Annotated in this window: 42 protein-coding genes and 1 pseudogene; 14 read left to right on the forward strand and 29 right to left on the reverse strand. The window is 57.4% G+C overall.

Annotated features, from left to right (window positions below):
- Nucleotides 1-495 precede the first annotated feature (495 nt).
- Entirely contained in the window at nt 496-1,677 is a 1,182-nt protein-coding gene (gene istA / locus ACURWW_RS00235) for an IS21 family transposase (RefSeq protein ID WP_445614997.1), read from the forward strand.
- Entirely contained in the window at nt 1,674-1,880 is a 207-nt protein-coding gene (locus ACURWW_RS00240) for a hypothetical protein (RefSeq protein ID WP_445614998.1), read from the forward strand. Before istA ends, ACURWW_RS00240 begins: the two co-directional genes overlap by 4 nt.
- 69 nt (nt 1,881-1,949) lie before the next feature.
- On the opposite strand, the gene ACURWW_RS00245 is transcribed toward ACURWW_RS00240, so the two are convergent.
- A complete protein-coding gene (locus ACURWW_RS00245) occupies nt 1,950-2,291 on the reverse strand; it encodes a DUF3147 family protein (RefSeq protein ID WP_445614999.1) in 342 nt (113 codons plus the stop codon).
- Between the two features lie 118 nt (nt 2,292-2,409).
- Between ACURWW_RS00245 and ACURWW_RS00250 the strand changes: the two genes are divergently transcribed.
- Genes ACURWW_RS00250 through ACURWW_RS00260 form a run of 3 tightly spaced genes read left to right on the forward strand, consistent with a single transcriptional unit; the run spans nt 2,410 to nt 4,945 of the window.
- Nucleotides 2,410-2,790, forward strand: coding sequence for a BlaI/MecI/CopY family transcriptional regulator (locus ACURWW_RS00250; RefSeq protein WP_445615000.1), 381 nt, complete (start codon nt 2,410-2,412; stop codon nt 2,788-2,790).
- A complete protein-coding gene (locus ACURWW_RS00255; protein WP_445615001.1) occupies nt 2,787-3,749 on the forward strand; it encodes a M56 family metallopeptidase in 963 nt (320 codons plus the stop codon). The genes ACURWW_RS00250 and ACURWW_RS00255 overlap by 4 nt, the downstream gene beginning before the upstream one ends.
- Nucleotides 3,750-3,757: 8 nt before the next feature.
- Complete coding sequence (locus tag ACURWW_RS00260) at nt 3,758-4,945, forward strand: TolC family protein (RefSeq protein WP_445615002.1); 1,188 nt, start codon at nt 3,758-3,760, stop codon at nt 4,943-4,945.
- Between the two features lie 29 nt (nt 4,946-4,974).
- Here ACURWW_RS00260 and ACURWW_RS00265 read toward each other — a convergent pair whose 3' ends face one another.
- On the reverse strand, nt 4,975-5,388 hold the full coding sequence (locus tag ACURWW_RS00265) for a hypothetical protein (protein ID WP_445615003.1): 414 nt from the start codon (nt 5,386-5,388) through the stop codon (nt 4,975-4,977).
- Between ACURWW_RS00265 and ACURWW_RS00270 the strand changes: the two genes are divergently transcribed.
- Together ACURWW_RS00270 and ACURWW_RS00275 are read left to right on the forward strand one after the other, a co-directional pair.
- Complete coding sequence (locus ACURWW_RS00270) at nt 5,389-7,020, forward strand: efflux RND transporter periplasmic adaptor subunit (protein ID WP_445615004.1); 1,632 nt, start codon at nt 5,389-5,391, stop codon at nt 7,018-7,020.
- A gap of 11 nt (nt 7,021-7,031) precedes the next feature.
- Nucleotides 7,032-10,130 carry an efflux RND transporter permease subunit gene (locus ACURWW_RS00275; protein WP_445615005.1) on the forward strand — a complete coding sequence of 1,033 codons (3,099 nt, stop codon included), beginning with the start codon at nt 7,032-7,034 and terminating at the stop codon, nt 10,128-10,130.
- Nucleotides 10,131-10,140: 10 nt separating this feature from the next.
- Here ACURWW_RS00275 and ACURWW_RS00280 read toward each other — a convergent pair whose 3' ends face one another.
- Entirely contained in the window at nt 10,141-10,527 is a 387-nt protein-coding gene (locus ACURWW_RS00280; RefSeq protein ID WP_445615006.1) for a S41 family peptidase, read from the reverse strand.
- Nucleotides 10,528-10,771: 244 nt separating this feature from the next.
- Between ACURWW_RS00280 and ACURWW_RS00285 the strand changes: the two genes are divergently transcribed.
- The gene (locus ACURWW_RS00285) at nt 10,772-11,653 is read left to right on the forward strand and encodes a class I SAM-dependent methyltransferase (protein WP_445615007.1); all 882 of its coding nucleotides are present in this window, start codon (nt 10,772-10,774) and stop codon (nt 11,651-11,653) included.
- A 73-nt stretch (nt 11,654-11,726) separates the two neighbouring features.
- Here the strand turns inward: ACURWW_RS00285 and ACURWW_RS00290 are convergent, their stop codons facing one another.
- Together ACURWW_RS00290 and ACURWW_RS00295 are read right to left on the reverse strand one after the other, a co-directional pair.
- Nucleotides 11,727-12,476 carry an SDR family oxidoreductase gene (locus tag ACURWW_RS00290; protein WP_445615008.1) on the reverse strand — a complete coding sequence of 250 codons (750 nt, stop codon included), beginning with the start codon at nt 12,474-12,476 and terminating at the stop codon, nt 11,727-11,729.
- Nucleotides 12,477-12,662: 186 nt separating this feature from the next.
- On the reverse strand, nt 12,663-13,313 hold the full coding sequence (locus ACURWW_RS00295; RefSeq protein WP_445615009.1) for a TetR/AcrR family transcriptional regulator: 651 nt from the start codon (nt 13,311-13,313) through the stop codon (nt 12,663-12,665).
- A gap of 403 nt (nt 13,314-13,716) precedes the next feature.
- On the opposite strand from ACURWW_RS00295, the gene ACURWW_RS00300 reads away from it, so the two are divergent.
- Together ACURWW_RS00300 and ACURWW_RS00305 are read left to right on the forward strand one after the other, a co-directional pair.
- Nucleotides 13,717-14,823: a hypothetical protein gene (locus tag ACURWW_RS00300; RefSeq protein WP_445615010.1), complete on the forward strand. Its 1,107-nt coding sequence runs from the start codon at nt 13,717-13,719 to the stop codon at nt 14,821-14,823.
- Between the two features lie 144 nt (nt 14,824-14,967).
- Nucleotides 14,968-15,573: a PDZ domain-containing protein gene (locus tag ACURWW_RS00305; RefSeq protein ID WP_445615011.1), complete on the forward strand. Its 606-nt coding sequence runs from the start codon at nt 14,968-14,970 to the stop codon at nt 15,571-15,573.
- Between the two features lie 74 nt (nt 15,574-15,647).
- Here ACURWW_RS00305 and ACURWW_RS00310 read toward each other — a convergent pair whose 3' ends face one another.
- Both ACURWW_RS00310 and ACURWW_RS00315 read right to left on the reverse strand, forming a co-directional pair.
- Nucleotides 15,648-16,868 carry a cation:proton antiporter domain-containing protein gene (locus tag ACURWW_RS00310; RefSeq protein WP_445615012.1) on the reverse strand — a complete coding sequence of 407 codons (1,221 nt, stop codon included), beginning with the start codon at nt 16,866-16,868 and terminating at the stop codon, nt 15,648-15,650.
- 108 nt (nt 16,869-16,976) lie between these two features.
- On the reverse strand, nt 16,977-18,377 hold the full coding sequence (locus ACURWW_RS00315) for an L-serine ammonia-lyase (protein WP_445615013.1): 1,401 nt from the start codon (nt 18,375-18,377) through the stop codon (nt 16,977-16,979).
- A gap of 243 nt (nt 18,378-18,620) precedes the next feature.
- On the opposite strand from ACURWW_RS00315, the gene ACURWW_RS00320 reads away from it, so the two are divergent.
- Entirely contained in the window at nt 18,621-19,079 is a 459-nt protein-coding gene (locus ACURWW_RS00320; protein WP_445615014.1) for a cupin domain-containing protein, read from the forward strand.
- A 6-nt stretch (nt 19,080-19,085) separates the two neighbouring features.
- Here ACURWW_RS00320 and treF read toward each other — a convergent pair whose 3' ends face one another.
- A complete protein-coding gene (treF, locus tag ACURWW_RS00325) occupies nt 19,086-20,741 on the reverse strand; it encodes an alpha,alpha-trehalase TreF (protein ID WP_445615015.1) in 1,656 nt (551 codons plus the stop codon).
- 234 nt (nt 20,742-20,975) lie between these two features.
- Between treF and ACURWW_RS00330 the strand changes: the two genes are divergently transcribed.
- Nucleotides 20,976-22,043 carry a sensor histidine kinase gene (locus ACURWW_RS00330; RefSeq protein ID WP_445615016.1) on the forward strand — a complete coding sequence of 356 codons (1,068 nt, stop codon included), beginning with the start codon at nt 20,976-20,978 and terminating at the stop codon, nt 22,041-22,043.
- Between the two features lie 91 nt (nt 22,044-22,134).
- Nucleotides 22,135-23,007: a PHP domain-containing protein gene (locus ACURWW_RS00335; RefSeq protein ID WP_445615017.1), complete on the forward strand. Its 873-nt coding sequence runs from the start codon at nt 22,135-22,137 to the stop codon at nt 23,005-23,007.
- Nucleotides 23,008-23,044: 37 nt separating this feature from the next.
- Here the strand turns inward: ACURWW_RS00335 and ACURWW_RS00340 are convergent, their stop codons facing one another.
- The 4 genes and pseudogenes from ACURWW_RS00340 to ACURWW_RS00355 form a co-directional block, all read right to left on the reverse strand.
- Nucleotides 23,045-23,311 (reverse strand): hypothetical protein, encoded by a 267-nt coding sequence (locus ACURWW_RS00340; RefSeq protein WP_445615018.1) that lies wholly within the window; start codon nt 23,309-23,311, stop codon nt 23,045-23,047.
- Between the two features lie 92 nt (nt 23,312-23,403).
- Entirely contained in the window at nt 23,404-26,169 is a 2,766-nt protein-coding gene (uvrA, locus tag ACURWW_RS00345; RefSeq protein WP_445615385.1) for an excinuclease ABC subunit UvrA, read from the reverse strand.
- Nucleotides 26,170-26,229: 60 nt separating this feature from the next.
- Nucleotides 26,230-29,079: pseudogene (gene uvrA / locus ACURWW_RS00350) on the reverse strand (excinuclease ABC subunit UvrA); the annotation flags it as partial.
- A 106-nt stretch (nt 29,080-29,185) separates the two neighbouring features.
- Complete coding sequence (locus tag ACURWW_RS00355) at nt 29,186-30,043, reverse strand: PA4780 family RIO1-like protein kinase (RefSeq protein ID WP_445615386.1); 858 nt, start codon at nt 30,041-30,043, stop codon at nt 29,186-29,188.
- A 367-nt stretch (nt 30,044-30,410) separates the two neighbouring features.
- On the opposite strand from ACURWW_RS00355, the gene dbpA reads away from it, so the two are divergent.
- Nucleotides 30,411-31,805: an ATP-dependent RNA helicase DbpA gene (dbpA, locus tag ACURWW_RS00360; RefSeq protein ID WP_445615019.1), complete on the forward strand. Its 1,395-nt coding sequence runs from the start codon at nt 30,411-30,413 to the stop codon at nt 31,803-31,805.
- Here dbpA and ACURWW_RS00365 read toward each other — a convergent pair.
- The 17 genes from ACURWW_RS00365 to ACURWW_RS00445 form a co-directional block, all read right to left on the reverse strand.
- A complete protein-coding gene (locus ACURWW_RS00365) occupies nt 31,802-32,362 on the reverse strand; it encodes a hypothetical protein (protein WP_445615020.1) in 561 nt (186 codons plus the stop codon). The two genes, dbpA and ACURWW_RS00365, sit on opposite strands and share 4 nt — an antisense overlap.
- Before the next feature lie 311 nt (nt 32,363-32,673).
- Nucleotides 32,674-33,162, reverse strand: a complete 489-nt coding sequence (locus tag ACURWW_RS00370; protein ID WP_445615021.1) for a hypothetical protein — start codon at nt 33,160-33,162, stop codon at nt 32,674-32,676.
- A 226-nt stretch (nt 33,163-33,388) separates the two neighbouring features.
- A complete protein-coding gene (locus ACURWW_RS00375; RefSeq protein ID WP_445615022.1) occupies nt 33,389-36,631 on the reverse strand; it encodes a PKD domain-containing protein in 3,243 nt (1,080 codons plus the stop codon).
- A gap of 105 nt (nt 36,632-36,736) precedes the next feature.
- Nucleotides 36,737-36,982 carry a hypothetical protein gene (locus ACURWW_RS00380; RefSeq protein WP_445615023.1) on the reverse strand — a complete coding sequence of 82 codons (246 nt, stop codon included), beginning with the start codon at nt 36,980-36,982 and terminating at the stop codon, nt 36,737-36,739.
- Nucleotides 36,983-36,991: 9 nt separating this feature from the next.
- Nucleotides 36,992-37,693, reverse strand: a complete 702-nt coding sequence (locus tag ACURWW_RS00385) for a hypothetical protein (protein WP_445615024.1) — start codon at nt 37,691-37,693, stop codon at nt 36,992-36,994.
- A gap of 266 nt (nt 37,694-37,959) precedes the next feature.
- Complete coding sequence (locus ACURWW_RS00390) at nt 37,960-38,397, reverse strand: hypothetical protein (RefSeq protein WP_445615025.1); 438 nt, start codon at nt 38,395-38,397, stop codon at nt 37,960-37,962.
- Between the two features lie 287 nt (nt 38,398-38,684).
- Nucleotides 38,685-39,224, reverse strand: a complete 540-nt coding sequence (locus ACURWW_RS00395; protein WP_445615026.1) for a hypothetical protein — start codon at nt 39,222-39,224, stop codon at nt 38,685-38,687.
- Nucleotides 39,225-39,316: 92 nt separating this feature from the next.
- On the reverse strand, nt 39,317-40,714 hold the full coding sequence (locus ACURWW_RS00400; RefSeq protein ID WP_445615027.1) for a hypothetical protein: 1,398 nt from the start codon (nt 40,712-40,714) through the stop codon (nt 39,317-39,319).
- Nucleotides 40,715-40,733: 19 nt separating this feature from the next.
- Nucleotides 40,734-41,207: a DUF4150 domain-containing protein gene (locus tag ACURWW_RS00405; protein ID WP_445615028.1), complete on the reverse strand. Its 474-nt coding sequence runs from the start codon at nt 41,205-41,207 to the stop codon at nt 40,734-40,736.
- A 50-nt stretch (nt 41,208-41,257) separates the two neighbouring features.
- Nucleotides 41,258-42,340, reverse strand: a complete 1,083-nt coding sequence (locus tag ACURWW_RS00410) for a hypothetical protein (protein ID WP_445615029.1) — start codon at nt 42,338-42,340, stop codon at nt 41,258-41,260.
- Nucleotides 42,340-43,356: a DUF2169 family type VI secretion system accessory protein gene (locus ACURWW_RS00415; protein WP_445615030.1), complete on the reverse strand. Its 1,017-nt coding sequence runs from the start codon at nt 43,354-43,356 to the stop codon at nt 42,340-42,342. The genes ACURWW_RS00410 and ACURWW_RS00415 overlap by 1 nt, the downstream gene beginning before the upstream one ends.
- Before the next feature lie 4 nt (nt 43,357-43,360).
- Nucleotides 43,361-44,599, reverse strand: coding sequence for a TIGR02270 family protein (locus ACURWW_RS00420; RefSeq protein ID WP_445615031.1), 1,239 nt, complete (start codon nt 44,597-44,599; stop codon nt 43,361-43,363).
- A 52-nt stretch (nt 44,600-44,651) separates the two neighbouring features.
- Nucleotides 44,652-45,203: a DUF6484 domain-containing protein gene (locus tag ACURWW_RS00425; RefSeq protein WP_445615032.1), complete on the reverse strand. Its 552-nt coding sequence runs from the start codon at nt 45,201-45,203 to the stop codon at nt 44,652-44,654.
- Between the two features lie 8 nt (nt 45,204-45,211).
- A complete protein-coding gene (locus ACURWW_RS00430) occupies nt 45,212-47,218 on the reverse strand; it encodes a type VI secretion system Vgr family protein (RefSeq protein WP_445615033.1) in 2,007 nt (668 codons plus the stop codon).
- Nucleotides 47,219-47,396: 178 nt separating this feature from the next.
- Nucleotides 47,397-47,879, reverse strand: coding sequence for an Hcp family type VI secretion system effector (locus tag ACURWW_RS00435; RefSeq protein WP_445615034.1), 483 nt, complete (start codon nt 47,877-47,879; stop codon nt 47,397-47,399).
- 261 nt (nt 47,880-48,140) lie between these two features.
- The gene (locus tag ACURWW_RS00440; protein WP_445615035.1) at nt 48,141-50,114 is read right to left on the reverse strand and encodes a ShlB/FhaC/HecB family hemolysin secretion/activation protein; all 1,974 of its coding nucleotides are present in this window, start codon (nt 50,112-50,114) and stop codon (nt 48,141-48,143) included.
- Between the two features lie 100 nt (nt 50,115-50,214).
- Entirely contained in the window at nt 50,215-57,606 is a 7,392-nt protein-coding gene (locus ACURWW_RS00445) for a two-partner secretion domain-containing protein (RefSeq protein ID WP_445615036.1), read from the reverse strand.
- Between the last annotated feature and the right edge of the window lie 65 nt (nt 57,607-57,671).

Below are 57,671 nucleotides of genomic sequence, written 5' to 3' on the forward strand. Positions count from 1 at the left end.
GTCGTTGCAGCTTTGGACGCGAGCCTGCCCATCGGCGTTTAGCCCGTTCGCGACGTAAATATTGCTATCTGTGATGTTCGTAAAATCAGTATATCAGCCAGTGGCCATGCTCCAAAGATCTAACTCGAAGTAATCAGTATCAATGTCCCCTTCCTCCCAGTTAAGGTAGGCGTCTACTTTTTTGGGGGAGGTTTCATCCCGGCCTTCCCCTTACTGGTTACACGAGCGCCATAGCGAAAATCGAACTTCTGTAGTTTTGGGTTATGTGGCTTTTTCTCCTTGGATTTTTGGATTTCGTGAAGCTTTTGCTTTGCCTCTTCCTGTAACGTCACCTCCGATTCCGGTACCGAGTTCTCAGCTTAAACGACCATTTGGCAAAGTTTCTCACGAACTGTGTCAGCACCGGTGCTAAAAGACCGTAAATCACCGGCTTAGATTGTCCTCCCAACCCAAATGGGGTTTCCTTAAAGGTGACCAAACCCAGAGGAACCCCCAATGTTGAGTCGAGAGGACTTCTACATGATAAAGCAACTGCGAAAACAAGGGGCCCACATTGTGGACATCGCCCACCGGATTGGCTGTTCGGACCGGACCGTTCGACGCTACCTGGCACTGCCGGCGCCCAAGACTGGACGCCCCAAGCAACCGCGGAGCAGCAAGCTTGACCCGTACAAGCCGTTTATAGACCAGGAGTTGGCCGAGGGGGTCTGGAACGCGGAGGTAATCTTCCAGAAAATCAAGGGCTTAGGCTATCCGGGCGGAGTCACATTGCTGCGCGATTACATCCAACCCAAGCGAGCCTTGCGCCCCAGCAAGAAGACCGTGCGTTTTGAGACAGCTCCCGGACAGCAACTCCACCATGACTGGGGTGTGTTGGACACGCGGATTGCCGACCAACCGTGTAAGGTTCACATCGCCGTCAATGTGCTGGGCTACTCCCGCCGATTCCACGTCTGGGCGGCGCCTTGCGAAGATGCCGAACACACCTATGAGTCCTTAGTTCGCGCGTTCCGCCACTTCGGCGGTGTGTCCAAATCCGTGTTGGTCGACAACCAGAAGGCAGCTGTTCTGCGGCACAGCGCCGACGGCACGGTACGCTTCAACGAGGGATTCCTGCAACTGGCCCACCACTACGGTTTTACCCCCAAGGCCTGCCGTCCGCAACGGCCTCGCACCAAGGGCAAAGTGGAACGGATGGTGGGCTATGTCAAAGACCACTTCTTTCAGCGCTATCGGCAGTTCGACAGCTGGGCTCACCTAAACCAGTTGTTGGAACACTGGCTAGCCGCGGTCGCCGATCGACGGGTTCTTCGGCAATTCCAGCAATCACCAAACGAGCGCTTTGATAAAGAACGCCCGGCGCTCGAAGTTCTCCCAAGGGCGGACTTCGACACCAGTTACCGGGACGTTCGCCAAGTGGGCTGGGACGGCTACATCGAGGTGCGAGGCAACCGTTACAGCGTGCCGGAAGGCAATTGCGGCCAAGGGGTCAGCATCCGAATCAGCCTGGATGACGACCTGCGGGTTTACGACAGCAGCAGCGCCCTGATTGCAGAGCACCGCCTGAAGCCCAAACATCACGGTTGGCAGACGCAGCCAGCACACCACCAACCCCTGTGGCAGTCGACCTGCGTACAAAAACGCGAGCTCAGTGCCTACGAGGAGGTCCTGTCATGAAGCTGGAACAACTGCTGGATCGCCTCAAAATGGACCATCTCCACGACTCACTGGATACGCTGTGCGAACACGCCAGCAAAGCCGACCTCAACTACCGGGAGTTCCTGGATGGCGGCTTCGGGAAAAATGGCACTTTTTACGACCATTTAGCAAAGATTCTCACAGGTCGTGCACAAAACCGGGTTACACCGATCTCACGTTAAGTCATGCATTTCAGCAATTCAGCTTTTCCAAATCTCACCTTCAATGAAAATTACCACAAAGGTGTTCCACTACCCGGCTACAGTTTTCATAATGAATTGGTGGAGGAAGTATCCGGCAACGAGCAAAATTAGACCGCAGCCATAGCTGATCCAGAAATTTATGCTCCACTTTTCAATGAAGAAAAACGGGACGAAGAACAACCAGGAAATCGGCACGGCAAAGATAATGCTGCGGGCGTATTGTGCGGTTGTCTCTGGGTCCTGGTACTGGAGATAGCTGAAGGCGATTGCCAGAATAGAGACTAGCGGCAAGGCTGTAATAAAGCCCGCCAGCTCCGGCTTTCGACCCGAGAGCCAGGATGCAAAAGCGATGACACACGCGGCGATCGCAATTTTAAGAATGCTGAACACAGGATCCCCCCTCTTCTGTCGTAAGCCTCTGTTCGGAGCCTCTCATAGAAAAACACCGATTGACAATCGGTTTTTTGGCTCCCACAATCACTCATCGATTCTTTCTAGCGTGGGCAGCATGAAAATTCCAAGACTCGGCGATCTTGAAGTGGCGGTGCTCGACTGCGTCTGGGCCGAAGGAAGCGTCTCAGCCAAAGATGCACACCGCCTCGTGGGCGACAAGCGCGGCATTTCCCTCAATACCGTCCAATCCGCGCTGGAACGGCTCCACCGGAAGCACTTGCTCAGCCGTTCCAAGCAGAGTCACGCCTATCTCTATGCTCCAGCGATCGAGCGCGAGCAGGTCATGGCTGCGCTAATTAACGAGGTGCTGGGCCGTTTCGGAGGCGATGCTCCCACATCAGTGGCGGCCATTCTCAATGCCACCGAGCAGCTCGACGAGGCGAGCCTGTCATTACTTGAAGCGGAAATCCAGAATCGGCGGGAGCGTTCAGTTTGACTGGTCTACTGAGCTTCGCCTGGTTACTGCTGCTACTGGCCGTGGCGGGCTGGGTCTTCGCCACTGCACTGCTCCCCCTGCTGATTCCGATCGGTCTATCGTCGCGAGTCGGCCCAGCAGAGCGACGCCGGCGCCTGTGGCTCCTCGCCGCCCTCCCCTGGATTCTTCCTCTGACCCTGGTGCTCTCTGCACTCCTGCTTGCGGCGGGCCAGCGGTTCGGGTTTGTCCATGACCATTGCCTGCTTCACGGCCCAGGGCACCCTCACTTGTGCCTGACGCATCTGCCCAGCTTGTTTCTGAGCTACCCGGAGTTCGCTGCCGCCGGATTGTTGGGAACTTACTTTCTCCTACTGTGCACTCGCTTTGCGACTCGAGAGAGCCGTCAGGCTCACCACATCGGGACGCTGGCGGGACTATCCAGTCGGGCCCGGGGCTGCCTGCATATACTCGACGACAATCGGGTCATTGGCTTCGTTGCCGGGCTTCGTAACCCGGCCATATTTTTGTCCCAAGGGCTTTTGGACTCGCTCGGGCCGCGCGAACGGCGCATCGTCGTCGCTCATGAAGCGGCACACCTGCGCCATCGCGATCTACAAAAAAGATTCGCTTTCGAATTCTTTCTTATGCTGCACCTGCCCTGGACAGCTAGTCGGCTCCGTATGCAATGGCGCCGCGCCATTGAAGAGCATGCCGACGATCAGGTGGCTCAGCGCTTCGGAGCCTTGGATGTCGCGAGCACCCTCCTTGCGGTGAGCAAGTCAGGTGGTTTCCAACCGAGGGTCGGTCTTTCTGTGGCCGGGACCAATCCCGCCGAACGTATTCAGCGATTGCTGACACCAGCAACCCACGGAGAGCCTGTTCTGTTTCGATGGTTGTACCTCGCGGCCTTGGCAGCGATGGGTGCTGCGATTTTTGGTGGCCACCACCAGGTGGAAACTCTGCTTGGACTGGCTATTTGAGGATGCTCATGCGTTTGTCGGTTTTCATTCTATTCCTGTTGTGTTCTCTGGCGCAGGCCGAAGACCTTACTGAAACACAAGCGGTACAGAGAGGCATGGTACGGCTTGAGGAAATCTTTGAAACCCAGCGTCGCGAAGCACTGGGACGTGCAGCTGCCGCCGGACGCTGGGACAACCCGGAAATTGAATATTCTCGAGAAGCAATCGATCTCGCCGGAGGGGACAGCGAAGAACGATTCTTCTGGATTCGGCAACCCCTGGACCCAAGTGGCCGCAAGGGCTTGCAACGTGAAGCGGCCCGGCAGCAAGCACAGGCAGACATCGCTCACGCAGAACTGAATCGTCGCGATCTGCAGGCGGATATAAGGCTGCGTTTTTATCGTGCCGTGGCAGCCGCCGACGAAAGCGGAATAGCCGGCGATTACCGGGAACGGCTGCAAGAATTGACCGAATTCACCCGTGAACGCTTCGAGGCCGGGGATGCCTCCCGCTACGACCTGATGCGAATGCAGCGAGAGCTGGCGCTGGTCAACAGCCAATGGTTGCAAAGCAGTGCTGCAGCGCGGGCGGCGAAACAAACATTGTTCGCGCTCATCGGCGGCGAGCCGGGCGAACCAGCGGGGCAACTGTTACCGCCAGCTGTCGAGAACATCACGGTCGACAGTCTGCTCCGCCAGCACCCGCGGCTGCGAGCACTGAAAGCGGAAGCCGAGAGTGAAAGCCTGAACGCGAAAGCGGCGAGGCGCAAGAAGTGGCCCGAGATCACCGTGGGTGTTGGACGTCGCGAAGTGGAGGAAGCGGGCTTTGAAAGCGATGGCGATACCGTTTCCCTGGGCGTCGAGGTGCCAATCTTCGACCGCGGTCGGGGTGAAGCACAGGTCGCCGAAAGCCGCGCCCGTCAACGCGGCCTCGAGTATGAATTGGCGGCGACGACTCTGGCCGCTGACCTGCGCTCAGCGCTCGAGAGTCTGCAGGCTCAACGAGGAGCTGCTCGTGGCCTGGAGAATACGCTCGCGGACGGAGCCACCAGTCTCAGCGCCATCGCCGAAGAGGCTTACCAGGCCGGAGAGCTGAGCACCATGGAATTGATCGACGCCTACCGTAGTGAGATGGATTTGCGGCGCCGCTTCATCGAACGGGCACTCGATGCCCGGCTGACTTTTATTGAAATTCAACGTTTGAGGGAAGAGCCATGAAATATTTCTTGATCCTTTTTACCGCGCTTTTAGTCTCCGCCTGCAGCGAATCTCCTGAGGAAACGCCAGCCGCTGGCTCGGCTGCCGACGCAAGTCACGCCCACGATGGCGATGCACACAGCCACGAAGGCGGCGAAGACCATGCCCATGACAGCTCCGAAACCGAAGTTTTTTACGGTGATCAGGCGGAGTCCGCCAGCGAAGTCGGGACAGCCGGTGGCCCGAGCGTGACGAATCTCGACCACGAACACGATGAATCCTCCGACCATCACCACGAACAGATGAACAGCGGGGACAGCCACAGCGAGGAAGACGCACACGAGCATGAGAGTGCCGATCATCACCACGAGGAAGGTGCCGAAGATCACCACCACTAAGCATACCGGCGAGTCAGACAACCAGGGTGCAGGGATGCGCACGATAATGAGATTGAACCGATTCACATGATTTTTCCCAGCGCTTGTCCCGCAAACATATTTGCAAACACAAACCTGAAGCAGAAACCGGTTTTACGCAGGTCTATCCAACGCTGCATCGGCCTTGGCTTGCTGGCACTGGCCGTGGCCGGGTGTGATCAGGGGGCCACCACCGACGATCACGGGCACGCCCATTCGCCATCCGAAGCCGCTCATGGCGACGACCACGGTGGTGGTGGGTCGCTGGTATACACGAATTATACCGACCAGACGGAACTCTTCGTCGAATTCCCACCCCTGGTTACGGGACAAGCGTCCACCTTCGCCGCTCACCTCACTCGCCTCTCCGATTACGAACCGCTGCGCTCTGGCGTTCTCGATGTCATCCTGAGCCAAAACGGAAATACAGTCGCGCGCTTTCGGGTACGCGAGCCGGCCCGAACGGGCATCTTCACTCCCGCAGTCACTCCCCGCGATAGCGGCGACTTCGAGCTGGCGATAGAAGTGACAACGGGAAATCTAAAGGCCCGCCATGAACTGGGTACCGTCACGGTGTTCTCGACTCAAGAGGCTGTTGCGATCAATCGGCCGGAACCCGAAGGCGACATCACTTACCTGAAAGAGCAGCAATGGGTGAACCCCTTCGCTACCCAGGTCGCCCAGCAACGGCCGCTCCGCCCTTCCGTACCGGGTTTTGCCACGGTACTGCCACCTGCGGATGCCAGTGCCCTGCTCCGCGCGGCAGCGGACGGTTATTTCAGCAGCGCGGAATTGGTGACAGCCGGACAAAAAGTCGAGAGCGGTGAAAACCTTGGCTTCATCGTTCCCCGCCTCGGTGCCGGTGAAGACATCGGCCAGCTGACTCTGGCAGTGGAACGGGCCCGCTCCCGGGTGGCACTTGCCCGTCAGGACGTGGAAAGACTGGAAGGCTTGTTCCAGCGTGGCGCTGTGCCGGAACGCCGGCTAGTCGAAGCGCGGGAGAATCTGGAAGTGGCGCAGGTGGAGCTGCAAACCGCACAGTCCCGATTGAACCAGCAAGCCGGCGGTAGCGAGAAAGCCGGCATCGCCTTGCGTGCACCGATCGCAGGCGAGGTAACCAGTGTTAGTGTGCGGCCCGGCTCCTATGTGAAAGCCGGCGACGCCCTGTTCAGCATTGCCGCCCCCGATCGTCGCTGGCTGGAAGTTCGCGTGCCCGAACGTTATGCCTCGAGATTAACCAGTGCCAGCGGTGCGTGGCTCGAGCAGGAAAAAGGAACGCTGATTCTCGACGCCGACACGGGTGCGCGCGTTGTACAAACCGATACCGTCATCGATCCGCGTTCCCGGACGGCAAGCGTGAGTCTTGAATACCCCACCAGCCAGGGGCCGACCCTGATTGGTTCACGGTTCGCCGCTCATGTCTTTGCCGGCGACCCAAGGCCCATGCTTGTCATCCCCCGCTCCGCGGTCATCGACGATGCCGGGCAGACAGTGGTTTACGTACAGACCAGCGGCGAGACCTTCGAGCGACGCCCCGTGACTTTGGGAATCAGCGACGGCGATTACTTCGAGGTGCAAAGTGGCATGCAGGCAGGCGAACGCGTAGTCTCTAATGGTGCTTACTACGTGAAGCTGGCCACTGTCGGCGGTGACGCCGTTGGCCATGGCCACGCGCATTAAGGGGCCAGCCGATGATTGATGCCGTTATTCGCTGGTCCCTTCACAACCGCTTGCTGGTACTCGCGGCCGGATTGCTGTTGCTGATCTGGGGCGGCTGGACCGCCAGCCAGTCCCCGGTGGATGTGTTCCCGGATCTGACCGCACCGGTGGTTACCATCGTCACGGAAGCCCACGGAATGCCGCCGGAAGATGTGGAGCGCCTGGTTACGTTTCCCATCGAAACGGCCATGAACGGCGCCAGCGGGGTACGCCGGGTACGGTCGAGCACCGGCATCGGCATCAGTGTCGTCAACGTTGAATTCGACTGGGGCACCGATATCTACCGCGCCCGGCAAATCGTCTCGGAAAAACTGCAAACCACCCGCGCTGATCTGCCCCCGGATTTGCCCGCCCCGGTGCTTGCCCCGGTGACGTCCATAATGGGCGAGATCATGTTCGTCGCTCTCACCTCCGAAAGTCACGACGAGATGACTTTGAAGACCACGGCGGACTGGGTTGTGCGTCCACGCCTGCTGGCGGTACCGGGCGTAGCCGAAGTGATTCCCATCGGCGGCGAGACCCGTCAATACCAGGTAATTGCCTCGCCCGAACGCCTGTCGGCCTACGGGGTTTCGCTCGACGAACTGCGAGATGCCATCGCCAACAGTAACAGCAACGCCTCGGCAGGTTTTCTCAGTGAGAACAATCAGGAGTTTTTGATCCAGGGCCTGGGGCGCGTTCACACTCTCGAGGATATCGCCCAAGCCGTCGTTACGCAGCGGGACAACAATCCGGTACTTGTGCGCGATGTGGCCGACGTCGTGATCGGTCCCGCACCGCGTCGCGGTACTGGCTCCTACAACAATCAAGCGGCGGTGGTGCTCGGTATTCAGAAGCAGCCAGACACCAACACTCTTGCGCTCACCAATGAACTGGACCGGGCGATTCAGAGCGTCGCGACCACCCTTCCCGACGGCATGCAAATCGAAACCAATGCCTTCCGTCAGGCGGACTTTATCAATACGTCGATTGGTAACCTGGGCACTGCGTTGCGGGATGGCGCCATTCTGGTGGTGGCGATCATGTTTGTCTTCCTGCTCAGCGCCCGCGCCACTGGCATTGCTCTACTGGCTATTCCCTTATCGCTGCTCACTGCGGTCTTGGCTATCCGTTGGCTAGGCGGAACCCTGAACACCATGACCCTGGGCGGTCTCGCTATCGCCCTGGGTGCGCTGGTGGATGATGCCATCATCGTGGTGGAAAACGTCACCCGACGACTCCGCGAAAACGCCGCGATGGAGCAGGCCCGGCAGGCCTCCGCTTTGCAAGTAGTCTCGAAAGCTACACGGGAAATCGAGGGCTCGATTGTTTTCGCCACGCTGATCATAATTTTGGTGTTTCTGCCGCTGTTTTTTCTCAGTGGTGTGGAAGGCCGTCTGCTCCAGCCGCTCGGCCTTGCCTACGTCATTTCGCTCGCGGCGTCTCTTCTAGTGGCCATCACCATTACGCCGGTGCTGTGCTATTTCGCCCTGCCCGGCAGCAAGGCGGTTCGTGAAAATCACGATACGCGACTCGTGAGCTGGCTCAAGACTGCTTACCGGCCGATGCTGTTGTGGTCCATTGCTCATTGGCGAACCGTAATCGGCAGCGCCTTCGCTTTGCTGATCGTTTCCCTCGTCGCCCTGTTTATTGCCGGTCGCAGTTTTTTGCCGGAGTTCAATGAAGGCAGTTTGACTGTAAACGTGGTGACACTGCCCGGTACGGCGCTGGAAACATCTGACGACATCGGCAGCCGGGTGGAAGCCATTTTGCTGTCGCAACCGGAAGTGGTCGCCACCACACGGCGCACCGGGCGCGCCGAGCGGGACCCCCATGCGCAACAGGTTTTCGCTTCAGAGATCGAAGTGAATCTGCGAATGCGCGAGCGCGACAAGGAAGAACTGCTCGCCACTCTGCGCAGTGAATTCGAAACCTTGCCCGGTACCAATGTAGTTATCGGCCAGCCGATATCTCACCGTATCGATCACATGCTTTCGGGTACCCGAGCCAACATCGCCATCAAGATCTTCGGGGATGATCTCCATGGCCTGCGCAGCCTCGGCCAGCAGGTCGAATCCTTGGTGGCGGAAATTCCCGGCGCCGTCGACGTAGCCATGGAAGAGCAGGCGGAGATACCGTTCGTCTCAGTTAAATTCAACCGTTCCGCATTGGCGGACTACGGGCTAAGCATGGCGCAAGCGGCAGAAGCGCTGGAGACGGCGTTCACCGGCAGCACCGTCGGTCGCGTGGTGGAAGGTCAGGCGAGTTTCGACATGGTCCTGCGTTTTTCCGAGCGCGCCCGTGAAAACCTGCAGACGCTGGAAGAAACCATGCTCACTCTGCCCTCGGGTGCGATCGTACCTATCGCTGCCCTGGCGGAGGTTCAGCGGACTCGCGGAGCCAACACCATCAGCCGCGAAGATGTGCAACGCAAGCTGGTGGTAATGTCCAATGTGGCCGGCAGGGATCTGGTGAGCGTGGTAGACGATATTCGCGCGGCGGTGGATCAGAGCATCGAACTTCCTAGTGGTTATTACATCGAGTACGGCGGCCAGTTCGAAAGTGCAGAGAGCGCCGGGCAGCGTTTGCTCATGCTCAGTGCAATCATAATCTTCGGTATTTTCTTTCTGCTGGTGACCGCCTTCGGCTCCGTGCGCGACGCCGGGCTGGTCATGCTCAATCTTCCGCTGGCATTGATCGGCGGCGTAGCGGGTGTCTGGATCATTGGCGGCACACTGTCCATCGCCGCCGTGATTGGTTTCATCACTCTATTCGGTATCGCCACTCGCAATGGCGTGATTCTCGTCGATCACATCGGTCGTCTGATGAGCGACGAAAGAGTACCCATTCGCGATGCTGTGATCCGCGGCGCCGAAGAGCGGCTCCTGCCAATTTTGATGACAGCACTGGCCACAGCGCTGGCGCTTGTGCCCTTGGCGCTCGCCGGCGGTGAACCAGGCAGTGAAATCCAAGCACCGATGGCGGTGGTGATTCTGTGGGGCCTGCTCAGCTCGACGGCCTTAAACATGTTGGTGGTGCCGGTTGCCTATCTGCACTTTAGAAGAAAACCTTTCGGCAGCATGGTCGAGTGACTCTTGATCGCTAACGTGCCACTCGGATAACTTCCAGAATGGCCCGCTCCAGCTGCGGGTCATCATGATGGCCATGGTCAGGTGCAACTTCGATGTCCGGAGAGATACCTTTCCCTTCGATCTCGCGATCGTCCAGGAACATGCCAAATACTGCCAGATAGAGAATCAGCCCGCGGTCCTCGTTTGCGAAGCCGCCGAGGCCACCCACGAATGCGCCGGCGGTGGTCGTTCCTACCAGTGTAGCCCTAGCTGTTTTTTTGAACTGATATGCAAGCGCCTCCTTCCCGCTTCTCACGCCCCCGTTTATAAGAACGACCAAAGGACCTGAGTAGTAAGAGTCATTCGTTTTTTGTTCAGGCTTCATGTACTCCGTTTCGCCTTGGCGATCAAGGCTCATGGCGACGAAGTAATCAGTCGGCTTTACTCCAGCGCTCCAACGGCGGTTTCGGGCCGGCCGCGCTGGCGGCCCGATGACGCTGCCCTCGACGATTGTACAGGCACCCGGACGAATTGACCCTGGTCGGAGAATATTGTCGTGAAATTAGTTGGATTGCTCTAGCTCAAGCGGAACCATTTTTTGTCGATTGATTCTCAATTGACACAATAACCCGCACGCCTGTCCGACTCCACGGAGGCACCCCATGACGCAGACCAAAAACGATCTCAGATACGGGCTTGGCTCTTTGCTCGCACGTGTTCTTCCGCACCGGACCGCCCTTATCCAGGAAAACTTCACACTGCCGTATTGGAATCCGGAAATCCGCAACGACAGAGTGGATCGATTGATCCGCTACGCCATCGCCCGGCAGATGACCACCCGTGAGCCGGAACATAGACTTGAATCGATTCATAAACAATTCTGGCGAGGGCATTCGAAGGACGGCTGGTTTTCTGCGACACGGGACCGGGTTGACGATCGCCCGGCTCATGTGGAATCCACGCTGGAGCAAATCCGGGACCTGGTTGAGGCGCTCGGCATTCGGCATGTGTGTGAATTCGGAACAGGGAACGGAAAATTCCTGCACTTGCTGCGTAAGCGCTTCGGCCCAAGCCTTAGTTATACCGGCATTGATATCTGCGCCGACCAGATCGACGCCAACCGCCGGACGTACTCGGGAATGGAGTTTGTCGCTGCGGATGTCTGTGAGTGGGTTGACCGGAATCCGAGTGATAACACGCTTTATCTGACTTACGGCGGCGTACTGGAATATCTGTGCCGCTCGAGCGTTCAACGGCTATTTGCATCGATCGCCCAGCGGAGCCATAACTCATTGGTAGCGCTGTTGATCGAGCCTCTTGGCTCGGACCACGATCTCGAGGCGGAAACTCGATCCATGACTTATGGCGGGGAATATTCGTTTTCGCACAACTATCCGTTTTTGCTCAAATCGGCCGGATTGGAGGTTGTGCAAAACATTGAGTTGGACTACCTGTGCCGCCGCGTCACGGTTCTCGCGACCAATGGCGTGAACAGGAAGCAAGAACCAGCTCAGCTTCAGGCCGACGAAGCGGTCCCTGCGTGACCGAGCCTAAGGGAAGTCGCATACGGCTCTTCACCACGTACACCGGGATTTCAGGCCCTGGCGGGCGCCTGCGCTACATTTCCTGAATGAATGGCCGCACCAGGATTTCACTCACGGAAACACGTTGTGGCTGACTGACCGCGTAGAGTATCGCTTGCGCAATATCCTGCGGCTGGAGGATATCAGCCTCGGGCGCGTAGAAACCGCCCTCCCCGGTCACCGCCTCGCGGGTTTCCTCGTGGCCGATTGACTCGTGGAGTTCTGTGGCGACTGCTCCGGGTTCAACGGCCGTCACTCGAACGCCGTAGTTCAGGGCCTCCTTGCGCAGAGCGTCTGATATTGCGCGGACACCGAATTTGGTTCCGCAGTAAACCGCGCTGCCGGGAAAGGTGACTCTCCCGGCCACGGAGCCCAGGTTCAGTATATGCCCCCGCTCCCGCGCCGCCATGCCCGGAAGAACGGCATGAATCGCGTACAGCAGACCTTTCAGGTTCACGTCGATCATTTGCTCCCACTCATCGACTCTCCCGGCCAGCATGGGAGCCAATGGCATGACACCAGCGTTATTGACGAGAATGTCTATGCCACCGAGTCCTTCCAGTTCTTTCCCGAGGGCTTCCATGGCTACGCGATCGCTTACGTTCACCGGTTTGACGACTACCTTCTTTTCGCCGACTTTCTTCGCCAGTTCATGCAGCCGCTCTTCCCTGCGAGCGGAAATCACCACCTCTGCGCCCGCGTCCGCCAGCACTGTTGCAGTGGCCTCGCCAATTCCGCTGCTCGCGCCGGTTATCCACGCCCGTCGTCCCTGCAGGTCAACCATTTCCCTTCTCCGAATTTGATTACCAACTACTCCTGGACACTCTTTCATCAGGCAATCGGTATACCAGTACTCTGCTCATCCGCTCCGGCGCATGCACACAGTCGGGTTTCAGGTCACGAGGTTCATGAGTCGGAGATATCGCATCACCCCAATAACCAAATGTCAGCAGAAAAAAACAAGCCCGAATCACACATCCAGCCGATGATCGCTGGACACCGCAAGGAATATTTCCAGGGCATTGGTGATTACCTTGTCCGGGGAGGTGCTGAACTCGTCCAGCACCCATTGGATCGCAATCTGCAGGATCGCACCAACAAGGCCGATACTGATTACCCGGCGGGCATCTTTGGACCGCGGGCTGCCTGTACCAAAAAGATTGAGATTGGGGTGTTCCACAAGCGCCGCCAGATTGCGGACCGCTTTCTGGTAATGTCGGTCAACCCGCGGGCTGACTCCGAGAATCTCAAAAAGCAACACCCGTGCACGCCGCGCGTCGGTATGCACGTAGTGAAAGAACGCATCGAGGAACTGCTGAATCCTTTCTTCCGGGTGATAACCCTCATGGTCCACGATCTGTCGCAGCCGCGCATCGACGTCTGCGGCCACACTATCGAACAGGTCGACAAGAAGCGCTTCCCGGTTGGCAAAGGACTCGTAGAAATAGCGTTCGGTAAGGCTTGCACGATTGCAGACCATCTTTACGGAACAGGCGCGGTAGCCCTTGGTTCCGAACAGTTCAATACCTGCTGACATCAGCGCCTTTCGGCGCACTTCTCTGCGCTCCTCAAGGTTTGCCTGCGGATAACGGCGTTTGCGGCTTGGGGTAGTCTGATCCATGGGTCCAACCTTATTTGTCCTTAAAAGCCTGCTGCGTCATTGTCGAGTGGCGTCTATTTCCCTGTCAAAGCAGATGCCAAGGTGCCCTGATGATACTGAAGATCTTCATTGGTATCGGGCCAGGCGCGTCATGCATCTTCCACTTTGCGATGGAGGGAAAGCTTACCTTACCACTCTTGCGCCTGGTTATTATTCCGTCAAGGGATATGGCCTGTGACTCTGCAATGCACAATCTCAAGTTTTTCCGATTCTCTCTGTGACTACTCGGTTTTATGATTGACATGAGCCCATGTCAGCAATAATGTACCTGACACGGGGTCGTGTCACATTCCTCCTATGGCTCCGCGCTGTTGATATCCCAAGAAGTACTCAGCTCATCTCTCACTTACAGGAGCAGAAGACTATGAATACGAATAGGGTTAACGGCTTAGCATTTCTGCCGCTATTGTTAGCGCTTTCCTTTTTAACGATGGGTTCAGCCAATGCCACGGAACAGACCACCACTGTTCGTTGGGGGCCGATCACTATCCCGGCCATGGGTCACTCCGAGCAGATCGCGGGGGTTGACGGTTTCCGGGCTTCGCTGGTGGGCCTTTACGAGGAAGTTGCGGACTATGACGTTCCGAAGCCATGTGAAGACTGTTACATCACGGGCATCGTACCGAACCTGGTCACGGCGGACGGAGCCACCGGCAATTACAACAACGGACTCATGCTTCACCATGTTGTCAACTTCAACTTCTCGCGACCGGATGTAACCTGCCGGCCCAACATCTTCAGCAGTCAGGTCATCAAGCAGTTGGGCGGCATCGTTGGGGGCAACGAGCGATACTTCGCAGCCGGCAACGAACGCACTGTATCCGAGATGGCGGAAGGTTTCGGTTACTACGTGGCTGCCGGTGACGAGTGGGGACTGGCCTACCACCTGATGAACATGGCCATGGAAGAGCAAACCGTTTACTTTGAGTTCACGTTCACCTGGGAACCGGCCAGTGAATTCAGCGGGGAACGCGTTCGTCCCATCTGGATCGACATTGATCAATGCAACGATTCGGAGCGCACGGCCGTGGCCGGTTACAACGATCTGAAGTGGTCCTGGGAGGCCGATCGTTCTCACCAGGTTACTGATATCGGCGGACACGTCCATGACTTCGGTATCAGTACCGCGTGGAAGAATGAAACCACAGGTGACAACATCTGCACTTCGGTAGCCGGGTATTCTGCCGGTTCTCAGTTTGCGCCGATCGGCAGCGGAACTGGCGCGGACAGTGCCCACCCCACCTCGTACAACACCGTGTCCTCGGATCCGATTGGATTGGGCAACTACAACGGCCATATAAGCGATATGACAAGTTGCTCCGACGGAGACAGTGGGCCCAAAATCAACAAAGGAAATCAGATGCAACTCCATACCCAGATCTATCGCCCCGACGTAGAGGAAGGGGACATGGGTATCATGGTTGGATTCATGGACGAAGACTTCTGCATCACCAATTACTGGTGCCTGTAACACTTTATTGCCTGAAATAAGGGGAAGGTAGTAACTCAGGGCGTCATTACTGGCGCCCTGCTCGTCCCAACTGGAACTCAGGGGAAGCTCATGCCACGTCGTGCAAGGGTGATATCGCTATTGTTGGTCGCAACGGCTCTGTCATTGGCCATCTGGCATTGGGGGCTTGAAGATCAGTTCGCCTCCAACGAGGCGGTGACAGAACAAAGTAACGATGCTCTGGCCCCGGGTGCGTCAGGGGATCCACCCGCGGAGGTTGCCGACAGCCAAACAGCGGGATCGGATGTTGCCGATGGGCAACGAGCAGACATAACAGTGGAACAGGAACCGGCACCACCACCGGTAATGTCGGAGGAAGAGGCCCGGCGACACCGCCGTATGATCGCGCTCAACCAGGCAGCGCAAAATCGCTTCGACGAGACTGTTGCCATGGACAAGATCGATCCGGCTCAAATCCAGCCGGCTGTACGGAACCTGTTCAATAGCCTTACCCTGGAGCCGCACTTCGATGTTGAGCAGGGCCGTGAAGGTTTCGTTTCGGGTATGCGCATAGCCGAGTTATCTGCTCGAAACCCGCTGGCTGAAGCCGGATTCCAAGCGGGTGATCGCCTCGTCCGTTTCGACGGGCAGCCGTTGGAGGACCCTTCACAGATTGCACACCTGTTTGCCTCATTGGGCGAGAGCTTTGAAGTCTGCGCAGAACGCGAGACGGGCGAGTATTGCCGCATTATCAATTTGCCAAAGAGCTGACAGGCCGACGGTCGGGACCGAGGTCGCATTCACTCCCTGCCCTGCCCCCCGCTCTGCGGAGGCGACACAACAAGTCATCGGGCGCCGCGTCGATACAGGTGTGAAAACGGCGTGGCACTGAATCCGTGTACGACGATCGACGCAACCACTGCAAAACTGACCAGCGGCCAGAGCTCCGGCAGCTCGGTCCTATGTTGGGCCATGATCGCATAGTAAAGCGCCGCCACGCCTATCGGGCCAAACCATCCTGCAAACAGTGCGTCCGGCTGTGTTGGCAGATCCCGGGTCCGGCCCGCCAGAACAACCATCACCGGCAGCCGACGGAATACGAGCACGCCCAGTGTTGCAAAGCAGAGCGACCAGCCGAGTGCAAGCCATTCGCTGACCGGGAGCAGCAGTCCCAGCAGGATGAAAACCGGCGAGGTAAAGAAGCGGTCAACCCCTTCGGTGACGCGCGCTTCCTGCTGCCGCTCCCGCGCGTCAACCTGCCAGTCGAAGGCGATTCCGGCAGCAAACACAGCCAGAATGCCGTCGCTGCCGATCAGCTTCACACCGGCCAGAACGGTCAGCGCCAATGCCGTACTGATCATCAGAATCGAGGGTTGCTCAATGAGGTTTCGCTCCTCGGCTTTTCGCAAAGCGACGCCCGCGAGGTAACCGGCTGCGATGCCCAGCGCGATCGCACCGAGAATCTTGCCCAGGAATACGTGCAGCATGTTGATCGACAGGGATTCTTCGGCTGTCAGGGTGAGCATAAAAATACCAACCGCCGCGAACAGATAAGCCAGACCATCGTTCGCACCGGACTCGGCAGAAATGATGTGGCGAAGATATGCGGGCAGGTTTTCCTCCGCCACTGGCCCCGTCACCACCGCCGAAGCAACCACGGGATCCGTCGGGGTCAGGATGGCGCCAACCAGCAGAGCTGCTCCAAGGGAGAAGCCAAATATAGTGCCCACCACGAGGCTGCTGGTGAGCCACATGAAAGGCATCACGAACACGAGAACGACAGCCACTGAGCGCCAGTTGTCCCGCACATACTCTTTGGGGAGCCGCAGCGCCACGCCCATCAGTCCAACCGCCAGAGCCAGGCGACACACCTGCTCGAGAATGGCCATCGGATCGCCCCATGACTCCGGTCTGAGTAGCGCGAAGCCATTCGGCCCCAGGGCGACGCCCAGCAGGAGCAGTACTACTGAATCGGGCACCCCATAACGTTTGAGAGGTTTTGAGAGCAGACCAAGAACCAGGGCACTGCCCGCAACCGCAAGAACCCCAACGTTGAACTCTCGCATCCGCTGAATCCCTTCAATCCCGTGTGCCGCTCGCGGGCGGGCAAGTGATCCTCGACAGTCGGCCCGCTCAGGTGTTCCGTCATCCGGTTTCGCGCGAGGTTCAACGGACTAGCACTCGATGATATTGACCGGCACCTCGATCACGTTAACCGCCAGCCCACCTCGCGCGGTTTCCTTGTACTTGTCCTTCATATCCCGTCCGGTATCGCGCAGGGTCTTTATCACCTTGTCCAGGGAAACAAAATGAGAACCGTCGCCGCGCAATGCCATGCGCGCAGCGCTTATTGCCTTGATGGAAGCCATTGCATTGCGCTCGATACAGGGCACCTGCACCAACCCGCCCACCGGATCACAGGTGAGACCCAGGTTGTGCTCCATGGCGATCTCCGCCGCGTTTTCCACCTGCTGAGGTGTACCGCCCAATACTTCGGCCAGACCGCCCGCGGCCATGGAGCAGGCGGAACCCACCTCCCCCTGGCATCCCACTTCGGCGCCGCTGATGGAGGCATTTTCCTTGAAGAGGATGCCAATGGCCGCCGCAGTCAGGAGGAAGCGGATAACGCCCTCCTCGCTGGCGCCTGGCACAAAGCGCCAGTAGTAATGCAGCACAGCAGGAATGATCCCCGCCGCTCCGTTGGTGGGCGCCGTCACCATGCGCCCGCCGGCGGCGTTCTCCTCATTGACGGCCAGGGCGTAAAGCGTGACCCAGTCCAGGGCGGTGAGCGGGTCGGCCAATGCGGCCTCCGGGTTCTCAAGCAATTGTCGATACAGCTTGGGAGCCCGACGCTGAATGTTGAGTCCTCCGGGAAGAAGACCTTCGTTCCGGCAGCCGTTCTCCACGCACTCCTGCATCACTTGCCAGATGTGCAGCAGGCCGGCACGGGTGTCCGTTTCCGGTCGCCAGGCCTCCTCGTTGTTCAGCATGAGGCCGGAAATACTCAGGTCGCTGCTGTCGCAATGGGCCAGAAGTTCTGAACAGGATTTGAAGGGATAGGCCAGCTGCCGGGTATCTTCGATGATTGGATCGCTGTCGGCGGAGGCACCCTCCACTACAAAGCCGCCACCCACTGAATAAAACGTATTTGCCAGCAGTACCTGCCCTGCTTCATCGAAGGCCCTGAACTCCATACCGTTGGGATGGAGGGGCAAGGATCGACGGCGATGGAGCACAAGGTCCTCGCCGTCGGTAAAAGTGATCAAATGGCGGCCGGCAAGACGCAGTTGTTTATGTTCGCGAATATTGGCGACCCGCCCGGCAATCGCGCCGACATCCACCGTTTCCGGCACCTCTCCTTCGAGGCCCAGAAGAACGGCCTTGGGAGTTCCGTGGCCCTTGCCGGTGGCGCCCAGCGACCCATACATCTCGGCCTGGATACGACTCACGGCGGCAAGCCGATCAGTTTCAAGGAGGTTATCGGCAAACTGTTTCGCCGCCCGCATGGGGCCCACAGTGTGGGAACTGGACGGCCCGATGCCGATGGATAGCAAATCGAATACGCTGATGGCCATAGATAAGTCGCTGGTTAGTAAAAGAATGCAGTACGCGCCCTGGCTCTTGCCTCGGATTGGCTCTGCCGGGCTGGTGTTGGCGCCCGGTCCCGGCCGACCAGCAGTCTAATGCATCTGTCAGCTTGCACAAAGTGTCCACTTGATCGCGCTTGTAGCTCGGGGGCAAACATTTCACTCAGCACGCAATCGAAGGCAATACCACTCGCGGGGCAAACACTTCTGCAAGCTTGTTGGAGGATACCAATGGCATTACACCACGCGACACCCGGCGAAATTGTTGACCTTCGGCTGGGAAAAACACTACCCCAAGCGATCAATACGACTCTTCTGAGATCCGATCACATACAGGTGTTTCGGGTGGTGCTGCGGAAGGGGGAGGAGTTCAGCGATCACGCGGTTCCGGGGGAAATCACCGTGCAGTGTCTGGAAGGCTTGATCGAGTTTCGGATCGGGGAGAACAGCGTCCAGAAACTGACACCCGGGCACCTTCTTTATCTCGATGGCGGGGAGCCGCATGCGCTCAAAGGGCTGGAAGATTCCTCGGCACTGGTCACGATCTATCATCCGCGCCAATCAAGTGAAGCGTCGAGCCCGGCAAACCAGGATGAGGCGAAACAAAAAATCGAGGAAATGCTGGACGAAGCCGGCCGCGAGTCCTTCCCTGCCAGTGATCCACCGGCCTGGATCTCCCGTCCATTCTAGGAGTGTTCATTTATTGCGGCGGGGTGAACGACACCGTGTCGCCGGGTCCTCGGGGAGCGCGCGGAGCAGGCAAGCCACAACGCCGTTGGTCCAGCCGAACCCGTCCTGGAGAGGATACTCGCCACCGGTTGCGTGCTCGATGGTGGGCCGCAAAACATATTTTTCCACCAGTTTGCTTTCGGCTTCGTACAGTTCCGAGACGATCAGCAGCCAGCGATGGGCTATGGTTTGTGCCAGGTCCGTGTAACCATAATCCGTAAAACCCTGAGTGGCCATGAACTGGAGAGGGGCCCATCCATTGGGCGGGTCCCATTGTTCACTGCTGCCCTCCGCTTCCGTGGTTCGAATGCCTCCGGGCGCCAGCATCCGATCCTCCACAATTGCCGCGATACGCCTGGCCTGGGTGGCGCTGGCGCAGCCAACGAACAAGGGCGTCACCGTCGCGGCGGTCAGATTGCTTCGCGGTGTGCACGACTGCCAATCGTAATCGAAGAAGGCCCCCTCCAGTTCGTTCCAGAACCATCGGTTGATGGCCTCCCGGCGCTGGCCCTCCCGCTGGTGAAATTCCTCCGCGGCCACTTTTTCCCCCTTGCGCTCACTGAGCCGGGCAATCTGCTGCTCCAATTTGAGCAGGAAGCAGTTGAGGTCGACGGGCAGAATACCCGTAGTGCGTATGCTTGCAATGTCTCGCGCATCGTCCAGCCAGCGCGAACTGAAATCCCAGCCCGATTCCGCGCCCGCGCGCAGATCGCGATAAACCTCATGAACGGGCCGATGAGACCGTCGCGCGGTCAGCACATCCTCCGCGTAGGACTCCTCGCGGGGCGAATCCCGGTCGTCCCAGTAGCGATTCAGCACCGCACCATCGGGGAGGCAGACGCTCCGTCGATGGGCCTCGCCCGGCCGCAACTCGCGGGCGCCATCCATCCACCAGGCGTGTTCCTGCCGCAGAGCCGGGAGGTAGTCCACCGCGTTACAGACCCGGTTCTTTTCGAGCAGCTCCACCAGGAGAGAAAACACTGGCGGTTGAGAGCGGCTGAGATAGTACGCGCGGTTGCCATTGGGAACATGGCCATAGGTATCGATCAGGTAGGCGAAGTTGTCCAGGATGGACAAGAGCAGATCCTCGCCCCGGGCGTACTCGCTGTCCAGAAGCCCGATCACCGTAAAGTAGGAATCCCAGTAGTAAAGTTCACCGAAGCGGCCGCCTGGCACCACGTAGGCGTATGGCAGAGGCAGCAGCGAAGACTGGTGCGGCGACTTGCGAGGGCTGCGGGTCAGGACCGGCCAGAGTCTCTCAATGTGCTCTCCAAGGGTACAGTCCGGATCGGCAACGAACGAGCTTGCCGGGACCTCATCCACGGAAAAATGCTCCCGCACAAACTCATGCAGATCAAAACCCCGCTCGTAGCAGCGGCTCCGGTATAGGTCCAGGATCTGTTCGGGCTCCAACCGCGGAACGCAATCGACAAAAGTTTTACTGTCCTCGAATACCCGGCTCATCTGAACGTCCACGAAGAGCTCCTGGTATCTATCCGCCGGCGTCAGTGTGTCGGCCTGTGAGGCGGACAAGGTCGTTGCTGCCGAGCGCCAGCGCTGGGGCGATGAGTCCGAGGCTGAGGTATCGCCCCGAGTCTCCCTCCGGGATTTTCGTTCTGTCATGGTCCACCCAGTGCCCTGCTGCACTTCGTTTCAGAACCGAACTCCCGGTCCCCATGCTCAGGAATCTGAGATTACGCGGCCGCCGCGCGGTTCCCTGCCGGCAGAGAGCCGTTGCCGCTGAAGCTGGCATCTCATTTGTTGGCGCCAAGCTTGCTACCAAGCTCAGTGGTGTTTATCCGCGCCGTTTGGTCGACCAGGCGGCATTGCAAGACGTTACAGACTGAGGCTCATCGAATGATATTGGCGGACTTGATTGAACAGAATCCGGACAAACTGATTGCGCGCTGGAAACGAACTGTTGCGGAACAACTGGGCAGCGAGCTGGACGAGCTTCAGCTCGTCGACGACCTTCCGCCGTTTCTCGAGTGCCTGGTCACGACGCTGCGAAGTCCGGCCGGTGAATGGCCGGCCTGTGATTGGGCGCAGATTCACGGTCGCCAGCGAATGCAGGTGGGTTTGGATATCGCCGGGCTGACGGAAGAGATGTCGCTCCTGCAAGAGTCCGTTCTCGGACTCGCCCGCGAGCAGGGTGTGGATCCTTCCAGCGCTGACATTCAACAGCTCATGCGGGTCATGGGGCGCGGCACAGCATTGGCCGTGCGCTCCTATTTCGAACTCTGGGAGCGCAAGTACACGGATGAAGTGGCTCAGCATTTTGCCTTTGTGGCTCACCAGATTCGCAACCCGCTCAACAGTGCGACGCTGATTGCGGAGATCCTCGGCATGGTTCCGGAGGAGCAGCGCGAGGGGCAGATTGCCCGCCTGCGCCGCTCATTGACGCGGCTTTCCAAACTGGTGGACGACTCGCTCATCGACGCCCGCCTTCGGGGTACACCCGAGCTGGACCTGCAACGGGTGACCGTGGCGGAGTTGGTGGAGGAGGCCTACAACGAAGTCGCGTTTCAGGCGGACGAGCGGGAAGTTATCGTCGAACGCAATGTGGAGCCCATGGAATGGGAAGTGGACCCCAAACTGATGCTTTCAGCCATGACCAATTTGTTCTCAACAGCGCTCAAATTCAGTTGCCGGGGTGGTCGCATCCGGGTGCAGGCGCAGCAGTGCAATGATGAGGCACTGTTTACGGTGGAAGATCAGTGTGGTGGGCTGCCCGAGGACTTTCAATTATTTGAGCCGGTTCGGAAAAAGGAGTACCGGACCGGATTCGGCCTCGGTCTGTCTCTCGTGAAGCAGGTTGTGGAGGCCCACCACGGAACGATTGATGTGCACAACAATCCCGGCGAAGGGTGCAGTTTTCTGTTAAACGTACCGCGGCAGCAAGGTGGCGGAGAGGTGCGACATTAGGTCTGCGCCCTCTTTCACTGGTCACCTCTTCCAATGGGGGGCACCGGCCACGCCGGAACCTGCTAGAATGGCTCGCGCCAGAAGTCCCAGTTTGAAGAGTCCTCCCGATTCCATGAATCCCGAGCCCACTGCCTTACACAACATCAATGCCGATCTGCATTGCCACAGCACCGCGTCCGATGGCGGGCTCAGCCCTTCCGCCGTGGTTGAGCGGGCCGTTGAACAGGGGGTGGAGATACTGGCGATCACTGACCACGACAACTACGACGGCTTTACGGAAGCACAGAAGGCTGCTGAAGGGCGCGGTATCCGATTGATATCGGGGATCGAGTTCAGCACGGTGTGGATGGGGATCAACATCCATATTGTAGGGCTGGATTTTGATCCGCTGCTCCTGAGAGATGCGGTCCGGCGGCAAAAGGCCGCGCGAGAGGAACGCAGCCTGAAGATTGCCCGGCGGCTGGAGAAAAAGGGCCTGACCGGTGCACTGGCGGGCGCACGGCGATACGCCACCAGCGAAATCGTTGGCCGGCCTCATTTTGCTCAATACCTGGTGGCCGAAGGGTTATTCGAAACGGAGGCGGAGGCGTTTAAAAAATGGCTGGGATCCGGAAAGCCCGGCGACGTCAAGACCAGTTGGCCCGACATCGAGACCGTAGTGGCGGACATCAACAAAGCGGGCGGCCATGCGGTACTCGCGCACCCGCACAAATACAAACTGACTAACCGCAAGCTCAACAAGCTGCTGGCGGAGTTCAGCGCCTGCGGCGGTTCTGCACTGGAAGTCTGCGGTTCCGGCCTGACCGCGGAGAGAATCGAATACTTTGCCGCCCTGTGCCAGCGTCACGGTCTGGCGGCATCCCGGGGCAGTGACTTTCACACATCCAGTAATCCCTGGATCGAACTCGGACGGGTACCTTCGCTGCCCGCGAATGTAACCCCGATCTGGCAGTTATTTAACTGAAAGCCCTCCCTGCTCCCGTCACAGTGCCATACATTTCCTAATCCGGTTCTGAATCCTGGCGACGCTCGATAAATACTGCTGCGACGATGAATGCACTTTGGCCGAACTTCCACAGGCAGCCGAGCCACAACACGAAGAATGTCGCTACGGAAAGAAAGTTCATGTCGCCCTCCCCCTGGGCTGCCAGGGCCGCAAGGGTGGCAATGACCATCAGGCAGGCAACACCCCAGCGGATCAAAAGCGGCACATGGGTTCTGAGCTCTTCGTTGGCGACAGAGACGTCGGTCTTTCTCGGGTTACTCATGCTGTTCCTCGTAAAACCGCTGGGGCGATCTGCAAACGCCGCAGCGAAACAATGTGTGGTGCGCGGATTGCGAGTTGTTAAAGTCAATCCGCCTAACCAATGACCTCGGCCAGAAACTGGCCGGTGTGTGAGCGCTTTCGCTTGATCACGGTTGCCGGCGCCCCCTGGGCGATAACTTTGCCTCCCTGGCGGCCCCCTTCCGGGCCCATGTCAATGATCCAATCGGCTTCGGCGATTACATCCAGGTTGTGCTCGATCACCAGCACGGAATTGCCAGCGTCCACCAGGCGATGCAGGACTCTCAGGAGCTTTTCCACATCGGCCATATGCAAACCCACCGTGGGCTCGTCCAGCACATACAGGTTGTGCTGAGCCGTGCGGCCACGGGCGTCTTCCGGCGTCATGCGGGCTTTCGCCAGCTCGGCAACAAGTTTGATGCGCTGGGCTTCACCGCCGCTGAGGGTCGGACTTTGCTGGCCGAGGGTCAAATAGCCCAGCCCCACATCCTGCAGCAGACAAAGAGCGTGGTGAACCCGGGTGATGGGTTCGAAGAAGGCAGCCGCCTCATCGATATCCATCGCCAGCACTTCGCCGATATGCTTATCTTTATAGCGCACACTCAGGGTTTCGTCATTGAAACGCCAGCCGTGGCACACATCACACGGAACGCGCACGTCGGGCAGGAAGTTCATTTCGATCTTCTGCATACCCTGACCGCCGCAGGCCTCGCAGCGGCCATCGCCGGCATTGAAGGAAAAGCGGGCGGGCGTGTAGCCGCGCAGGCGCGCATCCACAGTGCCGGCAAACAGTTTACGGATCGCGTCCCAGATACCGATGTAGGTGGCAGGACAGGAGCGCGGAGTCTTTCCGATCGGGGTCTGATCCACCTCCAGAATCCGGTCGATGCCTTCCCAGCCGGTAATTCGGCTCGCGCCCCGCCAAACATGCTTGCGCTTGCGCTTTCCCCCAATTGCAGTCTTCAGATTCGGGTAGAGAACACCGCGCACCAGTGTGCTCTTGCCGCTGCCGCTGACACCGGTGATGGCTACCAGTTGCCGCAGAGGGACACTGACAGTCACTCCCGCCAGATTGTTCTGCCGCGCGTCCTCGATGTGGAGCTTTTCCCGGGGCCACAGTTCGCGCATGGCCTGGTTTCTCAATTCCGGCAGCGGGTGGCGCAAGGGCGCGGAGAGCATTTTCCCGGTCAGGGAATGTCTGTTGCGCATGATCTGCGCGAGACTTCCGCTGGCCACGACCTCACCGCCGTTGACACCCGCCTGGGGGCCCATATCGATCAGGTGATCCGCTTCGCGCAAGGTGTCTTCATCGTGCTCCACAACGATCACCGTATTGCCTTGCTGCTGCAATTCGCGCAAGGTTTCGATGAGCTTGCGGTTGTCCCGGGTGTGCAGGCCGATGGTTGGTTCGTCCAGAACGTAGCACACACCCTGCAGGCTCGAACCGAGCTGAGCCGCCAGGCGAATGCGCTGGGCCTCTCCCCCACTCAGGGTTGGCGCGGCGCGATCCAGTGACAGATAGTCTAGTCCCACTTTCTGCAGGAAGCGAAGGCGACTGTGCATCTCCGCCAGCAGGTCGCGGGCGATGGTCTGTTCGCTGACCTTGAGCTTCAGTTTGCCAAACCACTGTTCGGCGGCGTCCACCGGCAATGCGGCCAGCTCGGCGATGGAGCGATCGCGAAAACGCACCGAGAGCGCGGTCGGGTTGAGCCGCTGGCCATCGCAGGCCGGGCAAATCCGTTCGCCGTCTTCTTCGCCCTCTTCCGGCAGCCAGTAGCTTTCCTCCCCGGTTTGCTCCTCGTCGAAGCCCGCAATCACGACCCCCGTTCCGTAACAGCTTTCACACCAGCCATGTTTGCTGTTATAGGAAAACAGTCGCGGGTCCAGCTCCTCAAAACCACAGCCGCAACCGGGACACGCGCGCTCGGTAGAGAACAGGCGCTCTCCGGTTCGGCCATTGTTTCCGGCACGGCTTTTCGCAGCTCGTTTGCTCACTGCCTTTTTGTCGCTGGCAGCAGGCGCAACAATGACAACGCCGTTGCCCATGCTCAAGGCCTGTTCCAGCCCCTGGGCCAACTCCTGCTCGTTGCCGGCGGACACGCTCAAGGTCATCAATGGCAGCTCGATGTCGTGCTCTTTGTAACGGTCCAGTTTGGGCCAGGGATTGGTCGGCTGAAATTTGCCGTCCACCCGCAGATGGGAGTAGCCGCGCTCCGCTGCCCATTGGGCCAGTTCCCGATAGATGCCTTTGCGGGCGACCACCATGGGCGCTAGCAGCGTCACTTGCTGGCCCCGGTATTCCTTTTGAATCCTGGCCAGAATGGCAGCAGGAGTCTGGGGTTCGATGGGCACATTGCAACTGGGGCAATACTGGGTGCCCAGCTTTACGTAGAGCAGCCGCAGGTAGTGATAGATTTCGGTGAGGGTCGCGACCGTGCTCTTGCGGCCACCCCTGCTGGTCCGTTGTTCAATGGCCACCGCCGGGGGGATGCCGTAGATCGCATCCACATCCGGCCGGGAGGCCGGCTGTACGAACTGCCGCGCGTAAGCGTTCAGGGATTCCAGATAGCGCCGCTGGCCTTCACCAAAGATCAGGTCGAACGCCAGGGTACTTTTGCCGCTGCCACTCACCCCGGAGATGACCGTGAGCTTATCTCGGGGAATGGTGACGTCGATGTTCTTCAGGTTGTGTTCACGGGCGTGGTGCACGCTGATCACGCGCGCGGATTTGGCCGTTCGCTTTTTCCCGCTGAACGCGGCCGGGGCCAGCGCCGCCCCCCGGTCCAGGGATTGCTCATATTCCCGCAACGCCCTGGCGGTATAACCCTGACCGCCGGCCATGATTTGGGCGGGCGTGCCCGCAGCCAGCAACTGACCACCCAGGTCGCCCCCCTCGGGTCCGATGTCTATCAGCCAGTCTGCTGCGCGAATCACATCCAGATTGTGCTCAATCACGAGCAATGAATGCCCGGCGCGGAGCAGCTGGCGGAAGGCGTCCATTAATGTGGCGATATCGGCGAAGTGCAGTCCGGTGGTCGGTTCGTCGAACAGGAAGAGGGTGTGCTCCCCTTCCTTGTTTTTCGGGGAGGAAAGGGAACTGGCCAGGTGCCCCGCCAGCTTCAGGCGCTGGGCCTCCCCGCCGCTCAGGGTCGGAACCGCCTGCCCCAATTGCACATAGTCCAGCCCCACGTCGGCCAGAGGCTGGAGGCTGCGCAGCACCTCCGCCTCCTCGCGGAAGAAGGCAAGCGCCTCGGCAACCGTCATTTGCAACACATCGGCGATGGAAACCGCTTTCCCGCTTCCGTCATTGGCTTCGCGCAGCAGCTTCACTTCGAGGATCTCATTGCGGAACCGGCGGCCGTCGCAGTCCGGGCAGCGCAGGTAGACGTCGCTCAGAAACTGCATTTCCACGTGTTCAAAGCCATTACCCTGACAGGTGGGGCAGCGACCGTTGCCCGAATTGAAACTGAAGGTTCCCGGCGTATAGCCCCGCTCTTTGGCCAGCGGCGTGGCCACGAAAAGTTTGCGGATGGCCCCGTAGGCACCGACATAGGTTGCCGGTGTGGACCGCGTGGTTTTGCCGATGGGGCTCTGGTCCACCATCACCACTCCGTGAACCTGTTCCATGCCTTCGATCCCCTCGTGCGCACCGGGGGCTTCCGTCTGTTCGCCGCGGAATTTAAGCAGAGCCGGGTAAAGCACCTGCCGCATGAGGGTGGATTTGCCGGAACCGCTCACGCCGGTCAGGCAGACCAGCCGATTGAGCGGAATGTCCACGTCGATATTCTTCAGGTTGTGCGCCCTGGCACCGCGAATGCCGAGACGCTGCAAGGATGCGCCGGATTGCTCCGGCGCCGGCGCGCTCAGGTACGCGGGTGAAGCTTCGCCAATCCCATGATCGGGCTTGGTGGCAACCACCTGCTCCGCCCCCGAGAGGTAGCGGCCAGTGAGATTGCTTCTGCGCTTCAGGAGCGCTTTGGGTGTGCCGAAGAACTGGATATCCCCGCCCAACCGTCCGGGACCGGGGCCAATATCCAGAATCCGGTCCGCGGCCAGGATGACCTGCGGATCGTGCTCAACCACCAGCAGGGAATTGCCGGCGTCCCGCAGCCGGTGTAGTACCCGAACCAGGCGCTGAATATCTCTGGGATGCAAACCGGTGCTGGGCTCATCCAGCACGAACAGAGTGTTGACCAGGGAGGTGCCGAGGGCCGTAGTTAGGTTGATGCGCTGCACCTCACCGCCACTCAGGGTCCGGGACTGGCGGTCGAGGGTCAGATACTCCAGGCCGACTTCGCACAAATAGCTCAGACGGGACTGAATTTCCGTCAGCAACAAATGGCTGGCTTCATCCATTGCGCTGCCAGGGGCAGACGAGTCCGCGCTTTGGTCCACCTCGGCGAAGAACTCCCGGCAACGGGACAAAGGCAGACTCATGAGTTCCTGAATATTAAGGCCGGGAAGTTGATCAAGCCTGTCATCCGGCAGGCTTGAACCCGAGGGCTTCAATCGTTTGCGGCCTTCCAGCGCGTGTTCGGCCGCTGCAAATGAACCCACTCGCCACCACAGGGATTCGGGTTTGAGGCGCGCGCCCCCGCACGCCTGGCAGGGGGTGTAGGCGCGGTATTTGGAGAGCAGTACCCGGATGTGCATCTTGTAGGCTTTGCTTTCCAGCCAGTTGAAAAAGCCCCGGATGCCGTACCACACGCCATCGTCCCAATGCCCTTCCCCCTCCAGCACCCAATTGCGATCTTTATCGCTGAGCTCGGCCCAAGGGACGGTAATCGGCACCCCGCGCTTTTTGGCGAACTTCAGCAGGTCCCGCTGTACCTCCGCATTGCTGGGAGTCTGGATGGGCTTGATCGCGCCCTGTTTGAGACTTTTGCCCGCATCCGGAATGACCAGGCCCCAGTCCACCCCGATCACGCGGCCGAAGCCGCGGCAGGTCTCACAGGCCCCGATGGGCGAATTGAAGGAGAACAGACTCGGGCTCGGTTCCGGATAGCTGATGTCGCAAGCGGGGCAGTGATGATGGCTGGAGAAACGCGCCGGCGCACCGGGCTGCATGTCCGCATCCAGTGGATAGATGAGCACGTGACCCTTGCCCAGATGAAGCGCTACCTCGACCGCTTCGGTGAGGCGACCACGGTTGTCCTCGTTCAGCCGCAGGCGGTCCTGCACCACTTCCACCCGGTTGCCGGAACGGCTGTGCACGCGGGCGTAGCCCTGCTGGTTCAGCAACTGCAGAACCTCATCGTCACTGAGTTTCTCCGGGACGTTGATGGGCAGGCACACCATCAGCCGCTGATCGAGCGGCAAGTCTCGATAGAGCGCTTCCACAACGCTCTGCGAGGTATCCATAACCACCTCGCGCCCGCAGGCGTGGCAGAACAGGCGCGCCAGTCTCGCGAACAGCAGCTTCAGATAGTCGTTCAGCTCGGTCATGGTGCCCACCGTGGAGCGGGAGGTGCGCACGGTGTTGTTCTGCTCGATGGCGATTGCCGGCGGAATCCCTTCGATGCTGTCCACCGCGGGCTTGTCCATGCGGTCCAGAAACTGGCGGGCGTAGGCGGAAAAGGTCTCCACGTAACGGCGTTGCCCCTCGGCGTAAACCGTATCAAAGGCCAGGGTGGACTTGCCGGAGCCGCTCACTCCAGTGACGACCACCATTTCACCCAGGGGAATGTCGAGGTCGAGATTTTTGAGGTTGTTCTGGCGGGCGCCGCGGATTTTGATGGCGTCGAAGGTCATGTACAGGTTTCCGGATAATTCGATTAGCTGTGCGAATATACAGGAGTCGGCGTTCGCGGCCAAGCCGATGCGAAGCGGTATACCTGGGCCAGAGTTGCTCCCCCGGTTAGCCTTCCTCAGCCTCGGCACGCTGGCGGGCGAGGCGGTCCGCTTCTTCCTCCTTCGCCGCGTCGATCACCGCCATCAGTTCCGCAACATCGGCATTCGCGGTGTTGTGCGCAAAGCGGCCTGCCAGCGGAATATCCGGGTGTAAATCACCGTCTTCATAGAGTTGCCACATTTCCCTGGCGTAGTCTGTTTGGAGCAGCTCAGGGGCGAAGCGGCCGAAGTACGCACGCATGTTGTTAACATCGCGCTCCAGCATCATGGCAGCGCTGTTGTTGCTGGCCGCGTTGACCGCCTGGGGCAAGTCAATGATCACCGGGCCCTGCTCATCCAGAAGCACATTGAACTCCGACAAATCCCCGTGAACCAGGCCGGCGCAGAGCATTCGCACCACATCGGTGATCACTTGCCCGTGATAGTCCCGGGCCTGCTCGGCCGTTAAGGTGACATCATCCAGCCGCGGTGCCGCATGGCCTTCGGCATCCTGAATCAGATCCATCAGCAGAACGCCGTCGACAAACCCCCGCGGCTGAGGCACGCACACCCCCGCCCGCGAAAGGCGATAGAGCGCATCCACTTCAGCACTTACCCAGGCGTTCTCCTGCTCCTTCTGCCCATAGCGGGACTTTTTGGACATGGCACGCGCCCGGCGGCTGTTGCGCACTTTGCGCCCTTCCTGATACTGAACCGCTTGCTTGAAGCTGCGCTGTTTCGCCTCTTTGAAAACTTTCGCGCAGCGCACGTGCTCACCACAGCGCACCATATAGACCTGCGCCTCCTTGCCGCTCATAAGCTGGGTAATCACCTCGTCAATCATGCCGTCGTCGACCAGAGGTTGCAGTCGCTTCGGTGTCTTCATATAGCCCTTTTCGGTTTGTCTCATGTATCGCCGGCGTCAGCCCTTCCCGGCGCCGGTTGCCCGCCCCTCCGTACGGAGCGCTCGGGCCGCAGACGACGGCCTGTGCGCACTATATCGAATCCGGTGTAGAAGTTCGCCTTAAATCTTTGTTTTTTCGGATATTTAACTCTTAACAATCTACTTTAAGTTGAGCGAAGCGTGGCCCAACAAAGGGGTTCAGTGTTTGACGCCTTGTTGGGTTACGGCCTCGGCCTAACCCAACCTACGGTACCGGGCCCGCATTGGCGTGTCCGGCACGAGTACGTGCCGCAAGCGCAATCATCCGCAGCCCTATATACTGCGCCACCATTCCAGATTCCGAGACGCCGTGACCAGCCCAGCCTTCAGTACCCTTCAACTGCCACCCGCCCTGCTCCACAATCTCAACGAGCTCGGGTACCAAACCATGACCCCGATTCAGGCCCAGGCTCTACCGCTTGCCCTGGAGCGCCGGGACCTGCTCGCCCAGGCCAAGACCGGCAGCGGCAAAACCGCCGCGTTTGCCATTCCCGTCCTGATCCAGCTCAATCCCAGGTACTTCGGAGTTCAGGGCCTGGTGCTCTGCCCGACCCGTGAGTTGAGCTCGCAGGTGGCTGCGGAAATCCGCCGCCTGGCCCGCTACCGGGAAAACATCAAGGTGGTTACGCTGAGCGGCGGTCAGGCCATTGGCCCCCAGATTGGCTCCCTCGAGCACGGAGCACATATCGTTGTGGGCACCCCGGGACGGATCAAGGATCACCTGCGCAAGCAGACTCTGGACCTGTCCGGAGTCAAAACCCTGGTTCTTGATGAAGCCGATCGCATGCTGGAAATGGGATTCATGGAGGACATGGAGACCATCATCAGCCACACCCCCGCCACTCGCCAGACTTTGCTCTTCTCGGCCACCTACCCAGAAAACATCAAGGCACTCAGCGGCAGGTTCCAGCGCAATCCCGAGCAAGTAACCGTAGCGGCCCAGCATGCGGCGGCGGCAATCAGGCAGCGTTTCATCCTCACCAGCGCACAGCAGAAAAACGAACACCTCATACGCGCGCTCCAGCACCTGCGCCTGCCCTCGGCGGTAGTGTTCTGCAACACAAAGCAGACTTCCGAGGAAGTTGCACGGTATCTGGACAGCCGCCGCTTCAACGCCCAGGCCTTGCACGGCGATCTGGAGCAGCGGGATCGGGACCGGGTACTGACTCAGTTCAAGCACCAAAGCTGCAACATCCTCGTGGCCACGGACGTGGCCGCACGCGGTCTGGATGTGGAAGACCTGCCAATGGTGATCAATTACGACATGCCACGGGATCCGGAAATCTATGTTCACCGAATCGGTCGCACCGCGCGCGCCGGCAAAGAAGGCGTGGCGCTGAGCCTGATGGAAGAAACGGAGCGTTACAAGCTGGACAGGATCACCGTTTACCTGGACGCGAGCAGAATGGACCTCCGCGACCAACCCGAGAACGCCGACGAACTTGCGATCGACCCGCAGTTCAGCATGCTCCCCAGCAAAAAGACCCTCGTTATTGCCGGTGGCCGCAAGGACAAAATCCGCCCCGGCGACATCCTGGGCGCGCTAACGGGCGACGCGGGCATCCCCGGTGAAGCAGTGGGCAAGATCGACATCGCCGATTTCAGCGCTTATGTGACGCTCGACATCCAACAAGCGGATAAAGCCCTGGAGCGTCTGAGCGGAGGCAAGATCAAAGGGCGCCGCTTCAAAGTACGGAGGCTTTAGGGGGTGGGGAGTGGGTCCGGGTGACCGGGTCTGGAGCCGTCCTGGTCGGACAGTACCACGTTTACGCGAACAGGATCTGATTGGAACCCGCGATATTTGACGTAGATTTCCAGTACGGCCCCAGGTTCCGGCATTTGGGGCAAGTTGTCGAAAACATCCATGCGATAGTTCTTAGCGTATATCGCTCCACTGGGTAGCGAAGCATAGTAGTCGGGATCCGGACCGGGCGGTTGAGCAATCACCACTGAGATTCCTTGTCGCGCAAGGTGCCATCCACCATCAACGCGCACTCTTTCCATTTTCTCACCGGTACTCAAGTTAGTGACGACAAAACCGATCTTTCTGGACAGGTCGTGCCAGATTTCCTCTTGCATGCCGGCTTGAACAAAAACAGAGAACACCCCTTCGATCGGAAGTTCGCCACTGTACGTTCGGTCGTGTGGAGACTGGTCGCGCCTCCAGGTGTCACTCTGCTGCGTCAACTCGGTTACAAACACTCTTTCCGGAGCCTGAAGGGTCAGACCCTGGAAATTTCCGTCGGGGAGAAGGTTTAACACGTTCAGGCTCCTGGCACCACGAACATTGCAACTTGAGGTATCGGTGGGGGAAGTACCACTCTCCGCCCAGGTCAGCGAAGCACAAAAGAGCAGCAGCCCGGACCCGACGTGGCGGAGAGTTGGTTTCATTGCCAATGATTAAAATTCATTCGAATTCTACAAGTTAAGTCCGGGACCAGGGAATACCTCGTGGCGCCTCGAGGGTGCGCCGTCCCCAGCTTACGCTAGTCCGGCGGAAATCCGTTGACTCGCTTACTGAATTATTTTCTTTGCCGCCCAGCCCGTGAGCTCCCGGTTCGGGTCCATTTTACTTATATGCTTGCCGACACTTTTATGAATGAGAATCGTGCTTGGGCTTTCCTGTAATCGGAAGAGCAAGGCATCCTTTGCCTTTCCGCGTCAATGGCCAACTCCTTGAAGTTAAAGTTACCTGGAAAGGTTTCGGTGTAGGTGGATCGTTCAAGATCCGCACACTTTATTATTCCGAGTATATTAACGAGGTAGTACCCGTCCCACACCATATCATCGACTTCGCTCTTCACCAATGCGGGAAATTTTTCCAGATTGTCGACACCGGCACCCTCCAGGATTTTCACAAATCGTCCGGACATCGCGGGGAAGCCTCCGTCGCTGAAATCAGGCACCTTATCCCCGACTTCCGCTTTCGTCCGGAAGATGAACGGGTTGTCAACGGGTTCTTGTATGACGCTACCCTGCATGAAGTTGAGGTCCCACGGCAGCCCTAGAGGCTCATGGATTCCGTGCTTTACCAACACATCGGAAGTTAGTTTAAAGTACATTGATAACTAAAGCTCAAGAGCCCTTATCCATGTAGTGAATACTTCCACGCACTTAGTTCCAGATTGGCATCAAGAGGCGTATCCGCGGCGGTGGGTGCTGCCTTTCAAGCCGCTCTATTCGAACAGCTCGATGGGCCAACACCGTTAGCCGCACGTTCATTCTCACAGATTGAGTTACACTTCTAATGGAACCCACCTCTTTCCGTCTTCGGGAGGACAACCGAAATTATAGTTCCGGCACAACCGTCAAGCCCGGATCAAATTCATAGATCATTCGAGTATTCTCCGGGGTGCCATCTGTACACCAAACCTGATATATATCAAGCTCTTCATCCGTGGCGTAAAAATACAGCAAACCGTTGTGCTTTTCATAAACCTCAATATCGATGTTTTCGGATTCAGCTGAAAAGACGCGAATTGTCCCTGAATCCGTACCGTCAGTTCGCCACAATTCGGTCCTACCAGTTGGGCGAGAATATAAGGTAAACAATGCAACATCCTGGACAACATGGAATTGTCTGATGGCTAAGCTACGTTTATTACCAGGAATGAGTTCTTTTATCATTCGCGAACCTTCCTCAGTTCCATCACTTACCCACAACTCCTGTCCCGCTTCGTCTGAGAAAACGGTAAAAATCAGCCCACTCGGTATCGCAGCGATAGCCCCATTGAAGCGGTTGCCACCGGACTCAGCGTCGAAGCTGACTACCATTTTAGTTCCAGTTTCGCTGCCGTCGGACCGCCAAAGTCCAGCGGAAGCGTGATCAGTTCTACCAATAAAGAAGGCTGCTCCATCAAAAGACGCTATTCCCCCATACCGTTCGTCAAGTCCGTTGCCGCCTGGATACAAATCCTTCACCATAAAAGTACCATCAGGCGACCCGTCGCTGACCCAAAGCTCTGCACCCAAACCTGAGTCCGGATCATTGATCGCCATAAATACCTTGTCATTTACGGAGGTCATAGCAACCCCACGGAACCGTTCCGTTCTGCCATCAAATTGGTGTAGACGTTGTGTTCCCTCGTCCGTTCCGTCGGATACCCAAATCGCATCCTTCCGCGCGTCCATGTCGGTGGCAATCAAGTACAAGGCGCCGTTCAAATACTGCATGGTTCGCATTGAGGTGCTTTGTTCACCGGGGCTAAGGTCCTTCACAAGCTCAGTTCCGGTCGGGGTACCGTCCGTCCGCCACAACTCTCGACCCAGAAATTCGTCCTCCGCGAAAAGAAAAGCAAACTCGCCAGCAGAAGCAATGTTATAAACCGAATCTTTTCCATTCCTATTGAAATCAACTACTTGGTTCGTACCTTCTATAGTCCCATCGCTAGCCCACAACTTGGAATCGCCGGTATGATCAACGGCCGAGAAGACAACCTTGTCGCCCAGGTTGACACTACTTACAAGGCGAGAACTGGCGTTTGTGGTTTGATTGATATCTGCCAAGAGTCGCGTCCCAGACGGTGTCCCGTCTGAAGTCCAGATCTCATTGCCGTGGATGCCATCATCGACGGCGAAGTAAAAGGTTTCATCAATACTCGCCGAGTGGAACGCAATATCAGGGATATCGACGGCAGAAGAAAAATCCTTCACAACAGAAGTCCCGGCTACTGAACCATCCGTCATCCACAACTTGAGTCCGGTTCCGTCGTCACCAACAAAATAAGCGTTTCCTTGATGTTCAACCATAGCGCTTGTCAAACCCTCGATAGACACCCCAGCAAGCTTTATCGTGCCTTCACCGCTTCCATCGGTTCTCCACAATTCTTTATTACCATCTACTCTGACCTCAAAAAAAACGTACTCGCCTGCGGAGAATAGATCTTGGTAGACAAAAGGAGATCCAATATCAATATCCTTAGCCGAAAAGTCCATTACGGACCAAATTCTGGAAGGCGTTCCGTCCGTAGCGTAAATGTGATTCGCATCTGTGTACGCTTTAAAAAAGAGTAGAGCGCCGTTCGTGGCGAACGATGGGTTAATGTATTGAGTTACGTAGGCTTGACCAATATCCATAACATTTTTCGTTCCCTCCATTGTTCCATCAGATCGCCAAACACCCCATCCAGATGATGTATCATGAGCTACGAAGAACAAGTCCGATTTGAACTCCGTTAAATAAAACGAGTCTCCCCCGCCAGATAATCGACGCAGCAGTACCGTACCTTTCTTTGTACCGTCGCTGACATGCAGCGCACGATTAGATCCGTCAACTTCTTCGACAATAAAAAGGCGATCTCCAGCCACAATCATCGATTCAACTTTCATATCAAAAAGCTTTACGGTTCCCTCGGAGTTGCCGTCGCTTCGCCATAAGCTATTTCCTGACCGGCTCTGTATTTCAAAAAAAACATGATTCTCGAACACTATATGTTTATTCGCTACACTAGGAAATATTCTTCGTAGATCGTTATTCAATCTGTCTAAACGCCAAAGGCCGGCATTTTCGACAGGATCGTTATTCTGAATGAACAGATATCCCCCCATTATGAATATGTATTCAATATCGCTCGAGTTTCGAAAGGAATCTGCGTAATCGGTCAAACGGAAATCTTTAACAAGTTCCGCTTTACCGTTTTCGTACTTCCACAGTTCATTACCATGAATGCCATCGTCCGCATTAAAATAAAGCGTACCATCCAAATCACCGAACTGCCGCGCACCATAATTGTGCCCAACATCGTTAATCTCGATCAAAGGACGGGTGTTCGCCTCCAAACCACCAGTCACCCAGGGTTCAGTTCCTGATTTGTCACTGTACGCTTCGAAAACAACCAGGTCTGATACAGCGGGTTTGGTATGAACTCTGACATTATCCGTAGATGATTCGCCACGGTTATCGGTCACTGTCAACCGAAAGGTCAACGTGTGGACTCCAGGGGGCATTACGAATCTTGCACTCGGTGTACTAGTACCACTGAGGCTGACGCTGTGGCCGGATACTTGGGTCCACCGGTAGCTTGCTATCGTCCCGTCATTATCACTACCGATGCCGGTCAGTTTTACAATTTCTTCCGCATGGACCATCTGGTCATTACCCGCATTCGCCGTTGGTGCCAAATTCATTGTGATAGTGGTAACGGTGAATACGGCGTTTACCCCCCCAACGGTGAGGACTACTTCTATGCTCTCGCCGTAATTATTTGCAGCTGTTGTTCTCACCCTAATGTTCTGACCTGGCTCCACGGTACCGTCGGAACTGGTAAACCCTCCACCATCGATTGAGTACTCTCCGCCCATAACGCTAACTGGTGCTGCTGTGTCGATGCCGACGATCTTTATCACGTTAGAGGTAACCAGCCTACCAACCTCAACCTCGGTCTGTGGAGCGAAGCTGAACGAATCGGGAGAGGTGTCTGATTCGAGTGGCCGTGGTGATTTATCGCTACTACCACCACCTCCGCAAGCATTGACCGCTGTGATCATCACCATCAGAGTAAAAACGTTAATTCTTTTCAGATATCCTTTCACAAAACATTCTCCTTATTAAATGGTCATTAATCTTCCGTATTCGTTCGTATGTCGACTGTCCGGAATTATTCCAGACGGTAGAGAAAAGCACAATCAGTTGGTAGCTCATCTTACATCGTCTTCGAAAACGACCGTCTCTTGAAAAGGCGTTAAAGCCTGGTAATTGGCAGCGCGCGTAACGACCAACACAAGGTGCTTGAGGGTGTCGAGGGATTGGTCCGGAACCCCGTTTTCTCCGCAACTTACGGAAAATCGGCCGCGAACCAGGATTCGGTCTGAGCCATCAGGATTAATCGTCGCGGCTATGGTAATGCTTTCATTTTCATTCGAAGATTTGAAATAATCGGACATTGACTGTACCTATTCTATCCGGGTCTCTACCGTTAATACGTTCGACGTGTAATCTCCAAGAGTGGCGTAAACTGTATACGTAGCATCACGAACAGGAACTCCCAGGTTGTTAACAAGATCAATATTGAAATAATTCAGAACCGGTTTTTTCAAATCATCTTCTGAATTCTCGACAGCATCTGGGAAAAGGTCATCCACATAATCAGACTCGGGCTCCTGCAAGGATTCAGGAAACCATATCCTGCCCGTATATGTTTGGCCGTTATTCTGATCAACGGCGACAATAGTGACCTGATCAGAAAATTCACCGTTCAGACCCATCGTTCCATATGGCAGCTTCACCACACCCGAAAACATGAGTCGAAACGGACCGACAGTTTGGCCAAACGGTCCGACGGATAGATCGTTTGGTGAGAGATCGCTCGGCCAAGTAGTGATTTCGGGGCCGTTGATCAACAACCCAAGAAAAGGATCGAAATAATTATCGTGCAGGCGTGGGCTGCAGGGATACTCATTAACGGAGTTATTCTCTACCGCCGAGAAATCGCAGCCTTTCGGTATACTGTGCAATTCACCGCTCATCACACCCTCTTTTGCTCTTGACCAGTCGACAGCATCGAAGCGGAAACACACTAGGGTCAATAGAGCCAGAACCAATATCCGCATAAAGATGGCGACAAACCCGGAAAAAATCGCGTACGAACTCTTCACATTCTAGAGCTACCTGCTTATAAGCCAATTACGAATCTGCACGTAGGTTAGACTACTCCACCCTGGCTTCACTTGTCAGCACATTCGATCTATAGGGTCCGAGAGTGGCGTAAACGGTTTAAGTTGCTTGCTCAATCGGAACACCAGAACCAGGTGTCGACGATTACGCGGTCCTTCGTATCACTATCGGAAGGAACAGCGGATGAATGACCAAACAAAGGCGGCACCAATCTACGATGGGGAACAAGGCATAATGACCTGTTGGGTTACGCTTTGCTAACCCAACCTACGGGTTTCACGCCATGTTGTTGAGCGCTCGGACTAGCAATGGAAACACGGGCGACATTGGAGAGATAGGTTCCTACAGAACAAAGGATGTAGTAATCACCCTCCCCTCCAAACTCTATATGGTCCATCACGTTAATGTTGAAGGAGGCTGAACAAATATCGCCGTGGGATTGTACGTCATCTTCGAAAACGACGGTTTCCTTGAAGGGTGTGACGCTCTGGTAATTGGTTGTTCTGGTCACGACCAGCACGATGTGCTTGAGTACATCAGAGGCCGCGTCGGGCACACCGTTCTGACCGCGACGAACCGAGAGTCTCCCGCGGAGCAGGATATTCTCGGAGTTTTCAGGGTGAAGCGAGGCTTGTATTGCGAAAGCGCCTTCTTCCGGGTGAGGTAGGCTCTCGTTTGTAGTCATGGCTCTGTCATCCGTTAACACTAGTGCAGGTGGGGATATTGAGTTGAACCGGATTCGCGTAGGCTGGGTTAAGCCGCAGTCCGCCCAACACAGGAGTATCAACCTGTTGGGTTACGCTGCGCTAACCCAACCTACGATTTCAGCGAACATTCAGCCACTGTAGGTTGGGTTAGGCCGAAGGCCGTAACCCAACACCGGAGTATCAACCTGTTGGGTGACGCTACGCTAACCCAACCTACGGATTCAACGGACATTCAACAGGGGCTGAACGAGAATCTGCCACCGGTCTATTCGCATCTCGTTTTAATAACGATGGTGTTTGATTTATAGGGCCCCAATGTTGCGTAGACCTGATAGGTATCCGCTGCGATCGGCAGTTCCAGGTTGCTAATCAGGTCAATATTGAAATACTCGGTCGTATCTTCTTCTATGGGTGGTGCTCCCTCCACTATCTCGGCCGCAGTCCCCATTCGCTGCATCTTTCCGCTATAGGATTCCCCGCTCGACCGACTTACGGCGACGGTCAGAACCTCGTAAGCCCGATCTCCGTTTAGCCCCAGTGTATTGTGCGGGATTTTCAGCAGCCCTGCGACCATTAGCTTTACGGGGCCCATGGCATTTCCGTCCGGGGTTGCCTCACTAGACTCCAGCAACGCCTCGGCGTCCTCGGGCCAGACCACCTCCTCTGGACCGTTGATCAGTATCCCTCGAAACGAACTAAAAAACGGGTCTTTAAGACGGGGGCTACAGTCAAACGACTGCCCGGAATTATTCCAGACCGTTGAAAAATCGCAGTCCACCGGTAGGTCGTACAGTTCTTCATCCAAGAGGCTACTCCTTCTATTTGTTTCGTCACCAAATGCACAACTACCCAGACTCAGGGCAAAGATCACAACTACAATACTGCTCGATTTAACTGTCATGCTAGGTCGACTTTTCTGACCACTTTCGCACATGCGCCACAATATTCTTTAGGCGCATGTTTTTCTCCGGTTCCGTTGGCCCCAAACATTACGCAACCTGGGGCACCTGACCAGCCAGAAGCGGGCGAATAGGTGGCACCGGCCCCGCAGTGAGGGCCTTGATGACCGTAATCATTCACCCCTCGATTCTCGCCATAAAGGGTCGGAGGGCCATCCGGCAACTTGTTGGATCCGGGTACTTTTGTTCTGTGGCCAAAGGCTACCATACCAAAACGATGGCCAACCTCATGGTTCCATGTGTACTCCCTGGTTTCTGCCGGCATATCCCTCCAGCGTGTTCGTCTTGCACAGGTGATCAGATCATTACCCCCCGGACTCCAACTAAAGCCATTCGTCCAGCCGTTTACAATGTTCACTTTGAGACCGATTTTGAAAATACCGCCCTTCCCGGCTAGCAGCGAGTTCAATGAATCGTCGCGTTTTATCTTGATCTGATGAAAGCCTCCATAGGGAAACCTCGGCGAACCGGTTATTGATACATTCTCCTTTTTTAGACGATAGGTCATATCCGGGCCACCGCTCGGATTTGAATAAAACGCTGCACCCAACACAAACCATTTCTTTTCTTTGTCGTCTTCGTCATCCAAACCGTGCCACAAATAACGGTCGCCCGTGATTGTGATGTATCCCTCTGAAACAGAGATTCCAGGGGCCGAGCCGCCGATCGCTAGCGTCCGGAAATAATCATGCTCCTTCATGGAAGCGATATAATCGGAAAAAACCGCCGCTATACCCACTTTTTTATAGGGATCCGTCAGGGTATAGGCCTTCGCGACCTCGCCTCCAAACTTATTGAGATTTCCGCCTGAATGCATCGCCAGACATTTACGATACGGGATAGTTGCGGGCGCCCCCTCTTGGCTAAGCACGATGGAGTGCTTTTCCGCGTGATTTTCCATCGGAGACAGCGAGTATGAAGGCACCCTTCCTTCAGGGCCACTCATGCTCATGACTTGATAATACAGCTTCCGCTTCGCCTCCACCTCGACGCTTTGGACCGTTGTCCCATTCGCATCCGTGGCTTCCAACTTGTACTTGTTGCCACCAGCGGCTGGAAGTTTGACAAGGCCGTCCAGGAGCACCTCCTTCTCGGAGGCCAGGCCTGAAACATCCTTGGGCATTTTGAAGTTGGGATTTCGATTCTGCTCGGCCTCGCTATACTCGACGTTGTCCTTTCCGGCGGGAACCGCTCTTACGCTAAAGCTGAGCGGGACGCCGTCCTTTGCAAAGAGGGCTTTGATGGATAAAGGGCCGCATCGGTCAACGCTGCCGATATCCGGGTCCTTCGCGTAGGCTTCGTTTTTTTCGAGGTTTACCCATTGGATAATAGCCATTTATGAATCCCTTCCTCTATTAAACGATCTCGATGCCGGTGATCTTGTTCTCTTCGATCTCCGGCGGCGGCATAGCGACCATGGGTGGTTGAACTTCCGGCATCGGTGGTGTATTTGGAGCCGACCCCTTGTTCTGCAGCATCATATCGCCCAGTCGGGGAACGTTCTTACCTTCGATCTTCACGTCAAACGAATAGTTGACGAACTCCGCTGTGCCCTTGGTTTTCCCGGATACCACTCCGCCGCCCGCTGTGCCAGCTTCGTCGCCGGTACTGGTGGAGAAGTTGGAGCCCTTCAACATGACTGGGTTACCGTCGACTTTGACGTTCTTGCTGCCTTTGGCGGTGTCTTTTGACAAAGCGACATTGGGGTAAGGGATGGGAACCGGACCGCCTGGCGACGGGGTTTTGCACACGTCGGGAAACGCTGTTGCGACCCCGTCACTGCTTTTGTGCACGACGGTGCGCGTATTGACGTTCATTGTTGCTGGCATATGCTGCCTCCGTTATCAGCCCCGTCACACTGGGGGGCTATGCACTTTTCCTAGTTGGGGCTTTTGGCCGCCGGCTCGAGCCGCAGGGCCGTGCGGCTTCCGCCGTCCGCTGTGGTCCAGATCAACACCGCCCTAGCTTTGTCGCCCTGCTTTTCGAGGTCATGAATAGCGCTGGCGGCAAGAAGCCCTCCCACTGCCGCTCCCACATCTCCGAAACAGTCGGCCGGGTGGCACAGTGTCTCGCTGTCGCCAACAATGGCGGCCAGGCGGCTCATAATTAGCCCCAACTCGAATGCGAAATAGCTCTCGCCGTTGAAATCACAGTAAACCCGCTGGGCCGGAGCGGTGTTCTCCCAAACGCTTCTGATGGCGTCAGTCAGCCCTTGCCCGGTACTGACTTTATCCGAGCTGAGCGTCTCCGGTTCCACGCCCGAGCCGGTGCAGCCGATCACAGCCAAGGGCTTCGCTCCCCGCGCCAGTGCCCCGGCTTCGGTCTCCAAAAAGAGCATTGCCCCGGCTTCCCCGGGGGTGAAGCCATCCACGTTACGTGCGCTTTTAAGCCGCCATTGTTCGTCCAGCAGTCGCAGGCGATCTTGTATCAGGTAGCTGTCCACGCCCCCAACGATGCATCCGTCCAGTTCGCCCGACTGCAGGAGCTCGGTGGCTTTGGCCAGCTGAGAGATGATTCCGGTTCGCCCTTCCAGAGTTGTTCTAGCCAGCTTCAGACCGAGGCCGGTGCGCTTGCAGAGCAGTGGAAGAAGGTCTCGGCCAAGCTGCATCGGGAGCGTGGCGGCGTCGGTTTGCGGCAGTGCCACCAATAAACCTGTGCGAGCAAGAGATTGTCGGGTCAACCTGGCTTTGCCCAGGACGGCCGCCAGTGGCGGTATCGCCAACTGGATGAATCGCTCAAGGCCTGCAATGGAAGGGTCGACTGCCGGGACCGCCGCCACATGCATGGGCAACGGCTCTTCCCATTCTGGATCGTGCGGCTTGCAACTGAGGTAGGGGTATTCCGTGAAGGCGTTCACACCGGCCTTCACTGCGGCGCAGGTCTGCTCCACATTGGCGCCAATGGGTGTGATTGCGTCGACAGCGGTAATCACCACCCTGCTTTGAGCTTGGGGCTGCGACATCAGGCGGCCCTCCAATGGACGGTTACACGATCCACGTAGAGGAAGTTCCTGGCGCAGGGGATTGCAATTCGCCAGGTGAGCAGGACGCGAAGATCGTCCGGTTCAATCACCACCGTGTCCAGTACCGGAGCAAACTCGAAGGACTTCCCCTTGATCAGGGCGATCGCTCTAAAGCGGTAACGCGGCAGCTCTATGGTCAGCGAGCCGGATTCGGAAAGATTGCTTGCGAACACTCGTTCGCCGTCGGCCATCCCTTCGGGAATACGCAAGCCCGGGTGCGCGGCACAGTGGAAGCGATCGTCAAAATCCAACGGTAAAAGAGGGAACCGCTGCTGCCGCCACTGTTCGTCGTAGGTCCCGGCATAATTGATCCGGGGCTGCCAATTGCGGCCAATAAAGCCAAAGCCCATGGGCTGCGGTGTGTCATCCCACTGGCTGATCGGTTGCGTTGGATGTTCGAGATTGGGTAACGCCAGACCCTCCGTGAGCCCCTGACCTCGTGCGCCGGCGAACCCCTTACCCACCGGATTTGCCTTGTAAAATTCCTGGCTGTCGTCCGCAGTTTCGGCCGCTCCACCAAAAGCGTTCTCGTAGCGGAGCGCCATGCGCTGAAACTTTGCGGGCGAGGTGGGCTGCCAATGCAGACCCTCGCGCCTCCAGAATCTGTCCCCAATCACGTTGACCAGGTGGCGATGTTTGCCTACCTGAAGAGAGGCCGCGACAGATTCCGCCGCCCGTCCACCGGGGGCGTAGGCGTGGCCATTCAACACAATATCGACTCCGGGTTTATTCCAGGCCACATCGGCCTCGTACTGCAAGCTCGACTTGCCCGGTTCGCCGTAGAACACATCCTCGCTTAGCGCCGACACCTGCTCATCGGCAATAACCAGCACAGGGGTATGTGGGCGTATATCAAACGTGCCTTTGATGATGACGGCGGCGTAATTGTACCCGTCCTTGTCCAGGGCCGGCATCAGCTTGGTGCTGAAGGGGGTGTTATCTCTTATTTCGAGCATAAGCTCAGGACTCCCCTTTCATTCGCCAGTTTGCCAGCAACTGGTCCGGTTGCAACAACGCAAGGTCAAATGCTGCCGTTCGGCGTTGACGCTGCAAGCCATTGTCGAGAACCCTCTTTACATGCGCAGGGTTCAGGGGCTGCCCCAGCAGGTAGCGCTGGGCGGGTACAAATCGGCCCTGGTATTTTTGCCAGATGGCGGCGACCTTGTAGGGATCGGGAAAGGCTAGGTGCTCATCTTCATCCATATCAACCCGGTCATCGGCTGGGTCGTCATTAGGCACCTGGTCGTCCAGATCGGGCAGTTCAGAAATGGCGAGACCATTGGTCTCGAGTTCGATTCCAGTGATATTCGTAAACGCCTCACCGGCCAACCTTGACAGTGCCGGCACCCGCATTTGTGCGATTAACCATTCCACCGCGTGGGGGTCTCCGAGCAGCCCACTGGCCTTGATTACGTTGCGTATCTCTTCCGGACTCCTGGCCAACTCGCTGATCCACTTTCGTCCATGCTCGACAGGCAAGGCGCGAAAGGCCAGTTGGATTGCCTTTTCCTGATGAGGGTTTGATTCCATAACAACGGGTTGCAGGTTGTTCAACGCCGAGCGATCGCCAAGGATCACAGCGGACCAACTGCTCCAGAATGCTATATCAGGATGATCGGACCTTATTGCGGGCCGGAGTACCGGCGCGAGGTCTCTGCGTTTGAGCTCACCGACTAATCGCAACCCTCTTGCAAAAAGCCTGTCATGTGCCAAGCAATCGGAGCGCTGGAGGATATTGGTCAGAAGTTCGCCCGGATCCTCGCGACGAACGCTGCACACCGCAAGAGCGAGGTACTTGTGGTCCAGGTCTTTGCTGGTCAGAAACTTTTTTATCCACGAGTGGCATAACCGGCCGGGCAACCAGCCAAGCGCCGAAACAAGCCCTTTGAAAGATTCCTCTGTTGCCAGCCCGTACTCGACCGCGGTCTGAATCTTCGCAACGTCCAAACTGCGGAACGCCAGTACCGATGTAGTGAAGACCTCACCTGGCCCCTCGGTTTCAATGGATCCAAGGCAGATCTCCCAGGCTTCTTCCGGCGCCGACATCAAGGCATCGAGCTGGGACTCGATCCGCTGGTCGAGTTTGAGGACATCGTTCGGGGTGTAATGAGGCTGATCGACGGCCAACGATCGCAGTACCCACAAAAAAGCCGCATCCTCGGCGCAACGTTCGTAGATATCATAATAGGCAGCGTTCATGCCTGGCACCGTCGGTCAAAAAAACAGAGGCGATTCACAGCTCTAGCGAACATCAGTTGACCTGGACGGAGCCACCCATAATGCGATTGACACCGCTGGATCGATTGAGAATGTACTTCCCGCGAATGAGAATCTTGCCCGCGCGCGTGAGCGTAATACTCGACTCTCCGCATCTGAGGGTGATTTCCTTGTTGCCTTCAATCACTACGCGGTCGCCATCAACCTCGGCAACCACTGCCTCGCCGGAACTGGCGGGAGGACGGGCATCCTGTGGCTCCGCCTCAAGCGAGCCTTCGCTGTCCTGCTGCCTTGCGCCATCGAGTATCGCATCCAAGGGGCTGTGGATGAGCCCCATGATCACAGGCTTCCCCCAATCACCATCTGCGAATAGTAGTGCAACCTGTCGATTTTTATGTTTTGGGGTCAGGGCAACGGTCGATAGAGCGGCAACTGGACCATCGGTTCGATTGTTTTCATAGTTCACCAGCGGTTGCCCTGAGGAACTGATTCCCGCAATCGTCCCCAGAACGATCTCACCGGGGGCGACCGCTGTCGGCTCATCGGTGAAGATGGCTTCCGATCTGTCCGCTTGCGATTCAACCATGATCTGCTCTAGTTGGTAGTGACTTTACTGCCCTTGATGACCACATTGCCGCTGCCTTTGACGTTGATCTTGGCGCCAGAAATGGTGATATCGCCGTTCTTTTTCATCACGATCTGGGCGGAGCCGGTCTTCAGTGTAATCCGGTCGTCCGCCTGCATTGTGATGGTCTTGGCCTTCAGGCCGTAGTCTTTGGTAACGGTTTCCTGGTATTGCCCGCTGACGGTCTCCCTGAGATCCTTGCCCACCGAAATGGTCATGTCCTTGCTGATGGACTCCCGGTGCTGCTCGCCCACGTCGATGGTCATGTTCTTTCCGACGGAGACAGACATATCCTTGCCGATCGATTCCCTGTGGTTCTCTCCCACGTCGATCGTCTTATTCTTGCCGATTGTCTCTGTCTGGTTGTTTCCAACGTCCTTGCTGCGATCGTTCCCGATGGTGGACGTCTCGTCGTTGCCAACGGACTTGGTCCGGTCGTTGTCCACCGTAAGGGTCTGGTCGTTTTCGACTTCGGTATCGAAGTTCTTTTCCGCGTGGATGAGGATCTGCTCTTCGCCCTTCTTGTCTTCGAAGCGAAGCTCATTGTAGTTCTGGGGGGTGGCACCCTTGGTCGAGCGCGTCTTGATGCCGCTCTGGGTTTTGGAGGAGTAGACTGGCTTGTTCCAGCCGTTATACACCGACCCCGTCACAAGGGGCCGGTCCGGATCGCCGTCCAGGAAGTTTACAATGACCTCCTGGCCGATTCTGGGGATGAATGACGAGCCCCACTGGTTCCCGGCCCAGGACTGCACCACGCGGACGAAACAGGAGCTGTTCTCGTCCTTGGTGCCCTCCCGATCCCAGATGAACTGGACCTTGATTCGACCATGTTCATCGATGTAGATCTCTTCGCCGTCCGGACCTACAACAACAGCGGACTGTGGGCCGCGCATATACGGCTTCTGGTGTTCACAGCGAGGACGGAAGTGAACATCAGCCGGAATCGCGATGAACTCGTTTCGGTACCGGGAGCCGTCCTCGTCGCCGGCAAAATAGCTGCGGTCGTAAGCCTTGTGGACGACGCTAACCAATATGTAGCTGCCCTTTTCCGATCCTGTCGCGTGTTTCGCGAGCTTGAACTGGCCACCAGCGGTGAAGGTGCTGCAGTCGCTGGTGCCCTTGACCGCATTGCGATCCGCCTCTTCCGCGTCCAGGCGAATCTTAACCAGTTCGCTGCCCTTGCCCGGATCGTAGAATCCGGGGTACTCGTAATGTTCGTAGTCCCCGTTTCGCGGGAAGCGGCTCTTTGTTTTGGTATTCGCAATAAGGTCCTTTTTGGGCTCTTTGAAATTGTAGTCGTTCAGTGACCACTGCCCCTTTCTGAACAGGTAGGTATGCTCCCAACCGGTAATCTGGCTGTTGGGAGTCGAGCCTTTGGAGTACTCCAGGTCGGTTTCGGTGACCTCCTCGTAGGCGTTCTTCTGGTCCACGAGGATGAGCTTGTGTTTGTCGCTCGCGTGTTCGAAGAAGTAGGCGATACCATCTTCTTCCAGAAGACGGGATACGAAATGGAAGTCGCTTTCATTGTGCTGTACGCAGTACTCGCGCTTGCTGCCGCCAGCCGCGCGGAACTCGTAGTCGGAAAATCCGAGATCGTCGAAGACTTTTGAGACGATCTCCTTGGTGTTCTGATCCTGGAAGATGCGGTGATCGTTGGTCTGGGTGAGAAACCACATCCACGGTACCAGGGTCATCCGGTATTCGCGCAGGCTGTCCGCCTTGATCTCGCCGAATACAAAGGATTTCGCGATCCCGTGGAACTGTCGGCGGTGCTCGTTCTGTACCGTTATGGTGGTGCTTTTGCCCACCACGTCATTGGGGTCGACCTCCAGGTTCTCGGAAAGAACCGAAACCTGAAACTCGAAAAGTCCGGAGATCCGCTCTACGCCTTCGAAAGCGGTCAGGAGAAAGGTGTCCTTTCCCAGCGAGAAATCGCCAATAGAAATGAGCCTGTCTTTCTGAGTGATTCCACTCATGTGATCGCACCCTCAACACGACACCGTCTGCAGCGGCAGTGTCGAAATCATCCTTGTTGTGGACCTTCAATCGTCCATTGCTCGGCAATAAAAAGTGTTCAGCAATAAAAAGTGTTCAGTAAGCTGACACAAAGCGGCACCTGGAGACCATTCGCCAGGTGCCGCACACAGGCCAGGCTTAGAGCGGCTTGGCTGTGGTGAGGTCGTAGCCGACCCGCTGAGGGCTGGAGGACTTGTTGCTCTTGTCATAGTCGTTGTAGTTGACCATGATCTTCGAGAAGCTCAGGGAGATGGACTCCATGGGGTCGCTCTCGGAATCACCGGAGATGGAGTACCCGCTCACCAGACAGTCTTCCAGAGTGTAGGTCATGAACTCCACAACTTTGTCCGCGCCGGTCTGAACGAACTTGATAACCACCTTTTTGCCCGCAGAGCCGGTAACCGCTTCCTTGAACAGAGCAGTTGCGGAGTTGTCGGCCATTTTGGTCAAGGTGACTTCGCTGATGGTTGGACGAGTGGCTTCACGGTTGGACAGGTTGCCCGGTTCCATGGTGATGCCGCGACCTACGCCGAACTGAACGGAGTTGACGCTAATGTGGTCTTTGTAACCCTCAGCCGTTACGTTCCCTTTGATTCCCTCGTATTCAAGGTAGATTGCCATTCCTATTTTCTCCTTAGTTTTTAAGTACCACAAAATCACGGCAATTCACGTCGGATGTGAGCATGCCATTTTTATCGAAACAACTCACAGGAAGTCCCCAATGTTAAGGCAGGGAATCCGCTGTGCGGTCCTGTTATTGTCGTCCGAATTCTACCTGTACCGTGTGAAGCGTATCAATCAATTTTATCAACGAAAAACTACGAATAACTTCGTAGAAGGATTCTCTTCCGCCTCAAAATAACTCTTCAACCAATCAAATTACTAAAACGAAGTCTGCAGATCGAAATAGAAATTCATATCGTCGTTCAAGCGCTCTCCTTCGCCGAGGGCGGTATTCTCCGAGGAGACCGGAAAAGCGAATGAAAGGGTACCGCGAACCTTACGTTTGTAATTGATGCGCAAGCCAAAGCCCATATCCGCGAGCCTCGCTTCGGTACCCTCCGCGCCGCGTTGGTACGGGTGTGCTTTTCCGTAGCCCACATCGGCAAACAGAAACGGTTGGAACATATCCTTGAGCCGCTCCCCACCCAGGGAGAACCCACCAAAGCTCGGGCCACTGAAAACCCAGTCCGCCCCTAGGGAAACTGCATCGTCGGCATAGTACTCGTTTACGGCAAAACCTCTCGCGCGAGTCGGCCCCGCGAGTGAGTGCTGATTGGTTGCGGCGAGAGATTCGCCCGCATACTGGACACCCATTCTGAACACAACGCGGCTTTCAACCTCCGTAAAGGGCACCTTGAGGAAGGTCAGCATCGAATAGTCCAATTGCCCCACATAGACGGATTCAGGCTGAGCCTCCTCCGCCCCCTTGAGGAAGTCGCTGGAAATCACCCGGATCTCGCCCTGGTGGAGAATGCGAGGGTCTTCGTCCAGCAGGTCGAACGCATAGAAGATCTCGGTATTCCTCACCGTGTCATCAAGGAAGTCTGCACTGATGCCGCCCAGCGTGATCGTGGATTCCACCTCCGAGGCTCGCAGTCCGATTGCGTGGTTGTTGGCCCGACTGCGCTTGAGCTGATAGCGAAGGGATGCGTCCACGACCAAGGACTCCCCTTCAATTTGGAAGTTGGAGGCCGTCTTTGCCTTGGCATTTCCGCTGCCCAGCACAAAATCATTGTTTGAGGCCCCGAGCCCAAAACGCAGCCGCGGGTGCAGTATGCGGGTGTTGTAGCGCAGGGAGCCGTAGGTGGAGTTGTCCGGCTTGAATGACCCCAGCAAACCCAGGTGGAGCTGATCACCTGTACCCGTCGGGTTGTGCCACAGGGCATCGACATAGGTGCGGTACTCACCCGTGCGGGCCGAGCCGTGATTGTCCGTCCGCACACTGGCGTCGTACCAGCGTTCGGAGAGCACATTGACGTTCAGCCGGGTGTCTCCCACCTGGGTTCCGGGCTCGAAGTAACCCTGGGCGGACAGGCCAGGCATATCACTCACGAGGAAGAGTTTTTCCTCCACGCGACTGCTGACCACCGGTTCTGCCATGTCGCCGGCAAACACTCGCTGAATGCGCTTGTCGGAATAACGATCGTTATTGTGGACCTCCACTTCGCCCAGCTCGCCGAGCAGAAGAGTCAGATTGACCACCCCATCCCGTACATGCTGCTGCGGAATATAGGCCTTGGCGAGAATAAAGCCCCGTTCCCGGTAATAGCGGGTGATGGTGCCGGCAACAGTCTCGATCATTCCCAGGGTGATACCCCGCTGGCGCCGCTGCTCGCGGATCAGGAAGACCAGACGCTGGACCTCCACGGGGCTCACGTGGCGCCCTTCAGTCTCTTTCTCGATTTCCGCAACCAGGTCGGAAACCTCGCTGATCTCGTCCAGGGTGTAGCCGGAGTCCAGCAGTTCGCCCTCTTCCATCAGGTCAAAGCGAATGCGTTCGACCTGCTCGATGATCTCGTGCCGGTGGATCCCCAGTTCCGGGTACTCGATCAGGCCCTGCACCCGGAATTCCTTCACATTCAGTCGCGGACCGGCCATGGGATCGGGGTCCCGGTCGCGGACACCGGGGATGTCCATGTCCAGCAACATGCTATCCCGCTCGAATTCAGGCACCTCGCGAGTGTCCGGCATTTCGAGAAAGCCCGCGTGGCTTTGCAGACTCACGGTGGCCACACCAAGCGCCGTGACGATTGTGGCTCCCCGAAGCAGTATGGGGTTCAGCATCCGTGCAAAGGGATTGCCCCTGTGGTCCCGGGCGGAACCCGACGATCTAAATGCGACTATCACTTTCATCTAATCCTGATTCGTACATTTCCACCCCTCCAGGGGCTTACGGGCGCCGTGCTTTCCTCTGCGCCCTACAGCTTCTTCAATGCGCTCTGCAGCGATAACCTCAATAGTCATCGTCGTCGTAGCGTTGATCCGGGGGCAGGCGAATGGAGGTATCGTCGTAGGAGTAGTTGCGAACATTAGTGAACACGGCTGGGTCCACATCCTCCAGTCCTTCAATTTCCACCAGTTGCTCGTTGCCGGACGTGATCAAGTCGATCACGTCGCCGGAGATCGATTGGGAATCGTCCACATTTGCCGGCTCCTGTTCAAAGGCAAACTGAATCCAGCTCGGCAGGGCGGACACGAGCACCAGGTTGTCCTTCACGTGAACCACCAGGGGCATGTACGGTTCGCCGATACCACCCCGTGGAGTGACCAGGCTCGCGTTGCGCGCAGCGATGATCGGATCGTCACCATTGGGGGGACCCGCCGCCAGAATGTTGCCGTTGGCCACATCAATCAGCAGACCTCCCACTTCGTAGTTTGCGTCAATCGTGCCTCCGGCCTGCCGTGCGTCGGTTGCAGAACGGGAATAGAGCGCACCGTCGGTATTGTCCAGGATGACATTCCCGAAGGTATTCACCAGAGCGATGTTGCCGTTAGAGCGCAGGCCGGTAACGGTCAGCTCACGATCGTTGATGATGCGCGCGTCGCCGCGATTGTTACTCAGGGAAAGAAAGCCTACTCCTGTCTCCAGGGCATCATTCGCCCCCACTCCGGACTCGGCAACGATGTTCAGGCGCTCGGCAAGTACATTGAGTCCATCCCCGTTCCTGTCACCAATTGCTCCGGAAGCATTCAGCTCCACGGTCTGCGCCTCCAGGCTGCCCAGGCCCATGCTGTCGGCGTCGTAACGGATTTCGCCGCTGGCCCGGGAGCGGGCATCACCGGCCATGGTGATATCCCCCATTGCGCTTACCATGATGTCGCCCCCATCCAGGTCTGCGTTCTGGGTCACGTCGCCATTGCTGGATTCCAGGTTTAGTCCATTGGTCGCCGATACGACTCCATCCACGATCAAGTTGTCACGGCTGCTGACAGACACCCCGGCCTCGGAGGTAATACCACTGATGGTGAGGGTGTTCTTGTCGACGACCGACACCTGGCCGTTGGCGGTGATATCCAGGGAGCCGAAGTCGTTGCCAGTGTTCTCAAGCAGCACGGAGCTCTCGGTTTCGAAGGTGGACAGCCCGCTCACTTCGATGGCCCCCGATCCTTTGATGGTGCCCGACGAGGTCACGGCCAGCTTTTGTGCCCGTAAGCCGGAAAATGTGGTTGTATCTGTGTTGACCAGCTCAATGGCCCCCGAGGCATCGAGCTCGAGACTTCCGGATAGCGCATTCTGCTCGGTGAGCAACAAATCCCCATTGAGCGCGTGGGCGGAGAAGCTCTGTGTGGACACCAGTGCGGTATTCGCGCTGAGGTTTCCATTCATGAGCTGAACATCGAAATTCGACGCGCTGTCAAAATTCACAATCCGCAGCCCGTTCTGCTCCTGGAGGAAGATGTCCCCGCGACCATTGACCACGGCCAGGTCGGAGACATTGCTCCGCAGACGCGCACCCGCATCGCCGACTGTACCGACCCCATCGAGAAGCAGCCGATCCGCGACGATAAGGCCGCTTGTACCCGCGGTGACCGTGCCGTTGGTGATCTCCACGGTACCGTCAACCTCGATGCGTCCTTCGAGCGCGACCTTATCGTCGTTGCCGAAGGCTGCGATCAGGTTGTTCTTACCGGTAAACGTCACCGTAGTGAAGTCGTTGAGACGGTATAGATTGTCCCCGAGAACCAGGTCGTCGGTCGCCGTGGTTCCGCCCACCCGAAGGGAATCGGCCACAAAATCGTCGTTGACGGTATTCAGGGCGGAGTAACCAAGTGTGAACACTGCACCGCCGTCTGTATAACGCAAAGCGCCACCGCCGGCTGTTGCAAGCGCGTGTTCAACCTGATGAGCAGCGGACCCGCCGGTGATGTTCACTGTGTCCTTGTCAGCGCCGCCATCGATGGACAGCTGCCCGCTGGCGCCGTCCAGAACTTCAACATCAAACTGATCATTACCGTCTTCGCCAAAGACGTCGCCCCCGACGGAGTCGCTGGACATGGAAACCAGATCGTCCCCGGCACCGCCGCGGAGGTTTCCGAGTATGCGCCCGCCATCGAATTCGAAGATGTCAGCGCCGGCATTACCCTGCAGGTTGGCCATCCCTGAAAACGCCACCGTATCGGTGGGGGAAGCTGTGTCCGCGCCCACTGAGCCCGTACCCATGTCCGTAATGATCCAGTGGTTGTCCTGATTGCGCCCCACCAGAGAATCCTCCAGGCCACGCCCTGCGAGGGTCTGCACATTGGAAAACTGCGCATAGGCATCCCCTGGCGAATCGCCAGCGCGCACCAGGTGGCCACTGAGCTCCCCATCCAGATACCAGTCCGTGTTCTCAGCGCGGCCAGTGAGGCTATTCTCACCGCCGCCTCCATCCAGGAGGCCGCTCAGACCGGCCGTCGCACCATCAAAGAGAAAGTGATCCTCTCCCGATCCGCCGGTCGCGTTCGCGAAGTTCGTAAACAGGACGCCGTTGACGCGCCCCCGGTCCAGGCCCTCGATCAGCCAGTGATTGCTGCCGGCGGCGACCCGCAATGTGGAACCTTCATGTCCATTGCCCTCAACCCCCCACATGCCCGTCGCGTGCAGCCCTGTGCCGGTAACTCCCGTAAGGTCCAGCTCGGTACCCAGCTCCACGTGGTAGGCGCCGTTGGCTGCGGCAAGGTCGAGAACGTCCATACCTCCACCGCCATCGATGTGGCCCGCGACGCTCCCAGTACCCTGAACGGCGAACCAATCGTTTGCGCGCCCGCCCTGGAGGTGCTCCACGTCGGTGAAGCTGTTCAGGTATGCGATGTAACCTCCGCCAGCAATCGCTCCATTGGGTCCTCCGCCTGCGTTGAGTCCAGCCACTGTCCAGTAACTCTCTTCATCCCGCCCCTGAAGCGTATCGCTGCCTGCTTCTCCATCAATGGTATCCACCACCCCGCTGCTGCCAAAGACAAAAAGGTCAGCACCGTCCCCGCCGCGGATGGTTCCGCCGAAGTTGGCGTCGATCTGAAACTCGTCGACTGCCGAGCCCCCCTGGAGAGTCTCCACGTTCGCGAAACTGTCCACGTACACAGTCGTATCGTCGGCACTGACCTTGATGCCGAGCTGATTGCCGGCGGATGTGAGCTGCCAGAGGTTGTGCTCGTCGCGGGCGATCAAGAGATCGGACCCATCCTCTCCGTCCAGCGAGGTGACGCTACCATCACCCTGAAGGTAGAACTCGTCATCTCCCGCGCCTCCGAGAATGGTACCCGCGAATGCGGTCTGTATGGTGAAGGTGTCCTTCGCCCCGCCGCCCTGCAGTTGCTGGATGTTGGAAAAGCTCTCCACATAGGGAGCGCTGGAGTTGACGTCGGTGGCGAGAGAGTTGACGGTGGCGGAGATCGTCCAGATATTGTCGTCGTTTCTGCCGGTTAGTTTGTTGACTCCGTCGGTACCGCCGTCAATGCTTTCGATGCGGCCCGCCGATCCGATCACAAACTCATCATCGCCGCTTCCACCAACGAGATGGGCCCAGTCGGTAAACCTGTACCCAGAGACCTCACCGGAATTTACACCGTTGATGGTCCAGGTATTGCCATCGTTCCCGGCCCGCAAGGTGCTGCTGGAGCCGTTGCCCTGAACCACTTGTATGTTGTTGATCCTGTCCCAGGCGGCCGACCCCAACTCCACTTCGATTTCGCCGCCGGTTCCCGAGAAATCGAGAGTGTTTTCCGAGTTGCCTGCTCGGTCGCCGCCGTCGATGTCAATCAGACCCAGCTGGGATGGCGATATTCTGAAGGTATCTTTTTGATCACCGCCCCGAAGGCTTTCGATTCCTTCGAAAGTAAGGCCCGAGTCCAGAGATCCGTTTCCAGGATCGGTAAGGGTCCAAACGGTCTCTTGATCAAACCCCACCAGCTTGTCACCGCCAGTCGCCTCTCCACCTCCCCGGATCGTCATGCCCGACTGATCGCCGGTAGCCAGGGTGAAGGTGTCGTCACCGGCACTCCCGACGAGCGTATGCACCTGCCCGAACTCAATAACCCCGGAAGCCGCACCAAGGGCCTTTACTGTGCCGGAGCCGCTTCCGTCGACTCTCCAGTCGCTCGCCGGCTCGCTGATGTTGAGCGTGGTGTTGCCTTCGCCATTCACCTTGACGTTCTGGCTGACAAAAGCCGGGCCGCTGAAAGTGACAGAGTTTTCCAGGCCGACGTTGTTGTCAATTATGTTCAACTGCGGGGTCTTTGTGGTTCCATTGCTATCTTTCGCGATAAGGTCCCCTGCGATGGTGATGGACGCCGCTTCACCACCCGAGGCGGTTGCTGTGATCTGAATCGACCCTGCAGCCGTATGAGGCGTTGGATCCGTTTCTGGATCCGGAGCAGGAACCGTTCCGCCGTTGGCCGTAATGGTCTCGGTGCGAATGGTTCGCCCTGCAAGGGTGACATTACCGCCATTGGCCTCGTGAGCACCGGTTGTGTTAATCGCCCCGGTGTGGATGGTTTCCGCCGCAATATCAACCTCGAGGGATGCGCGGAGGTCGCCCGATTCAAAGGCGCCGCCCGCACCAACGTTCAGTTCTGATGCCGTGATGTTGTAGTAGTCATCCTCCCCGTCCCCAATGGTGATTGCGTTTTGCGAACTCAGCTCGACGGAGCCCAGTCCGCTTCCGGCTCCCAAGTGACCCTCGAGCTGGATGTTGTTTCCGGATAGAGTCAACTCCTCCGAACCCGAGAAGCCGTTGACAGATCCGGTGATGGTAATGTCCGCGCGCTTGTCGCTGCCGTCGGCGCCCGTGCGGATTTCGGTGTCGGAGTGGAGGGTGAGGTTGCCATTGATATTCACGGCTCCGCCTTGTCCCTCGTTGGATCCCCCCTGGGACAGAATGTGGCCAACCAGGGCGATTTCATCGGCCGCAAGCGTAATTGCCCCGCCGTCACCTCCATCGGAGCTAGTATCGATGTTCCGAGTGGTCAGGTTTCCCTCGGAATGAATCTCGACGTTACCGCCATCGGTCATCAAATCCGCGTCGATATCGACTTTTTCAACTGCCCCAATGCGAATGTCGCTAACATTGTCCAGACCAGACGAACCATTAACGGTCACACTTCCCACAGATTCAAGCAGTTCGCCGGTCGCACTCCACTCGCCAACCAACAGGTCGCCGCCGCCGGTGTCTATTGCTCCTCCTAGCACAACCGCGCCCCGAGAAACGCCTGCAGGATCGGTGGCTGCCAGGCCCGGGTCGTACAAAGCGTTCAGGACCACATCCCCACCTCGAGTTGAGAGGTTGCCGGATATGTTCAGGCTGGCATATGTGGTTCCATTCGGGTTGATGCTTTCCGTCACCTCATCCGAAGAGTCGCCGGCGGAGAGCGTAACCGTACCGTTGGCGTCGATTTCGCCATCGATGCCGATGTCGATATTGTTCCCCGCCCGGATGGTGACTTCATTGGGTCGATCAGAGCCGGAACCTATCGATCCCTTGATATCAACATCATCTGCCGAAAAGATGCTGATACCGCCTGTAGTAACCAGCTCTTTCTCGGATGCCAAGGTGAAGCTTCTGCCCAAGGAGTCCGTTGCCGCACAAGCCGACGGATTCGACCCGCAGCCGTTGCGTCCTGTAACAAACTCCAGATTCCCACTGCCAACATCAATGTTCGCTTCGATGCTAATTCTGTTACCCGCCTCCATCCGCAAGGTGTTTGATTGGTCGGATGCATTGATCTTTTCAAGAACTGAGATGCTGTCCGTAGCTTGCAGAACCAGCTCACTACTCTCAAGCGCAGTCTTTATCGTTGAAGGATCGATGGAGATACCATCACCGACATAATCGTCGAATCCGAAGTCGCTGGATTCGGAAGGTTCCGTGTTTTCAACGGTAATATTCTCCGGGTCCAGCAACAGCGTTCCAAAACCGCCCGAGCCCGCGCCATTCAGATAACTGTAACCAGCAAACTCCAGATGGGTCTTGCCCGAAACTTCGGCAAATCCGCCCTCCCCGTCCAGAGCCGCGCGCCCATACACCGTGCCTCGAAAACGGGTGATCTCATCAGCCCATACAATGATGCGCCCCCCGTCACCGTTCGTGAGCGCATCCGCGTAGACCGCTGCTCCCTCGTCCACGAAGATGCGTGAGGCGTTGCGGACCTGGTGGTTGCGACCCTGGAAGTCGCCGCCCAGCAGCACCTCCCCGCCTCCCAGTGCACCGGATACGTCCACCTTCGCATCGTCGAAAAGACCGACCCGGTCGCCCAGCAGTTTGATGTGCCCTCCCGTTGCCCCCGCTTCCGAACGGGCGGAGGTCAGGCTCTGTTCCGTGAGCAGCGCGGTATCGGCCGCATGGATCTCGATACTTCCGGCTTCGTCATGGGCTGAATCCGCGGCAATGGTTCCACTGCTGGTAACATTTTCAGCCAGCAGCACCACATCTCCGGCACGGTGGTCGGACGACGCGCTGATGGTCCCGGTATTCACGAGGTCTGCCCCACCGCCAAGAGTGAAGCTGCCATCCTCGTGTACCACAACGCTGCGGTCGTCGCTCAGGCCACCGCTGTTCACCGCTTGCGAGAAAATATCCTCGCTGGTACTGGCGCTCAACAGAATGCGGCCCCCGCTCGCGCTGATCGTTCCATTATTGATGATGGCCGCATCTACACCCAGATCCTCCTGAAGGACCGCCTCAGTGATGCGAACCCCGATCAGGCCGTTGGGCTCGAAGGTAACAACCGCTTCGTTGCCCGCCGCCAGGTTCACCGCGCCCAGGTTCGCGCTGATAATGCCTTCGTTGCGAATCTGCCGACCCAGCAGGCCGATGGACCCACCGGTGGCCGCGTGGATGATTCCTTCGTTCACCACCCGCCCTTCACTGCCTTCAACGGCTGAAAAGGCGTAATCGCCATTCATGAAATCAGCAGGGTCCACGTCCAGGCCGCTGGCAAGCATTCCGCCCACGTTGATGCGGGCCCCTTCACCGAAGAACACTCCGTTAGGGTTCACAAGAAACACATGCCCGTTCGCATCAATCCGGCCATGGATCTCCGACCCGCTATGGCTGAGCACCCGGTTGAGGGCGATGGAGGATGAGTTGGGTTGAACGAACTGGACCTGCTCGTCCGCACCCACGTTGAAGCTCGCCCAGTCAATGGCAAGCCGCTCCGATTGTTGCGCAATGATGGTGCTACTACCGGAGTCGTGGATCGACCCGGTGCCCCCCACCACCTGCCCGCCGGTGGGGCCGGCGTAACCCCGGCCCGCAACCAGAAGGTGGGAAGCGGCCGCGACCGCCAGACAAAGCTGCCGGCGTGAGGGTAGCGGGAGCTTCTTTGTCAGACATGTGGAGGTGGATTTGGAGCTGGAAGAACTGTGGCGCATGTTGATCCCTGAACATGTGATGCGCCCCTCGATCGCGAGCGGGCGCCGTGCCGAACGGAATTGGT

The sequence above is a fragment of the Gilvimarinus sp. F26214L genome (assembly GCF_054401055.1).

Excerpts from the sequence above, each read along its gene's own strand:
- ACURWW_RS00290 (WP_445615008.1), bottom strand. The coding sequence starts at position 12,476 with ATGGTTGACCTGCAGGGACGACGGGCGTGGATAACCGGCGCGAGCAGC.
- ACURWW_RS00260 (WP_445615002.1), top strand. The coding sequence starts at position 3,758 with ATGCGTTTGTCGGTTTTCATTCTATTCCTGTTGTGTTCTCTGGCGCAG.
- ACURWW_RS00440 (WP_445615035.1), bottom strand. The coding sequence starts at position 50,114 with ATGAAAGTGATAGTCGCATTTAGATCGTCGGGTTCCGCCCGGGACCAC.
- ACURWW_RS00320 (WP_445615014.1), top strand. The coding sequence starts at position 18,621 with ATGGCATTACACCACGCGACACCCGGCGAAATTGTTGACCTTCGGCTG.
- ACURWW_RS00380 (WP_445615023.1), bottom strand. The coding sequence starts at position 36,982 with ATGTCCGATTATTTCAAATCTTCGAATGAAAATGAAAGCATTACCATA.
- ACURWW_RS00270 (WP_445615004.1), top strand. The coding sequence starts at position 5,389 with ATGATTTTTCCCAGCGCTTGTCCCGCAAACATATTTGCAAACACAAAC.
- ACURWW_RS00435 (WP_445615034.1), bottom strand. The coding sequence starts at position 47,879 with ATGGCAATCTACCTTGAATACGAGGGAATCAAAGGGAACGTAACGGCT.
- ACURWW_RS00400 (WP_445615027.1), bottom strand. The coding sequence starts at position 40,714 with ATGGCTATTATCCAATGGGTAAACCTCGAAAAAAACGAAGCCTACGCG.
- ACURWW_RS00240 (WP_445614998.1), top strand. The coding sequence starts at position 1,674 with ATGAAGCTGGAACAACTGCTGGATCGCCTCAAAATGGACCATCTCCAC.
- ACURWW_RS00295 (WP_445615009.1), bottom strand. The coding sequence starts at position 13,313 with ATGGATCAGACTACCCCAAGCCGCAAACGCCGTTATCCGCAGGCAAAC.
- ACURWW_RS00315 (WP_445615013.1), bottom strand. The coding sequence starts at position 18,377 with ATGGCCATCAGCGTATTCGATTTGCTATCCATCGGCATCGGGCCGTCC.
- ACURWW_RS00370 (WP_445615021.1), bottom strand. The coding sequence starts at position 33,162 with ATGTACTTTAAACTAACTTCCGATGTGTTGGTAAAGCACGGAATCCAT.
- ACURWW_RS00280 (WP_445615006.1), bottom strand. The coding sequence starts at position 10,527 with ATGAGCCTTGATCGCCAAGGCGAAACGGAGTACATGAAGCCTGAACAA.
- ACURWW_RS00430 (WP_445615033.1), bottom strand. The coding sequence starts at position 47,218 with ATGAGTGGAATCACTCAGAAAGACAGGCTCATTTCTATTGGCGATTTC.
- ACURWW_RS00425 (WP_445615032.1), bottom strand. The coding sequence starts at position 45,203 with ATGGTTGAATCGCAAGCGGACAGATCGGAAGCCATCTTCACCGATGAG.
- ACURWW_RS00410 (WP_445615029.1), bottom strand. The coding sequence starts at position 42,340 with ATGTCGCAGCCCCAAGCTCAAAGCAGGGTGGTGATTACCGCTGTCGAC.
- ACURWW_RS00420 (WP_445615031.1), bottom strand. The coding sequence starts at position 44,599 with ATGAACGCTGCCTATTATGATATCTACGAACGTTGCGCCGAGGATGCG.
- ACURWW_RS00330 (WP_445615016.1), top strand. The coding sequence starts at position 20,976 with ATGATATTGGCGGACTTGATTGAACAGAATCCGGACAAACTGATTGCG.
- istA (WP_445614997.1), top strand. The coding sequence starts at position 496 with ATGTTGAGTCGAGAGGACTTCTACATGATAAAGCAACTGCGAAAACAA.
- ACURWW_RS00405 (WP_445615028.1), bottom strand. The coding sequence starts at position 41,207 with ATGCCAGCAACAATGAACGTCAATACGCGCACCGTCGTGCACAAAAGC.
- ACURWW_RS00355 (WP_445615386.1), bottom strand. The coding sequence starts at position 30,043 with ATGAAGACACCGAAGCGACTGCAACCTCTGGTCGACGACGGCATGATT.
- ACURWW_RS00415 (WP_445615030.1), bottom strand. The coding sequence starts at position 43,356 with ATGCTCGAAATAAGAGATAACACCCCCTTCAGCACCAAGCTGATGCCG.
- ACURWW_RS00310 (WP_445615012.1), bottom strand. The coding sequence starts at position 16,868 with ATGCGAGAGTTCAACGTTGGGGTTCTTGCGGTTGCGGGCAGTGCCCTG.
- treF (WP_445615015.1), bottom strand. The coding sequence starts at position 20,741 with ATGACAGAACGAAAATCCCGGAGGGAGACTCGGGGCGATACCTCAGCC.
- ACURWW_RS00390 (WP_445615025.1), bottom strand. The coding sequence starts at position 38,397 with ATGACTACAAACGAGAGCCTACCTCACCCGGAAGAAGGCGCTTTCGCA.
- ACURWW_RS00285 (WP_445615007.1), top strand. The coding sequence starts at position 10,772 with ATGACGCAGACCAAAAACGATCTCAGATACGGGCTTGGCTCTTTGCTC.
- ACURWW_RS00250 (WP_445615000.1), top strand. The coding sequence starts at position 2,410 with ATGAAAATTCCAAGACTCGGCGATCTTGAAGTGGCGGTGCTCGACTGC.
- ACURWW_RS00340 (WP_445615018.1), bottom strand. The coding sequence starts at position 23,311 with ATGAGTAACCCGAGAAAGACCGACGTCTCTGTCGCCAACGAAGAGCTC.
- ACURWW_RS00275 (WP_445615005.1), top strand. The coding sequence starts at position 7,032 with ATGATTGATGCCGTTATTCGCTGGTCCCTTCACAACCGCTTGCTGGTA.
- uvrA (WP_445615385.1), bottom strand. The coding sequence starts at position 26,169 with ATGGCCGGCGGTCAGGGTTATACCGCCAGGGCGTTGCGGGAATATGAG.
- ACURWW_RS00300 (WP_445615010.1), top strand. The coding sequence starts at position 13,717 with ATGAATACGAATAGGGTTAACGGCTTAGCATTTCTGCCGCTATTGTTA.
- ACURWW_RS00445 (WP_445615036.1), bottom strand. The coding sequence starts at position 57,606 with ATGCGCCACAGTTCTTCCAGCTCCAAATCCACCTCCACATGTCTGACA.